Annotated in this window: 43 protein-coding genes and 2 pseudogenes (1 of these 45 only partly in view); 33 read left to right on the forward strand and 12 right to left on the reverse strand. The window is 43.0% G+C overall.

Annotated elements, in window-relative coordinates; translation table 11 throughout:
* Positions 1-468: the beginning of a citrate/2-methylcitrate synthase gene (locus ACYVR3_RS05240; RefSeq protein ID WP_461243369.1), read on the reverse strand. It extends 669 nt beyond the left edge of the window; 468 of the gene's 1137 nt are visible here — the first part of the coding sequence; its start codon is at positions 466-468; its stop codon lies beyond the left edge, outside the window.
* A gap of 30 nt (positions 469-498) precedes the next feature.
* Positions 499-3105 carry an aconitate hydratase AcnA gene (acnA, locus tag ACYVR3_RS05245; protein ID WP_461243370.1) on the reverse strand — a complete coding sequence of 869 codons (2607 nt, stop codon included), beginning with the start codon at positions 3103-3105 and terminating at the stop codon, positions 499-501.
* Positions 3106-3906: 801 nt separating this feature from the next.
* Here acnA and ACYVR3_RS05250 point away from each other — a divergent pair.
* The 4 genes from ACYVR3_RS05250 to ACYVR3_RS05265 all read left to right on the forward strand — a co-directional run bounded on the left by ACYVR3_RS05250 (position 3907) and on the right by ACYVR3_RS05265 (position 11260).
* Entirely contained in the window at positions 3907-6804 is a 2898-nt protein-coding gene (locus ACYVR3_RS05250) for a MucBP domain-containing protein (RefSeq protein WP_461243371.1), read from the forward strand.
* A gap of 86 nt (positions 6805-6890) precedes the next feature.
* Positions 6891-7271: a hypothetical protein gene (locus ACYVR3_RS05255; protein ID WP_461243372.1), complete on the forward strand. Its 381-nt coding sequence runs from the start codon at positions 6891-6893 to the stop codon at positions 7269-7271.
* Positions 7272-7368: 97 nt separating this feature from the next.
* Positions 7369-7713: a HigA family addiction module antitoxin gene (locus tag ACYVR3_RS05260; RefSeq protein WP_461243373.1), complete on the forward strand. Its 345-nt coding sequence runs from the start codon at positions 7369-7371 to the stop codon at positions 7711-7713.
* 445 nt (positions 7714-8158) lie between these two features.
* On the forward strand, positions 8159-11260 hold the full coding sequence (locus ACYVR3_RS05265; protein ID WP_461243374.1) for a Cna B-type domain-containing protein: 3102 nt from the start codon (positions 8159-8161) through the stop codon (positions 11258-11260).
* A 92-nt stretch (positions 11261-11352) separates the two neighbouring features.
* Here ACYVR3_RS05265 and gap read toward each other — a convergent pair whose 3' ends face one another.
* On the reverse strand, positions 11353-12360 hold the full coding sequence (gene gap, locus ACYVR3_RS05270) for a type I glyceraldehyde-3-phosphate dehydrogenase (protein WP_461243375.1): 1008 nt from the start codon (positions 12358-12360) through the stop codon (positions 11353-11355).
* Between the two features lie 302 nt (positions 12361-12662).
* Here gap and ACYVR3_RS05275 point away from each other — a divergent pair, with 302 nt between their 5' ends.
* The 3 genes from ACYVR3_RS05275 (at position 12663) to ACYVR3_RS05285 (ending at position 14516) form a co-directional block, all read left to right on the forward strand.
* A complete protein-coding gene (locus tag ACYVR3_RS05275; protein WP_461243376.1) occupies positions 12663-13115 on the forward strand; it encodes a CopY/TcrY family copper transport repressor in 453 nt (150 codons plus the stop codon).
* 149 nt (positions 13116-13264) lie between these two features.
* A complete protein-coding gene (locus ACYVR3_RS05280; protein ID WP_461243377.1) occupies positions 13265-13735 on the forward strand; it encodes a Panacea domain-containing protein in 471 nt (156 codons plus the stop codon).
* Positions 13736-14048: 313 nt separating this feature from the next.
* Positions 14049-14516, forward strand: a complete 468-nt coding sequence (locus tag ACYVR3_RS05285) for a Panacea domain-containing protein (RefSeq protein WP_461243378.1) — start codon at positions 14049-14051, stop codon at positions 14514-14516.
* A gap of 344 nt (positions 14517-14860) precedes the next feature.
* Here the strand turns inward: ACYVR3_RS05285 and ACYVR3_RS05290 are convergent, their stop codons facing one another.
* The 4 genes from ACYVR3_RS05290 to ACYVR3_RS05305 form a co-directional block, all read right to left on the reverse strand.
* Positions 14861-15667 (reverse strand): DUF3800 domain-containing protein, encoded by an 807-nt coding sequence (locus ACYVR3_RS05290; protein WP_461243379.1) that lies wholly within the window; start codon positions 15665-15667, stop codon positions 14861-14863.
* A 102-nt stretch (positions 15668-15769) separates the two neighbouring features.
* Complete coding sequence (locus tag ACYVR3_RS05295; RefSeq protein ID WP_461243380.1) at positions 15770-16570, reverse strand: ImmA/IrrE family metallo-endopeptidase; 801 nt, start codon at positions 16568-16570, stop codon at positions 15770-15772.
* A complete protein-coding gene (locus ACYVR3_RS05300) occupies positions 16563-16898 on the reverse strand; it encodes a helix-turn-helix domain-containing protein (protein ID WP_461243381.1) in 336 nt (111 codons plus the stop codon). Before ACYVR3_RS05300 ends, ACYVR3_RS05295 begins: the two co-directional genes overlap by 8 nt.
* 154 nt (positions 16899-17052) lie before the next feature.
* The gene (locus ACYVR3_RS05305) at positions 17053-17334 is read right to left on the reverse strand and encodes a toxin-antitoxin system (protein WP_461243382.1); all 282 of its coding nucleotides are present in this window, start codon (positions 17332-17334) and stop codon (positions 17053-17055) included.
* Positions 17335-17571: 237 nt separating this feature from the next.
* Between ACYVR3_RS05305 and ACYVR3_RS05310 the strand changes: the two genes are divergently transcribed.
* Positions 17572-18531 carry an ROK family protein gene (locus ACYVR3_RS05310; RefSeq protein ID WP_461243383.1) on the forward strand — a complete coding sequence of 320 codons (960 nt, stop codon included), beginning with the start codon at positions 17572-17574 and terminating at the stop codon, positions 18529-18531.
* A gap of 82 nt (positions 18532-18613) precedes the next feature.
* Here the strand turns inward: ACYVR3_RS05310 and ACYVR3_RS05315 are convergent, their stop codons facing one another.
* The gene (locus ACYVR3_RS05315) at positions 18614-19363 is read right to left on the reverse strand and encodes a helix-turn-helix domain-containing protein (RefSeq protein ID WP_461243384.1); all 750 of its coding nucleotides are present in this window, start codon (positions 19361-19363) and stop codon (positions 18614-18616) included.
* A 28-nt stretch (positions 19364-19391) separates the two neighbouring features.
* Positions 19392-19736: a hypothetical protein gene (locus tag ACYVR3_RS05320; RefSeq protein WP_461243385.1), complete on the reverse strand. Its 345-nt coding sequence runs from the start codon at positions 19734-19736 to the stop codon at positions 19392-19394.
* 1125 nt (positions 19737-20861) lie between these two features.
* Between ACYVR3_RS05320 and ACYVR3_RS05325 the strand changes: the two genes are divergently transcribed.
* The 14 genes and pseudogenes from ACYVR3_RS05325 to ACYVR3_RS05390 form a co-directional block, all read left to right on the forward strand.
* Positions 20862-21857: an LCP family glycopolymer transferase gene (locus tag ACYVR3_RS05325; RefSeq protein ID WP_461243386.1), complete on the forward strand. Its 996-nt coding sequence runs from the start codon at positions 20862-20864 to the stop codon at positions 21855-21857.
* Positions 21858-22136: 279 nt separating this feature from the next.
* The gene (locus ACYVR3_RS05330) at positions 22137-22991 is read left to right on the forward strand and encodes a YveK family protein (protein ID WP_461243387.1); all 855 of its coding nucleotides are present in this window, start codon (positions 22137-22139) and stop codon (positions 22989-22991) included.
* An 11-nt stretch (positions 22992-23002) separates the two neighbouring features.
* Entirely contained in the window at positions 23003-23728 is a 726-nt protein-coding gene (locus ACYVR3_RS05335; protein ID WP_461243388.1) for a CpsD/CapB family tyrosine-protein kinase, read from the forward strand.
* Positions 23729-23745: 17 nt separating this feature from the next.
* Complete coding sequence (locus ACYVR3_RS05340) at positions 23746-24519, forward strand: tyrosine-protein phosphatase (protein WP_461243389.1); 774 nt, start codon at positions 23746-23748, stop codon at positions 24517-24519.
* Positions 24520-24553: 34 nt separating this feature from the next.
* Positions 24554-25237, forward strand: coding sequence for a sugar transferase (locus ACYVR3_RS05345; RefSeq protein ID WP_461243408.1), 684 nt, complete (start codon positions 24554-24556; stop codon positions 25235-25237).
* Positions 25237-26013, forward strand: coding sequence for a DUF4422 domain-containing protein (locus tag ACYVR3_RS05350; RefSeq protein WP_461243409.1), 777 nt, complete (start codon positions 25237-25239; stop codon positions 26011-26013). Before ACYVR3_RS05345 ends, ACYVR3_RS05350 begins: the two co-directional genes overlap by 1 nt.
* Before the next feature lie 52 nt (positions 26014-26065).
* Positions 26066-26896: a LicD family protein gene (locus ACYVR3_RS05355; RefSeq protein ID WP_461243390.1), complete on the forward strand. Its 831-nt coding sequence runs from the start codon at positions 26066-26068 to the stop codon at positions 26894-26896.
* Between the two features lie 34 nt (positions 26897-26930).
* Positions 26931-28040: a glycosyltransferase gene (locus tag ACYVR3_RS05360; protein WP_461243391.1), complete on the forward strand. Its 1110-nt coding sequence runs from the start codon at positions 26931-26933 to the stop codon at positions 28038-28040.
* Between the two features lie 9 nt (positions 28041-28049).
* Positions 28050-28946 carry a glycosyltransferase family 2 protein gene (locus tag ACYVR3_RS05365; protein WP_461243392.1) on the forward strand — a complete coding sequence of 299 codons (897 nt, stop codon included), beginning with the start codon at positions 28050-28052 and terminating at the stop codon, positions 28944-28946.
* 51 nt (positions 28947-28997) lie between these two features.
* A complete protein-coding gene (locus tag ACYVR3_RS05370) occupies positions 28998-30329 on the forward strand; it encodes an O-antigen polymerase (protein ID WP_461243393.1) in 1332 nt (443 codons plus the stop codon).
* Between the two features lie 20 nt (positions 30330-30349).
* Complete coding sequence (glf, locus tag ACYVR3_RS05375; RefSeq protein WP_461243410.1) at positions 30350-31462, forward strand: UDP-galactopyranose mutase; 1113 nt, start codon at positions 30350-30352, stop codon at positions 31460-31462.
* 5 nt (positions 31463-31467) lie between these two features.
* Positions 31468-32882: pseudogene (locus ACYVR3_RS05380) on the forward strand (oligosaccharide flippase family protein).
* 30 nt (positions 32883-32912) lie between these two features.
* A complete protein-coding gene (gene galU / locus ACYVR3_RS05385) occupies positions 32913-33800 on the forward strand; it encodes a UTP--glucose-1-phosphate uridylyltransferase GalU (RefSeq protein WP_461243394.1) in 888 nt (295 codons plus the stop codon).
* A gap of 52 nt (positions 33801-33852) precedes the next feature.
* Positions 33853-34749 (forward strand): annotated as a pseudogene (locus ACYVR3_RS05390) (phosphohexomutase domain-containing protein); the annotation flags it as partial.
* Between the two features lie 109 nt (positions 34750-34858).
* On the opposite strand, the gene ACYVR3_RS05395 reads toward ACYVR3_RS05390, so the two are convergent.
* The 3 genes from ACYVR3_RS05395 to ACYVR3_RS05405 form a co-directional block, all read right to left on the reverse strand.
* Positions 34859-35650, reverse strand: coding sequence for a hypothetical protein (locus ACYVR3_RS05395; RefSeq protein ID WP_461243395.1), 792 nt, complete (start codon positions 35648-35650; stop codon positions 34859-34861).
* Between the two features lie 232 nt (positions 35651-35882).
* Positions 35883-36251, reverse strand: a complete 369-nt coding sequence (locus ACYVR3_RS05400) for a hypothetical protein (RefSeq protein WP_461243396.1) — start codon at positions 36249-36251, stop codon at positions 35883-35885.
* Positions 36252-36544: 293 nt separating this feature from the next.
* Positions 36545-37033 (reverse strand): hypothetical protein, encoded by a 489-nt coding sequence (locus ACYVR3_RS05405; RefSeq protein WP_461243397.1) that lies wholly within the window; start codon positions 37031-37033, stop codon positions 36545-36547.
* Between the two features lie 388 nt (positions 37034-37421).
* On the opposite strand from ACYVR3_RS05405, the gene ACYVR3_RS05410 reads away from it, so the two are divergent.
* The 11 genes from ACYVR3_RS05410 (at position 37422) to ACYVR3_RS05460 (ending at position 49523) form a co-directional block, all read left to right on the forward strand.
* Positions 37422-37859, forward strand: a complete 438-nt coding sequence (locus tag ACYVR3_RS05410; RefSeq protein ID WP_461243398.1) for a hypothetical protein — start codon at positions 37422-37424, stop codon at positions 37857-37859.
* A gap of 324 nt (positions 37860-38183) precedes the next feature.
* Entirely contained in the window at positions 38184-39092 is a 909-nt protein-coding gene (locus tag ACYVR3_RS05415) for a macro domain-containing protein (RefSeq protein ID WP_461243399.1), read from the forward strand.
* Between the two features lie 68 nt (positions 39093-39160).
* The gene (locus tag ACYVR3_RS05420) at positions 39161-39526 is read left to right on the forward strand and encodes a DarT ssDNA thymidine ADP-ribosyltransferase family protein (RefSeq protein WP_461243411.1); all 366 of its coding nucleotides are present in this window, start codon (positions 39161-39163) and stop codon (positions 39524-39526) included.
* Between the two features lie 23 nt (positions 39527-39549).
* Positions 39550-40191: a hypothetical protein gene (locus ACYVR3_RS05425; protein ID WP_461243400.1), complete on the forward strand. Its 642-nt coding sequence runs from the start codon at positions 39550-39552 to the stop codon at positions 40189-40191.
* A 180-nt stretch (positions 40192-40371) separates the two neighbouring features.
* Entirely contained in the window at positions 40372-41175 is an 804-nt protein-coding gene (locus ACYVR3_RS05430; protein WP_461243401.1) for a hypothetical protein, read from the forward strand.
* 661 nt (positions 41176-41836) lie between these two features.
* On the forward strand, positions 41837-43063 hold the full coding sequence (locus ACYVR3_RS05435) for an McrB family protein (protein WP_461243402.1): 1227 nt from the start codon (positions 41837-41839) through the stop codon (positions 43061-43063).
* Between the two features lie 37 nt (positions 43064-43100).
* A complete protein-coding gene (locus ACYVR3_RS05440) occupies positions 43101-44327 on the forward strand; it encodes an McrC family protein (RefSeq protein ID WP_461243403.1) in 1227 nt (408 codons plus the stop codon).
* A 254-nt stretch (positions 44328-44581) separates the two neighbouring features.
* Positions 44582-45928 (forward strand): IS4 family transposase, encoded by a 1347-nt coding sequence (locus tag ACYVR3_RS05445; protein WP_461243404.1) that lies wholly within the window; start codon positions 44582-44584, stop codon positions 45926-45928.
* A gap of 665 nt (positions 45929-46593) precedes the next feature.
* Positions 46594-47244, forward strand: a complete 651-nt coding sequence (locus ACYVR3_RS05450; protein ID WP_461243405.1) for a P63C domain-containing protein — start codon at positions 46594-46596, stop codon at positions 47242-47244.
* Positions 47245-47437: 193 nt separating this feature from the next.
* Entirely contained in the window at positions 47438-48694 is a 1257-nt protein-coding gene (locus ACYVR3_RS05455; protein WP_461243406.1) for an RNA-guided endonuclease InsQ/TnpB family protein, read from the forward strand.
* A 454-nt stretch (positions 48695-49148) separates the two neighbouring features.
* Positions 49149-49523: a DUF6119 family protein gene (locus tag ACYVR3_RS05460; protein WP_461243407.1), complete on the forward strand. Its 375-nt coding sequence runs from the start codon at positions 49149-49151 to the stop codon at positions 49521-49523.
* Positions 49524-49589: the final 66 nt, after the last annotated feature.

A 49589-nucleotide genomic window follows, 5' to 3' on the forward strand; every position in this document is an offset into this window, starting at 1 on the left:
TTTGCCAGAGAACAGGTAGACGAAATTTTCCACCACGCCCCAGTTTGGATCGGCGTGCAGTAGTGGCAAGCCGTCGCGGATGCGGATGATCGCCGCGATAGCCGTCAGCATTTTCGCCAAGATCTTGGTCGGTGTATCGCGGTCCACGTTGTTGGTGGTACCTAACAGCGAGGTCGTGGTGCGCAGGATGCTCATGGGGTGCTGGGGTTCTTTCGCAATTTCAGTGATCAAGCGCACCGTTTCGTTTGGCAACTGCATGTTGGTCACGAGTTGCTGGCGAAAAGTCGCTAGTTCATCTGGTTCTGGTAACCGGGTATGCCACAACAGGAAGACCACTTCTTCAAATGGTGCGTGTTGCAGTTCTTCAATTGGGTAGCCCGCGTAAGTGAGGTGGGCGTTTTTAGTGGAGCTGATCTTGGTGGTATCGATAACGACGCCAGCCAGTCCCTTTGGTAAAGTTTGAGTCATATGAATCACCTCTTGATTCTGTGACGGATGCTATTCAGCAAGTTTGTTTTTGACGATCAGTGGCATGATGCCATCGTTTTGGTAGTAAATGCGGTCAGTTGGTGTATCGAACCGAAGCCGGGTATCGAACTTAACCACCCGGTCGCCAGCCGTGGCGGTCACGTGGGCCGTTTGACCATCGAGTTCGATCGCAAACGTTTCGGTCCCGTCCAAGCCCAACGATTCAGCGGTGTCCCCTGGCAAATATTCCAGTGGGGCGATCCCCATCATGACCAGGTTGGCCCGGTGGATCCGCTCGAAGCTTTCAGCGATGATGGCTTTGACACCCAGCAATTTGACCCCTTTAGCGGCCCAGTCACGCGACGAGCCCATGCCGTAGTCTTTTCCGGCGAGAACGACTAAGCCGGTGCCAGCTTTTTGGTAAGCCATGGCGGCGTCGTAGATGGTCGTTGTCTCATCCGTTGGGAAGTATTTGGTAAACCCGCCGACCTTATCCGGGGTCAGTTGGTTTTGCAGGCGGATGTTGGCGAGGGTGCCACGCATCATGACTTCGTGGTTGCCCCGACGTGAGCCGTAGGAGTTGAAGGCTTTCGGTTCAATGCCATGGGCCTTCAAGTAGATGCCAGCGGACGACTTTGAGGCAATGAAGCCGGCGGGGCTGATGTGGTCGGTGGTAATGGAGTCGCCGAGTTTGGCGAGCACGCGCAGACCGCTCAGTTGCCGGTCGGTTTGACCAAAGAATGGTGGTGAGGCGATGTAGGTCGACTTGGCGTCCCAGTCATAGGTTTCAGATGTTGGGGCGGACAGGGCGTTCCAAGTGGCGTTTTGGTCGAGGATCTTACCATAGTTATCGCTGAACTGTTCCGGTTTTAGGTAACGTTGAGTTAAGTCAGCCACTTCGGCGTCGTCTGGCCACAGGTCGGTTAAGTAAACCGGCTTGCCATCGGCACTGGTGCCCACCGGTTGGGTGGTGAGGTCGATGTCCAAGGTGCCGGCTAACGCGTAGATGACGACCAGTGGTGGTGAGGCCAAGTAGGTGTCTTTGACCAGTGGGTTGACCCGGCCTTCAAAGTTCCGGTTACCACTTTCAACGGCGGCGATGGGGAACGGGTTCTCGCTCACGGCAGTTTGCACCTCGTCCACGAGTTGCCCGGAGTTGCCGATACAAGTGGTACAGCCGTAGCCAACGAGGTTAAAGCCGATTTGGTCTAAGTAGCCTTGTAAGCCCGCAGCTTTCAAATACTCGGTAACGACTCGCGACCCCGGCGCCAGCGACGTCTTCACGTAGGCGGGCACCTTCAAGCCCAGTTCAACGGCCTTCTTGGCAATCAAGCCTGCCGCAATCAGCACTTGCGGGTTCGAGGTATTCGTACAACTGGTAATGGCGGCAATGCCCAGAGACCCCACGTGGAGGTCGAACTGGTTGCCACCAACCGTCACGGGGTAGGCGGGTAAGTCGCGGCGACTGGCAAACTGTGCGGGCAGGTCCGCTAATTTAACGGAATCCTGTGGCCGGTTTGGCCCGGCAACGGTGCTGACCACCGTGCTGAGGTCCAGCTCCTCGGTTTCGGTGTACTGCCGCGGTTCGCTGTCATCGTAGAAGAAGCCGTTGGCCTTAGCGTAGGCCACGACCCGGTCGATGGTGGCCTGTGGCCGGTTGGTCAACTTCAGGTAGGCAATCGTTTGGTCGTCGATTGGGAAATACCCGCAGGTGGCACCGTATTCGGGTGCCATGTTGGCAACCGTGGCCCGGTAAGCCAGTGGGAGCGTGGCGAGACCGCTGCCGTAGAATTCCACGAATTTGCCAACCACGTTGTGCTCACGTAACAGGTGAGTCAGCGTTAAGGCTAAGTCGGTGGCGGTGACGCCCTTGTTGAGGTGGCCGGTGAGTTTCACGCCGACGACCTTTGGCAATGGCATGTAGGTCGCTTCACCTAACATGCTGGCCTCGGCTTCGATACCGCCAACGCCCCAGCCGAGGACGCCCAAGCCGTTGATCATGGTGGTGTGGGAGTCGGTGCCGACTAAGGTGTCGGGGAAGGCCACGTCGCTGCCATCGGGAAGTTGCTTGGTGCGGATGACATCCGCGAGATATTCCAAGTTGACCTGGTGAATGATCCCAGTGTCAGGTGGAATCACGGTGAGGTTATCAAAGCTGTTTTGCGCCCATTTTAGGAAGGTGTAACGTTCCTGGTTGCGTTCAAACTCGCGCTTCACGTTGTAGGCGAAGGCGGTGTCGTTGCCAAACCGGTCAACTTGCACGGAGTGGTCAATGACTAAGTGAACGGGAACTTCGGGATTGATCTTACGAACGTCGCCGCCCGCTTTGGCCACGGCGTCACGCATGGCGGCCAGATCAACTAGGGCTGGGACGCCGGTGAAGTCTTGCAGGATTACTCGCTCTGGCTGGTGGGCCACGTCTTGGTCGTGGTGGGTATCCCAGTCAAGGAAGGCGCCAAGGTTCGGTTGGGTTTCGGGTGCCAAGTCGGCATGTCGCAGGGTTTCTTCTAAAAGAATGCGAATCGTGTATGGAAGCTCGCCAAGGGTCTTGCCCTGGTCGGCGAGGTAGGCGGCAATGTCATAGTAGTGATATGTATGCCCGGTTACTGTCAAGTCACGTTGATACGTTTGAGTCATGAATGAAATCACCTAACTTTCTCAATTGTGCATCGTACGAAAAAATGAGTAAACCAATCATGCTCTAATTAAATACTCATTTTAATCTAATGTAACGGTTTATATTCAGTTCGTCAAGAGAAAATGAATGTTTATTTAAATTTATCAAACTACTCACATTACCATGTGAGGTTTGCGAGAAGCCGTGTAACAAGTGCTATATCGCCTAAATAACTGATAAATCAAGAAATGAATGCTCACATGAATAATTCAAAAATAATCGAAAAATAGATAATCAATTCATTCGCGAATGAATGTAGATTCAACCATTGAATAAAAGTTGCGTTGTAAACGTTGCGAATGAAACGTTAATGTCGGGTCGTGGGTGCTTAAAAATGAGAAAACTTGAGTTAAAGTTGGTTTACACATCAAGTGGGCTGCTGCAGTTATTCGAGTTGCTAATGATCGACTGATAACTTAACCTGAAAATCGAAATCGAGGTGGCCATCACTTAAACCACTATGGTTATCAGTGCTTCAGCGTCATTTAGTCTAAGGGCTGGGTGATGGCTCAACGTGTCCGTCATAAGCACTGGTTATCGGTAACGGCCAAAAGCGGCGGTGAGGCGGGTAAGCAAAGCTGGTTGTCGTGACACCCTCATAATTGGCACAATGACGGTGTGACTGTCGCGACTTTACAAAAATCAAACATTGGCAATATTTGACGGCATAAATGTGTTAAAATCGGGCGTAAGATAGCCGTCAAGAGTGGGGGAACGCTGTTGGCGGTGGTCATGCACAGTTAGTAATGGAGGAGATCACGATGAAAAAGCGACTTACTGGTGAGGCGAAGACCCGGTTCAAACTGTACAAGAAAGGCCGTCACTGGTTGGTGATGGGCACCACGGTGGGCTTGGCCTGGGGCGGTTTGGTGTTGAGTGGGCAAACGGCGCGGGCGGCGACTGAGTCAACACAGCAGTCAGACGGGGCATCACAGGTCAGCGGGACGACAACGGCACCCCAGCAAGTGACGTTGACGACTGAAACGACCAACACAGGTGGTAAAGACACATCAGCAACAGCGGGTAATCGGGCGACAGCGGCTGATACCCAAAGCACGTCGGTAGCACTAGGTACGGCGACCACTGAGCAGGCCACGGCACCGACCACTGAGACTGCCAGTTTAGCCACCTCGAGACAACCGGGCGCTGAAACGGTATCTTCAGCGGACAACCTTTCCACGAATAGTTTAGGGGGTACATCGACCAGTGAGGCTGATTTATCATCAGTTCCAGTTCAGCAACAATCTGACGTTACTATCACCCCACAAGTCACCAACCTAGGCGCAGCAGACAGCACCGCCTTTGAAACCGCCAAGAAGGTGGCCACGGCAACCTACCAAGCGCTGGGCCAACCCCAAAAAGTGACGGCGGTGGCCGCGGCCCAACCCGGTGCCATACTGACGCTCCCCAAGTCCTTTTCAATCGATACCGAGGGCTTAGCGGCGGATGAAGTGGCCAAGGGGATGTACGGTGATACCAACTGGGTGATCAAGGACGACCACACCCTGCACATTTACGGGGAGGCTTTATTAGGTAAGGACAATACTACGGTGACGCCACAGACGTTGCCTGCCGGTGACGGTAAAACGGTAACGTTGACCAACGCTTCACCGTGGTTTGATTACCGGGAAACATTTGACAAAATCGTGATCGATGAACCGATTTATTTGCCGGAGAATGCGTCGTACTTGTTTGCGGGGTTAGATGATGTGACAACGATTGATGGCGCTGATAAGCTGATTGCCAGTGACACAACGGATATGACGGGGATGTTTGAGGGCGATACTTCTCTGTCAACGCTGGACCTGTCGACTTGGGATACCAGCAGGGTCACGGCGTACGCGGATATGTTTCGGCTAACGGGCTTATCTCAGCTCGACCTCGGGCCACAATTTTCACTACCGGTTGAGATGCCAACGACCATCCTGAAAAAAGATGGTACGCCAACGGAGGCTAGTTTCTGGATTGGCCTTGGTGAGGGGGCATTTGTCGAACCAACTGGGAAGCAGTTTTTAAATACGACTTACTCTGGTGAACCAGCGGATGCCGATACGTATGTTGCGGTACCCAATCCATTCAGTGAGCCGATCAACATCATGTTTCACGATGCTGAGACCGGCCTCAGTTATTTAGCAGCGGAAACGTTGCGCGGCACGATTGGTGAAAGTGGCGTGTACACCGTGGTGACGCCACCGGATGTCATTTTAGCTGATGGGCAGGCCGCCGAAGTGCCATACACGTTTGGGTACGGGCTTCAAAACATTGAGGTGCTGTTGATGCCGCGGCTCGAAGACGCGCACTTGACCGATCACGTTAGCAGCATCGTGCAAACCGAAACGGGGAATGTCTTGGCGCAAACGGACACGTTATACCAATTAGATGCAGTCTTTGCGCCAGCAAGACTGACCGAAATTACCGAAATCAAAGCGGAATCATTTGAACCCAATACGGTCACGGTTCCCGATGGGTACGAGGTTACCAAGGTCGTGTTGATCGAAGCGTTTGAAAGCACGGGTCGGTACGGCGTGTTCACGGTGGACAAAGCGACCAATGATGTGACGGCAACGCAGTATATGGTCAATCAATCAACCGGGGTCGTTGAGGTGACCGATCCAATATTTTCGAAGCAGTATTACGAAGAACTAATGAAGCGAAGTGCCGTTCAAGACGGCAACCAATACACGGTGAACCAAGCTAATATTCACACCCTGTCACAGGTTCAAGTCGGCTCACCCATGCCGCTCAACACCCAAAACATGATGATCTACAACGTCCGCCCACTACCAGAAACGCTAACGGTCAATTACGTCGACCAAGTGGCAAATACCGTAGTGAAAACCGCTGACCTAACCGGAATGATGGCCGAAACGGGCGACTATCAAGTCAGCGTGCCGGCTGGGTATTTACTGGCGCCGGGTCAAGTGGAACAGGTGGCTTACCAGTTTGCGGCGGATGACACGGATGATGTGACGATCAAGGTGCTGCCGGCGGTGTCCACTTTGGTTGCGGATGATCAAGGTGATAGCCAGTTAACGGTCCGTTATGTGGATGGCTCTGGAAAGACGCTTGCGCCCGAGACGACGCAAACTGGTCGCGTTGATCAGCCGTTAACAGTGACCGCACCAACGATTGCGGGCTATCAGTTAGCGCCAGGGCAGAGCGCCGAAACAACGGGCACGTATCAGGGTGACGCCATGACGTTGACGTTAACTTACGAGGCAGTGCCGGAAACGCCCGCTGTCGTACCGACAGACGGGAACGTAGCGGGAACGGCTTCGGCGCCGGCAACTTTAACGACGCCAACTGCAACGGCAACCAACCAGACGGAAGTCGCCAACCAGTCAATGACGAACGCTGAACCAAGCGCCCTACAACCGATTGAGAAAGCGACCGCTAATAGTGAAACGGACGCGCAACCGGCCTCAGAACCAGCCACGACCACCACTGAGGATGCACAGGCCCAAGGCACAGCAACTACTACCAGAACGCAACCGGCAACCCAGAACAAGCTCGTACCGACCGCCGATGGTCAAGTACAGGTCACCACGCCAATGACCTTACCGCAAACGAATGAACGGTCGAGCTTCGCTGCAGTACTGGGCATGTTGCTGTTAAGTGCAAGCTGGTTGACAGCGGCCGTGCTGAGAAAACGCGATTAACCCGCGAGTAACTGATTGCCACGCATCACGATTAGCGAATGGTGGTATGATGAAGTCATCTTAAGATGATTGTGGGGGCAATTCAGATGAGAACAGGAATCAAGTTAGGGATCATGGGGTTAACGTTGGTATCAGCTATGGCAGTAACGGCGGTTGTGCCAGCACACGAACCAGTGGCGCAGGCTAAAATGGTCACGTTGCCGAAAGCGTATCGGCATGTTTGGCGGTATAGTTATAAACCGTTCCACCAGCGGATGGTGTTGAAAACCTACGCGCACTATGCCTACTTTACGGACACACCAGGTCATGGTAAATACATCAAGTACCGCTACGTCCATAATAAGGGCCACAAGTACGGCACGATTCCAGTCAACGGGACCTATGAGTCAGTCGGGCTGAATTTCAAAAACAGTCGCAATTTGTACGTGGGTTACGATATTTCAACCCTGCATTTCACACACCGGTAGACCAATTTAAAAGTGCCCGGCTTCAACTGACGGTTGAGGCTGGGCACTTTTGTGTTGTAGAATAGGGGTAAGCGAAGATTAGTGTAGGGGGACAACCATGACCGAGCATAGTTATAATTATGGCAACCAATCGAATCAGTACCTCTCGGCAGCGGCCATGCTGGAGGAGACGATGGCCTACTATCAGATCACGCAACAGGATCTGGCCGAGCGTATCGGGGTGACGCAAAAGCACGTTTCTGAAGTGTTGAACCACAAAGCGTACCTGACCCCGCAACTGGCGTTTCGCGTCGAACGGGTCACGGGCCTTTCCGCGCGGACGTTGTTGAACCTGGACTATCAGTACCGCTTGCAGTTGGCAGCCGAGTCGGTGAAGCAGGAAGTGCCGGGGGAAAATAACTTGTTTTTGCACCCGTATGAGTGGTCAACGTTTCAGGGGTAGGGTCATGGTGCCTGGTTGAAAATGATGATTAATAATAGAGGTAACGTTCGAGTGAGGTAATTAGCGCTCGAACGTTTTTTATATTGAAAGCGTAACCACCGTTATGCATATTCATACGGTAAATGAGTGATTTTTAATGATTATCTGTTAATTCTCATGATAATTGGTAGTTAGTTGAACAAATATGCACCATGTTTCAAAAAATTGTGCTCATTCAGCATTATTTTGACTTGTAAAGCAATTTAGGTTAAAAGTCCCCAATTGGTATGCTATAATACGCGAACGAAGAAAACTTATCTTTCAATAAGCAAATTTCTTCGCAATGCTTAACTTGAATCAACGCAATGATGTTAGGAGGTGAAATCAAACGAAAAAGTTTATTCAAATTAACCAACGAGTGCTCCTTTTGGTCGGGCTGCTGGTGGGGTTCTTTGTGTGGGGGCTGATGACAGTTAATGCCTCGGCCGCCGCAACAACCCCTGACAGTCTTGCACCAGTAGCGGCAACGAAATCAGCGCCGATGGACACTCAAGCTTCAAGTACAACCTCGGAAAGTGTGGTTGACCAACCAACGACTGCATCACTGGAAACTGATGATCAATCAGCACCGACGAGCACAAGTCAACCGGTTCAAGCCGAAGCACCAGCACCAACGACGGCACAACCGTCAAACGCACCGGCCCCTGAATCGGAGCGCCAACCCGCAGTAACACCCACATATAACCCGGGCAATGATTTAACCACCAAAGTCAAAGTGAGCCAACAACTCTACGATGGCTACGGGAACCCCATTGATGAGACGTACCAGTCCAACATCTACGATCAGGAAAGTATCAAGGTGATGTCGCATTTTGAGGTCCCGGTCGACTTGGTGGATGACATTCAAGCGGGTGATTACTTTAAGGTGGCATTACCTGATAACCTGATCACCAGTGATACGACCGTCCATGATCTAATCAATGAAGACCAGTTGGTGGGGGTGTATCAATTATCATCAGTAGCGACCGAGAAAGCATTTAAAGTGACCTTCAACGACTTTCTTGCTCGAAATTGGAAGTTCAGTGGGCTAAAAGGGGACATCGAAGTGCACGGTCTTGCGCAAATCGGTAATTTGGACGTGGCAACGAAAACCGGTGGCGTAACGAACATCGAAGTGCAGCCTCGGCCTAGTCGAGAGACGACCGGTGATGCTTACGTTGCCACACGGGAACCGATTGCTAAGCAGGGGTTCCAAGTGCCCGATTACGATGGCGGGCCAACGTGTGACGTCAACTGGATTCTCGATATCAACACCGATGCAATCGCGGAGGCGCTGGGTGGCGGAACCGCGACGCACGCAATGACCAACACCATGATCTACGATAACCTGACACTCGGCCAAACGGTGTCGACGCGCTCAACACCGCGGGTCATGGTGCCGATCTACTACCGGGATGCGGACGGGAAGGTGTTAAATACCTACGGCCCCCGCCTCGAAGTTAGCATCGGCGACGAGGTGACGGTGGCCCAAGTGGTTGCTGCTAACCACATCGCTGAGGCGGACGTGACGTTCAGTCAGTTCGGGAGTTACATCAAGCAACGGCTTGGGTCGTACGGGTATTTCAAACACACCAGTGATGGGAGTTTGTTTGACCAAGCCTACCAAGCGGGGCAGATCACTTTCGTTATGAATCTCGGTGACTTAGGCACCCCAACAGCAACCGGCAACCAACTTCACTTGGCTACCACAGCTGAGGCAACGCCTGAAGCCCAGATTCAAACCGATTTTCCAACCGGTGCGGCTGATCTGCAACAAACGTTAGCCGGCTATCAGAACCTGTTAGCTGCAACGGCGGGCTCTGGCATCGCTGGACTCCACGTAGAGTTCCTGATGCACGAACTCGCTGACGTGGACCAACAGTTGTCGAACACGGCAATTTTGGTTCATGATGGTCAAAGCAGCCCATCTAACAACTACAAGATCCTATATGACAGCACCAGCAGCCGCGTGGAACTCACGTTGGCCAAGGGCGTTATTCGGATCCAAAAGGCGGCTACGGCCGTTGATGACTCGGGTAACTATCCAGCATTAGCCGGGGTGGTATTTAACATCACCGACGCTAACAATCACGTGGTGGCGCAACTCGTCACGGACGCCAACGGTATCGCTGAGACCTCAGTCTTACGGAGTGGACACTATCTGATTCGAGAAATGCAGTCGGTGGCCGGTTACGACCCAGTGATGCTGGCGGATGTCGCCGGAACGCTGCTGGGTGACGGTCAGAGTTATTCAGTCACCATCGACCGTAAAGCCGATGATCACGGGATTCTCGTGAACGTCTTCAATAAAAAGACGCCCACCACGACGATTACCGTGACCAAGCAGTGGCAAAACGTGCCAACTGGTGTGCAGACGCCTGACATTGAGGCAACATTGTATGCGGGTGGTGAGTCTACCAACCAGACGATTACGCTAACGCCGCTGAACGGCTATACTGGACGCTTTACGAATTTAGCCATCACGGATGCGACTGGCAATGCCATTATTTATTCGGTTCACGAAACCACGCCAGTCGAGGGCTACACCGCTGAAAATAACGGGGTAGCGCAAGTCGTCAACGGTCACGCACTGCTGATCAACGACTACAACGTGCCAGTTGAACCACCAGTGAAGCCAACGACTGAGATCACGGTCGTTAAACAGTGGCGCAACGTTCCCGCTGACGTGGTGACGCCAAGCGTGACGGTGACCCTGTTGGCGAACCAGATGGCAACGAAGCAGTTAACGCTGACTAAGGCCAATGGGTACTTGGGTCAGTTTACGGATTTGGCGGTGACAACGGCTGACGATGAGCCAATCGTCTATACGGTCCAAGAAGCCCATGTTGATGGCTACACCGCTGAAAACGGCGGGTTTACACAGGTTGTTAACGGTCAGGCTACCATCGTGAACGATTACAACGTTCCCGAGGAACCTAAAGAACCGAAAACACCAAACGAACCTAAGGATCCTAAAACGCCGAACGAACCAAAGGAACCGAAAACCCCGAAGACGCCAAACGTGCCGGAGGAGCCCAACGTTCCCGAAGAACCAAAGACGCCAATCGTGCCTGACACCCCGGTGACGCCGGAAACTCCAACGACACCGGAGACGCCAGTTACGCCCAACGTTCCCGAGACGCCAACCACGCCGGAGGAACCAAGAACGCCTAACGTTCCAGAAACACCAATCACACCGGAAACACCGGTCATACCTACCGAACCAGAAACACCACACCTGCCTGACGTGCCATCACCATCAACAGTGCCCGAATCACCACTCAACACAACCAGTGAGCGTGAATGGTTCCCGGTACCAGCGACTAGTGAGGCCAAGCGAACGGTGCAACCCGCAGTGGCGACTGAGCTAGTCACTCAGTCAACGCTAACGCAGGCAGCCCCAGCACAATCTGCGGCAACCTTACCACAGACGAGCGACACCCAATCAGTTGTAGCGCTATTAGGCGGCCTATTACTGATGCTGGTCAGCTTAGCAGGTGCAGCCTGGTTGCGTCGGTCAACGTTATAGACGCACACAAAAAATCGCATGGCGGCCAAGTGGCAGTCACGCGGTTTTTTGGTAGTTGAGATAAAATAGTTTTAGTTTAAATCCAGTACCGACTAGGCCTCAGCCAACGCCTTAGCCGTCCGCACCATGTTGCAAACAAACCCGTACTCGTTATCAAACCAAGTAGCGGTCTTCACCACTTGGAAGTCGCCGTTGGTGGTTACTTCCGTCAGGGTTGGATCAAAGACGCCCCCGTGCGTGTCGCCGATGATGTCGGAGGACACGATGCTGTCTTCGTTCCAGCCAAACGATGGCGTGTTGGCGTGACCGTGGATGGCGGCGTTGACTTGGTCAGCGGTGACGCCCTTGGTGCCCAATACGGAAACCAGTTCGCACACCGAGCCGTCGATGACCGCTACCCGTTGCGCATGACCCTGTAAGTGCCCGTCCAGTTCGGGGATCACTAAGCCGATTGCCTTGGCTGCCCCGGTGGAATGAGGAATCGTGTTCGCCGAAGCGGTCCGGTTAGGGCGGAGCTTGCTGCCTTTAGGCCCATCTAAAATCATTTGCGAGCTGGTGAAGGCGTGGATCACCGTCATGGTGCCGACTTCCAAGCCGAAGGCCTGATTCAACGCGGCGGCCATTGGCGCTAACGCGTTGGTGGTGCAGGATCCCGCCGAGATGATTTGGTCGTCTGCCGTGATCGTATCGTGGTTCACGTTGTAGACGATGGTCTTCATTGGGCCAGCCGGGGCGGAGATCAGCACCTTCTTGGCACCAGCGTCCAAGTGGGCCTGTGATTTATCCGCCGAGGTGTAGAACCCGGTACATTCCAGCACGATTTCCACGCCGTTGGTGCCGACCCACGGGATGTCGCGAGCGTCGCGTTCGGCGTAGACCCGGTACGCGGTGCCGTCGATCACCAGCGAGTCCTCAGTCGCCGAAACGGCGTAGGGCACGGTGCCGTGCGTCGTATCGTATTTGAACAAATACGCCAACATGGATGGCGTTGTTAGGTCGTTGATGGCCACCACTTCGATTTCCGGATCGTTGAGTTCCAGGATCCGGCGCAACACTAGGCGGCCGATGCGGCCAAAACCGTTGATACCAACTTTTACCATTTTGATTTCCTCCTCCAAGTCAAAACCAAAGGGACATCAATCAATCCCCATTATACGGGCTGGCGCGGCGGTGACAATCAAGGCGACTTGGTTTGGCGGGAGTTGGGAAAATACCGTGCAACTGTTCGAAAATGGGGCAGTTTTGGAGTTTGATTTGATAGTCAAAATGCGCGATTGTGATTGCGAAAAATTAAACTGGGCGTAAAATTAAGGGTAGACACCACCGAAACACTCTAATTGACAGCGACCCAAAACCTGATAAACTAAACGTAGAAACTACATTTGTAAACGGAGGCCACATCGTGAGCGAAACGATTACTAAAAACATCCCCGAAATCACCCCAGCTGAGTGGGAATTAATGCGCATCGTCTGGACGAAGGGCGCCATCGTCAGCCGCGACCTGATCGACATGCTGCAGGCCAAGCGCGACTGGTCCGATTCCACGGTTAAGACGCTGTTACGCCGGCTGGTAAACAAGGGCCTACTCACCACCGAAAAAGAAGATCGGCGGTTTATCTACCGCGCCACCATCAGCGAGATCGATGCCATGGACGATAGCTCACAGCAGTTGTTCGACCACCTGTGTGCCATGAAGAAGGGCCAGACACTGTTGCACTTGGTGGATCACACCACGCTGACCCAAAGTGATATTGCGGCGTTGCAGGAACTGTTGGCGAAGAAGGCCGCCAGTGCGCCGGAGAGCGTTGAGTGTGACTGCTTGCCGAAGGGCTTTGGTGATGGGTGCGAGTGTTAATGGAACGATTATATAAATGAATGAGGTCACTGCTTTCGTAATTGGAAGCAGTGACTTTTTGATAGAAGTGGTTTTAGTTGTTCAATCGCTGAGAGTCACTTAGAATAGCTGTAGCAGCGAATTGATAGAAATGAGCGGAGGAAAGTGACATGTTAAGTGTGATGACATTCGTGAACTGGTTTCGGGTTAAGAGTAACGCCCAGATGCGACAGTACGACTTTGCGGACGAATTGACCCAGATGAAGGTCATGAAGTTGCTGTATTACGTGCAAGGCACTAATTTAGCGGTGTACGATCAAAAGGCGTTTCCCAATGATATTTTGGCGTGGAAGTACGGTCCGGCAATCCAAGAAGTCCATGATCGGTTTGCTGGCAAGCGGGAGATCGTCGGGACGATTACACCTGAAGACTTGGCGGATTATAAGACAATTGAGGCTAACTCAGACTTGGCTTCGGTGATGGACGCGGTTCAGACGGCTTTCGGTGATAAGTCAGCAATTGAGTTGATGAAGCAGACCCACGAAGAACGACCTTGGCGAGAAACGCCGCAGAGTGGTGTGATTGCGCCGGATTTGATGAAGGCATACTTTAAAGCGGAAGTGGTGAAGACGGATGAGTAGGCGTTTTTCGGTGGGGAAACCAACTGAACGGGTTGAAGAAATAGGTTTAAAAGTTAAAAATCCGAAAAATGATATGGCACCTATTTTTCTATAGGTTCTATATCATTTTTCGGATTTTTGCATTTAGCCCATTTTAAATTGCAGGATATACTGACAAAAATGATCTAACACCGCTAACCCCAACCAACTAATCGCACCGTCACGATTTCCTAATTTGGTCGAATAAACGTCACAAAAAGACCATTTCCTGTTCGCTTGAACCGCGCAGACTGCCATGACACACTAGAGCCATCAAAAGCAGGAAGTGATGAGTGTGACGGAGATACGGCAACTGGTTAATTGGTTTCGGGTCCACAATGAGGCACAAGTGCGACAGGATGGGGCAACGGAAAAGTTAACGTTGGAGCAGGTGATGGCGTTACTGTACTACGTGCAAGGGATGCATTTAGCGGTGTTTGATACCGTGGCGTTTGCGGATGACATTTTAGCTTGTGAGCGGGGTGTGGCGATTCAAACCGTGGCGACACAGTTTTACGGAGCGGCGGGGTTGATCGATGACCTTGATGAAGCCGTTGTCGCCGACCATGACGCGATCGAAGCTGATCCGCAACTGGCCGCTATCGTGCACACGGTTCAAGCTTTTGCGGATGGCCGGTCGATTATTAGACTGATTACGCGGATGAGTACCGAACGGCCTTGGATGGAGACGCCGCAGAATCAGGTGATCTTGCCGGGGTTGATGGCGGATTATTTTCGGAAGTTGATGCAGGTGATTGAGTAGGTGGTCGTAATGAAATAGAGTACTTTAGAATGCGATGACCGTTTAATAGTCATCGCTTTTTTTATTCCTATGAGCGTTAATAATTTTGATATCCTTCAGTTTTTTGAACATTAACCAACAAAAAAGGGTCGCCAATGGCAACCCCTTAACAGCCAACAGATGACTGCATGAATTTAATCATGTGAGTTCAACCATGTCGAACTCAACACCTGTTAATATTCAAAGAAATTACAGTGTACGCTAGGCAATAATACCAGTAGAAATTAATCTAACTCCGTACCCGATAACTTAAGTATAAAGCAAAAAAGTAGAAAGTCAATTTAAGACGACTTGAAAAATTAAAGTCACTCAAAAATACATACACCAAATTTAGAAGCGTATTGGCCCTTTGATGCAATACCTGTATACCGAGCCTTCCGAATCGTTTGGTAGATGGATGGTTTGCTTTGTGGCGTGTTTGTATAATTAAGTAGCAATGGTCTTGGAATAAAGTCAGCTATTTGTAGTCCTGCATCATTCTCTTGTTTTTGAATAAATTTGATGGTGTATAGGGATTTCTGTAATTCTAGTGCAGAGTAAATCATAGTACCGTTTGCTAAGATCTTATTGAACATTTTTCTTGTGCGTTGATCTTGCAAATCAGAACTCTGGTTTTTGCGTGATTCAAAGATAATGTTGCCATGACCGTTATGTTGCTTTAAAAAGATACAAAAATTTTCAATGATGCATTTTAAACATAGATAATATGCAGAGTATGAGTCACGTTCTACACTGTAATTCATAGATATGGACGTTTCGTTTTCGATTGCTCCGAGTACAGTCAATCTTTCATCATGAATTATATTACCAATTTCTTGAATAGCTAACCGCTTGTTTCTTCTATTCTGATGAAATGCTTGATACTCTGGGCGCTTTCTGACAATTTTTGTGTTATCGGATCGAATCTCCGCTTCATGCAAGATAATCGACTTAGCTTTTGGTATCGTATAGCCATCATTCGTGGCCCAAATGGTCGTTTTCAATATTCCCATTCGTTTTCTAACAGTATGAATTTGAGTATTGCTAATCACAACGCCGGCGATACAGTAACTCATTTGTTGCTTTGTTTTATCAAAAAACTTGCTTTCATCTAAGTACAAACTGTAGAACAAACAAATCACTCCTGATTTTTAAATAAGTATCTGTAAGATTTTATCATAATAGATTTGGTGTGTATACTACTGGAAAAATTCGGTTTGTCATTTGTTAGGTTGTTAATTTTTGAGTTCAGTAACAAGCGACTGCCGTTTATCCAAATACCGCACAGCCCCATCCGGATCAGAATAGGTCAATAACTGGGCAGCTTCCATCAACGAAAGCTGCTTTTTATCAACCAGTTGTTGCGTCACATCTGTGTAGTGGGAGAACTTCTTAAAGGGTTCAACTTGGTCTAATGGGCTAGGCGGAAAACTTGAACAACGAATATAAGCTAACCAGTCCGCTTCGGTGAGGTTAATTAAGTGATGACTGAGTAATAAATTGAGCTCTCTCAAACGACGCGCAACGGCTTGATATGGCATGGATGATAAGTTAGCAATGCGGACAACGGCTTCTTGTGCAGCCGATTCGTCGCGTTTTGACGGCTTTTTAACGTAGTTGTACCAAGCTAAGGTAACAGCTTCTTTCGGTAGCATAAGCGCTGCCGCAAAATGATCTGCTGCTCGTTCGCTATCAAAATGAGGCGATTGGGCAAGTTGTTTAGACTTAGAATTTTCAAAAAGATCGGAATCAATCCCTAAATGCCACAGTTCGTGAGCGGCGCTATAGTAGCGAGCCCGTAAACTCTGATGTGTATTGAGGGCGATGAACGATTGACCTTTATACCGAATTGACGCCCCAGCGTAGGTCGCATCATCGGCATCCTGATAAATCAGGCTTGCGTGTTCGGCTAGAATTTGTTCGATATCGGAGCCGATAAAAATATTGGAACTTAAATCAGAGACTAAAAAATCGCTCGCTAAATTTTCGGCAATCGTTTCACTAATGTAAGTGGCTTCTTTAGAATGTTCACTCATGGAGAGTCGCCTCCAAGTCTACACAATGCTGAATATCCCAAAGTAGTTGATCAAGTTGTTTTTGGGATGTGTCATTTGAAAGTTTCCCTCTTAAAACGACCTGGGGCTTGGTATCAGTAAATTGGTCGTCACCAAGTAGTTGTTCTAATGGCATTTGAGTGATTTTTGAAATGGCAATCAAGTACTTCGTTTGCAGTTTACGATTCTGGTTAAGAACTTGGCTTAAAAGGGCGGCAGACATATTGATCTGGTCAGCCAACCAGGTTTGAGTTTTATGATTATCTTTGAGCCAGGTCTGAATGAGCGTGAGGGTGATTTGCTTGTTCATGAGGATTCTCCTTTGTATAACAGTTGGTGATGTCTCAAGTTAATCATAGCATGCAGTGTAAATTTTTACATCTAATAAAGCTATTTTGTAAATATAGAAACTAAATAAAAAGAATGTCCGGGCCAACTCACCCAAACATTCAAACAATTGCTAATTACTGTTCCCGCGCCTTCCGCGACAACGCCAGAATCGTCGCGTTCACCTCGCGTTTCCGCCGATTATACTCGCTAACCATCCGTTCGCGGGGAATGCCCTCAACCAGGAGGTCCTGCAAGATCTGACTGCCAGCGTCTAACACATCATCGTCACGTACAAATTCATAAAAGATCCCGTTCGTGAGTAACTTCGGTTCGACGCGAACCCCCGCGCCAACGTGGAAGTGTTCCGGAACGGCCAACGTTACTGCATCGCCCTGCTGCTTGGTGGTGATTGCCATGACTGCTGCCTCCTAGTTTTCCTCAAATGTCACCACTATTATAGCGGGTTAGACCCCGGATAGCGATTAATTTGATTGAAAAAATCAACGAAAGTAGTAATTAGCTACATAACGAGGTATTTGGCTGAATTTGTCAAAATACCGCCCAGTTAACTCGCCCAATAAGTCGAATCGCGACAAGTGTGGTATCATCAAACTAAATCAATGCAACCGATTCCATTCACGAGGTGATCAACAATGTACATTGGTATCGACTTAGGCGGCACCAACATTAAACTGGGCTTGTTGGCGGATGATTTGAGCGTCATCGACCGCTTGAAAGTGCCAACTGAATCCGAAACGAACAGTGACACGGTGATGGCCAATTTGAGCTATGGCATCCAGCAACTGTTTATCACAAACCACATCAGCGCCAACGACGTCCAAACCATCGGCATCGGCGTTCCGGGCCAGATGGATATTCAAAAGGGACTGTCCATCTTCTCGCCCAACTTCAGCAACTGGGCCAACGTGCCAGTCGCCCAACTGATCGCCGATGAGTTCCAAACCCAAACCGTCATCGACAACGACGTGCGCGTCAACCTCTACGGCGAGTGGCAGTTCGGCGCCGGCCGCCGCAAGCAAGACGTCTTAATGGTCACCCTAGGCACCGGCTTCGGCGCAGCAGTCATCGCCGGGGGCAAAATGCAGTACGGCCGCTCCGACAGTGCCGGTGAAATGGGCCACATGAGCATGCACCACCACGGTCGCCCGTGCGCCTGTGGCAACAAGGGCTGCCTCGGCCGCTACGTGTCAGCAAGGGGCATGCTGTGGACGGTCAGAGACCACTTAGAAGCCGGTGAGACCACTATCATGACCGATTGGGTCAACGGTGATGTTAGCCAACTCACCGCCCACATGATCTCAAAAGCCTATGACGAAGGTGACCCACTAGCCAAACAAGTCATGCAAGAAACCGGTGAAGAGTTTGGCTACGGCCTCGCCAACGCCATCAACCTGTATAACCCAGAACGGATCATCGTTGGCGGCGGCGTTGCCCAAGCAGGGGAGCGGTTAATGGCCCCCGCCAGAGAAATCGTCGCCACCCATGCGTTGAAGACGGCGCGGGAAGCCTGCGATATCGTGATGGCTGATTTGGGGCCCTGGGCTGGGATGATTGGGGCTGGGGTGTATGCGAAGGTGAAGAGCGCGGAATAATAATTATAGTAAAAAATAATGCCTTGTAGCATTCGTTACATTTAAATGAATGCTACAGGGTATTATTTGTGTTTTAGATAATTCACACATGTGTGGAGGAATCTGACTTTGGTATTAGTCGTGCATTCTTTATTGAATCACTGTGAAATTTTGAATGAAAGTTATAACCATTTTTTATTGAATTGCTTATGCTGTTCAAACGTTTCATGCTGCTGTTAGCGTTAACCCAATTACGGTTTAGTTGCTTAGCTGAGAGTACTGAATTTAAATGTGGTGTTGAAAAGAGGCTAGCGTGTAAGGTTAAGTGTGTTTTTTGTAAACGAGTTGGTTGAAAAGCATAATCTGCATTTAAGTGTAATATCGAACCTTGTTGTTTATTAATGCTAGACCAAGTACTGTTTTTTTCGGAATTAGCAGTTTGTGATGCAGTCTTTTTATCATTAAAAGGTTCGTTATTTGCCCATTTAAACAGATTGTTTTGATATCCTGTTTGTAAACGTTGATTATTCTCGATTTGTGACAGTGTAGACGCCCCAATATCTAAACGATTCGCGAATTCTCGGACAGTTAAGCCTAATTTCTTTCTTAATTTAAGGATATCCGTAGGTTGCATGAATCCCTTTTGATTACGGTATGCTTCAAAATCTTTTTCGACATTTTCCATGGGGTGTTCAAAGTCTCCCCAAAGTTCACCGTCTGAATCCTCCCAATAATGGTGTTGTACTTGTAAATCTGAAAGATCTTTAACCGTAACGGTTTCAGTAATATATTTTTCGGTATATAAATCATTCGTTTCAGTCTCTGGATTATAAAATGTTTTTTTAGTAGTCATATTAAAGGTCTCCATTCAAAAAGTGATTCTATCGGAAGGGAAAGGTCATTGGGAATGCTGCTTGATGTAATGAAATCCAAAATACAGTATGATCTGGCTTATCTTTAAATTTTAAGTAACATTGAATTCCAGATATTGTTAAACCAAATATCCAAACTTCTCCTGGTCTAGGGGGCTGATGGTTATCCAATTCAGGACCAGATACGTAGTTTTGATAAGTGAGCTTTGTATAAATTTCATCAAGCACACTAGTTTCAGTGAACCCAATTAGTGAAAGTGTGATTAGATTGATTCGACGAGAACTCAGTCGCCACAGCTTACGTCGATTTTTGATACTAACGAGAATTGCTTCAACATCCGATTGATTAGTCACGAGGTTCACGTCCAGATTAGATTTGTGTTGCGCCAATCACATTAAATTTGTGTTGTTTGAATCACATAGTATAGTAGCATATTTGTTTTTCAGGGAAAACAAATATGCTTAGATATTTCAAAAAATAATAGAGAATTCCAATATGATCGTCTTTTTGTTAGTTACGTTGTGGCACCTGACGTTGATTCAATTAAAATCAGTTTGGTTGCTATTTGTCGGTTATTTGAAGTAGTCATTTTTTCATCAATTGGGTGCATGTGTTCAAGCTGTTGATAAATATTCGAGAACAATGTTTAAACTAAGTGAATGCGAGATTCCAAAAAAGCCAATCAAATAAGGTCTGTAACCACTGATAATTCAGATACTAGCGGCTACAGACCTTGTTATAGTGTGATGACTATTGTCAATATCTAGTTGTAGTCAGAAAGTACGTTGCGAAACAGCTTATAAAATTGAGAAGATAACCGCAAGTGCTAAATCACAGACACGTGTCCCAAACAACATAATAAATACTCAACTATCAGGACGTAATCCCGGAAAGTAATGGACTAAGATGTAATAGTGCTCATCACGTCATTAAATGGCGTATTAATACTCGGTAAGTATGGGATTAAAAAACTACCCACATTCGTTAAAGCAGTTTGAACCAAAAACTTATCAATAGACAAATCGTCAGTTACCTTAAGTAATCAATAGGCCCAACAATTACCAGTAGCCATACTAACTATTACCACGCGAGAAACATTACGACAACTATTGTCGCAAAGATTTTACATAGCGCAATAACAGTCACCAAACTAACCCTCCAAAATAGTGCAACGCAATCAACAACACAAACTACCAAAACGCACCAACCAAAAACTTCCCCAAAACATTAGATACACAACCTCTACACTACCTCAATTATAAAGAATTAATTAAGTTTCTTCCTATTAAATTAACCCTATATCCGACCACATACTTCCGCCACCATCACGCCCCATTGACGTTCCAATTCTCGAAAAGATTGCCTTGCGGACTTGACGACAACCCAATTAAATGGAAAGATAAGTGGTGAAATTATTATATTTTGTAAAGGAGGCTGGTGCTTCGTGTGAGAAGTGCCAGTTTAGGGAAGTGAGCAGTATGAGTGATCAAAACAAAGATGTAAACACGCATCAACATCATCATAAGCACCATCATCGCCACCGCGGACTTAAGCGGTTCCGCAATGTTATTATCGGTATCTTAGTTATCCTAGCTGTAGGGGCTGCAGGATACTCAGCATACGCTTGGCACAAACTGTCAGAAACCTCTAAGGTCATCTACAAGAGCGCCGGCGCACCCAAGCTGCGGAAGGCTAGCACCGTGATCGATAAGACCAAGCCGGTGTCAATTTTGCTGTTGGGGACTGATACGGGTTCGTTGGGCCGGACTTACAAAGGTCGGACCGATACGATTATTGTAATGACAATTAATCCTAAGACCAAAAAAACGGTGATGATGAGCCTTCCACGTGATATGAAGGTCGATTTACCTGATTACGCGAAATACTCACCAGCCAAAATTAATGCGGCATATACGTATGGTGGGACTAAGGAAACGATTAGTACCATTCAAAAATACCTCAACATTCCAATTGACTACTACTTGATGATCAACATGGGTGGTTTGAAGAAGGCTATCAACAAAGTTGGCGGCGTGGATGTTGTTTCACCATTGTCATTTACTTACGAGGGTAAGACGTTCAAGAAGAATCAGAAGTATCACTTGAATGGGACAGATGCCTTGAAGTTCTCACGGATGCGTTACGATGATCCAAGAGGGGACTATGGACGGCAAGAACGGCAACGGTTGATTATCTCAGCATTGCTGAAGAAGTCGATTTCATACAAGACGGTTTTGAATAATGACTTCTTGATGGCGATTTCGGATGAGATGCAAACCGACTTAACTCGGAGCCAAATGGTTAGTTTAGCGCTTCATTATCGAGATGCCGGTAAGAATGTGAAATCTGACCACGCACAAGGAACAGGCGAGATGCTTGGTGGTCAAGCGTTTGAAGTTGTTTCGGCAACAGAACGGGCACGGGTATCGAATGTATTACGTGCTAACTTAGGCTTAAAGCAAGTTAACTACTAGGTGATAGAATACTGACAGGCTACAGTAATGTAGCTGTCAGTATTTTTTTATGGCAAAAAATTGAAAAAATAGAGACCGATAACACCTTTTCGGGGTAGTGCTGGATGGTATAATTAGAGTAAAATATCTGTCATGTTATCTCACTGAACGTAAAAAAATATCACAAGCCTATGTATCATTTAGGTTAAAATTTTAAGATTGCCTTGCGTTTTTGTTAAATCTGATAAATAATGGCTAATGATATTGTCATATTTTAAAATCAATGTTCGGAGGATCAACATGGATACCACCTTAGATTTACGCCAAATGTTTGGCATCTTACGCAAACATATTTGGTTCATTATTATTAGCACAATCGGATTTGCAATTATCGCCTTTGGTGTTGCGGAATTTGCGATGACTCCGAAGTACACGGCAACGACTCAAATCTTGGTTAACAAGAAGACTTCAAACGAGGGTCTTGAATATCAAAATCAGCAAGCCGACGTTCAGATGATTAGTACATACAAAGACATCATTACTAATCAGGTTGTTTTGAAGCAAGTTAAACATAATCTTGCGCATCCTGAGAAGGTTGTTCGGAAAGCCACTAAGGCGGTTTATCGGACTAATGCTTTAACGGGTAAGAAACAGTTAGTGAGAGCTGCGCGACCGGCTGTTATTAAAACCACTGGAAAAGCATACAAAATTACCGTTGAAGATCTTCAGAATGCTATTTCTGTTTCTAATCAGCAAAATTCACAGGTTTTTGCATTAGCAGTTGAGAGTACAAATCCTGAAGAAGCGGCAGCAATTGCTAATCAAGTTGCTTATGTATTTAAGTCTAAGATTAAATCGATGATGAGTGTTAACAATGTTACTATCGTTTCCAAAGCGGTAGCCGATAATCAAAAGACGTCACCAAACACAAAGCTAATTACTTTGGCAGGACTAGTACTGGGTATCTTAATTGGAATGGGTTATGCTTTCATAAAAGAATTAACAGATACCACCGTTAAGGATGATGAATTCTTAACAACGCTTGGGTTAACGAATTTAGGCCATATTGCAACTATCAAGATGCGTAGCACTAAATTAGCAGTTAAACCAAGTTCACAGCAGTCATCGAATAGGAATAAACGAGTTCGGGTATAGGGAGGATCATCATGGCGTTATTTCGCAAAAAGAAAAAATTATCAACAGATACAATTGATAACGGGGTGAAACTGATCACGGCAGTGGAACCTAAAAACGTGGTGGCTGAACAATTCCGGACAGTTCGGACAAACATTGATTTTTCATCCATTGATCGTGAATTGAAGACAGTACTGTTTACATCATCAGATGTTAGTGAAGGAAAGTCGACTGTGTCTGCCAATACGGCAGTTACGTGGGCTCAGCAGGGTAAGAAGGTACTTTTTGTAGATGCTGATATGCGTCGCTCAACGTTGCACACAACCTTTGGTGTTACGAATACTCAAGGTTTATCAACGATTCTTGCAAATAATGAAGATTATCATGGAATTGCTGTGAATAGTGTTGTGGATAACTTAACGGTTATTACCAGCGGTCCGGTTCCTCCTAATCCGGCTGAATTATTAAATTCTAATCGGATGAAGAATTTTCTTCAAACCGTTCAGAGTGAATATGATATGGTCATTCTTGATGTACCACCTCTGCTTTCGGTTACGGATACCCAGATTTTATCAGCTGAAGTTGATGGCGTTATTTTAATCGTAAGACAGGGTGTTGCACAACGAGCCTCAGTTCAAAGAGCTGTAGAATTGTTGGAAATGGTTCATGCTAATCTACTTGGTTATGTTCTAAATGATGTTGCACCGAAGAATGGCTATGGTTATGGCTATGGTTATGGTTATGGTTACGAAAAATAATCAGAGAGGATGATTAGATGATTGATTTACACTGCCATCTATTGCCCGGTGTGGACGATGGTTCCGCCAATCTAGATATATCGTTAAGATTAGCTCAAGAAGCCGTCGAAAACGGGATAACACATGCGTTATTAACGCCGCACCATATGAATGGTGTGTTTATAAATCATCGATCGGATGTAGTCGCTCGAACCGAAGATTTTCAAGAGCAATTGAAACAACATGGAATTGAGTTAACAGTATTTCCGGGGCAAGAAGTACGAATCAACGGTGATTTGCTAACGGCGCTAGATAGTAATGACGTTTTGTTTGCAGATGAATCTGGTCAATACCTAATGTTGGAATTTCCAGATGATGATGTGCCAGCGTATACAACGGATATGATTTACCAATTGCAACAGCGTGGAATTGTACCCGTGATAGTCCACCCAGAGCGTAACACGAAGATAATGAAACATCCAGAATTATTGTTTGAGCTATTAGAAAAAGGATGCTTATCTCAGATAACAGCAAGTAGTTACGTTGGAACTTTTGGTGATAAAGTTCAGGTATTTAGCCGACAGTTAATAGCTGCTGGACAGGGATATTTGTTTGCTTCAGATGCGCATAATCTACCAGGTAGAAAGTATGAAATGCGAGAAGCGTTTGAAAAATTAAGAATGGAATTTGGCAATGAAGTAGCCAATCAATTTGAAGAAAATGCGAAAGCGATTATTAATGGGGACGCTGTTTTAACGCATCAAATTGAACCGTTAAAATTTAAAAAGAAAAAGCGATTTGGGTTATTTTAAGATGAGGGGGAAGATAAAGGAGGGCGTTCTGTTGATGGAAGCTGAAAAACATGTTAAGTATGATGTAGAAAACACTGATGAAATTCAAATGATAAATTCAAGACAACGTAGGTATTTATTCACAAAAAGATGTATTGATATTGTTGTAGCGGTAATAGCTTTGGTTTGCCTTAGTCCAATTTTCTTGTTTGTCTGGATTATGAATGTGTGTGATAAATCAAGTCATGGTCCTCTGCTATATGCGCAGATGAGAATGGGATATCACGGTGAACAATTTAAAATGTACAAGTTTCGATCTATGGTTGTAAATGCCGATGAAAAATTGCATGCGGATCCAGTTTTATACGCCGAATATTTAGCTAATAATTATAAACTAAAACCAGAAAATGACCCTCGAATTACAAGAATTGGACAGATTCTTCGGAAAACCTCTATTGATGAAATTCCTCAATTCATTAATATCTTAAAAGGTGATATGAGTCTTGTCGGACCACGTCCAGTGGTTAAAGAGGAACTCGTTGAATACGATGAAAAAAAGTTGTTGTCAGTGAAGCCTGGTGCTATGGGACTTTGGCAAGCAAGTGGGCGAAGTCAAATTGGTTATCCTGAACGTGCTCAGATAGAAATGAACTACATTGACCATTTAAGTCTTAAGTTTGATATTCAAATAATGTGGAAAAACGTTGTTAAAGTTTTCAGTGGAAAGGGTGCTTATTAATTAATATTAAAGTATTAGTTGCAACCCATAAAAAAGCACAAATGCCAAATGCGTCAATGTATTTTCCCATATTAGTGGGTGCTAAAAAAAATTGGAATAAAGATATTGAGTATCAGCGAGATGATGTCGGACCTAATATTTCGGAAAAAAACCCCAATTTTAATGAATTAACGGCAATTTATTGGGCGTGGAAGAATGTAACAAATGTTGATGCTTTGGGACTAGTACATTACAGACGCTTTTTTTTCGGATCTAGTGGGAAGACCTTAAGAGATGTTTTAACTCAAAAAGATGCTGAGCGATATTTAAAGGATTTCGATGTGTTATTACCGCGTAAACGAAAGTATTACATTGAATCAAATTATTCGCATTATATCCATGCACATCACAAGGAACCCTTAGATGAAACTAGGCGAATTATTGAGCAAGTATTTCCGGAATATGTTGCTAGTTTTGATAAAGTGATGTCAAAAAGAAGTGCCCATATGTTTAATATGTTCATAATGAAAAAAGAATTGTTTGATAACTACGCTGAGTGGCTGTTTAGTATATTAAACCGACTTGAAAGTAAAGTAGATATATCAAAGTATGATACTCAAGAGGCTAGGGTTTTTGGATATATCTCAGAGCTTTTAATGGATGTTTGGATAGATACCAATCAGATTAAATATAAGGAATTACGTTGGAATTTAATGGGAAAGAGCCATCTTTTAAAAAAAGCCAGTTATTTTCTACTTAGAAAATTTGGTATTGGGAAAAAGCAAACGCACTTTTAATCTATTAAAAGTGCGTTTCTGTGTACAATATAGAATGTTGATAGGTGATTTGATGAAAGATTTAGAACAACGACAGAAGTTACACATGGTAGAAAAAGAAATTATTGTGTATTTTTTAAGTGTATGTAAAAAATTAGAATTGTCGTATACAATGCTCGGAGGTACTTTTTTGGGAGCGGTCCGACACAAAGGTTTTATTCCTTGGGATGATGATGTAGATTTTGGCTTACAGCGAAATGATTATGAAAAATTGGTGACGTATTTAATTGATCATCCGAATGAAATTTTTCCATTTAAAAATTTTCTTAATTCAGACATAAAAACGTATTTTTCTAGAATTGAGAGTAAAAAAGCAATAATTATTGATACATCAGCAAACAAAACTGATAAACGAAATGCGTGGATTGATATTTTTCCGTTAGATGGTATGCCAAATGAAAAACTAAGTAGACAAATGCACGAAATTAATTTATTGCGACTACGCATGCTTTTACAGTATTCACAATTTTCCAAAATTGTGAATACGAGTTTGACGGAGCGTCCTTTAATTGAAAAAATATTAATTAATTTTGGTAAATTAATTAAACCAGAACGTTTTCTTAATAAAGACCACTTAACAAGAAAATTGGATTATTCGTTGAAAAAGTATGATGTAGAGAAATCTAAAAATTTGGTTAATTTTATGGGAGCATATAAATTTAAAGAAATGTTTCCAAAAAGTGTGTATGAAGATTTACAAGAATATCAGTTTGAGGATATAAAGTTACTTGGGCCAGTAGCTGCTGATAAATATTTATCAAGTCTATATGGTAATAACTATATGCAACCACCGTCGGATATGGTAAAAAATAAACATTTCACTAAAATCGTTATTAATAAATAATGAATACAAGCTGAGTTACTAAGGAGAGTTTTATTTGAAAAAAATACTAGTTTTTACGAGAAGTTTAGAACGTGATGTTGGAATTTCTAAATGGATTGTTGAATATTACTCAGCACTCTCCAAGTATGGGGATGTGGAAATTACTTTGATGCTAGAAAGCGGAAAAACTGATTATTCAAAAAGTGAACTTAATAAATTACCTTTCTCGGTGGTGAAAATGATTCATATTAAAAGTCATCCAATAAAATCTATTTTACAGTGGTTTGCTCTTCTGAAACAAAGCAATGACATTGATTGGTTTCATTTTCACACAGATAATTTCATAAATTTTATACCTTATGTTGTGTTGAGTAAAATTCATACTAAGGTAATAATTCAATCTCATAATGCAGATAAGAAAGCCATTCATCAACACTTCATAAAAAAAGTTTTGCATCTAATTGGTAAACATGTTGTGAGACGTTCTAATTTCATTCGATTTGCGGTTTCGGATCTTGCGGCTAAATGGCTGTTCAAAGATCAAGATTATATTCAGATTAATAACGGGGTAGATTTAGATAAATTTAAATTTTCAGAAAGCACACGGAATAATTTATTAAATAGGTACCATTTAACAGAACGCACGGTTTATGGTCATGTAGGCCGGTTTGATTTACAAAAAAATCATAACAAATTAATTGAAATATTTAATGATATATATCTAAAGGACAATAATGCCGTATTACTATTAATTGGAAAAGGTCCATTAGAACAGCAGATAAAACAAAAAGTTATTGACTTAGGATTAGAGAAAGCTGTTATTTTTAAGGGAATGAGAACAGATGTTGCTGATTTACTGAATATCATTGATGTGATGATATTTCCCTCTTTGTATGAAGGGTTACCATTATCTCTTGTTGAAGCTCAAGCAAATGGAGTGCAAGTGTTTTATTCAGATACAATTACTAAAACGGTTGATTTATTAAATAATACGAGAGCATTTAATAATAATATTCGATCAGAGAAAATTGCGTCTCAAATAATGTCAACTAAGGTTCCGTCTATCACTGATAGAAGGTCATCGTTTCAAGTAGTTAAAAAGATGGGTTTTGATAAAAAAGACGTGGTGGCTTTTTTACATGATTATTATTTTTCGAGAATATGAGGTAGTCGTATGAATAAAGAAATTAGGGTTGACTGTGTAGTAGTCACCTATAATAAATTGGATTTATTGAAAGAATGTATTACTGCAATAAGAAACCAAAATTATAATATTACTAATATTTTTATCGTTGATAATAATTCTAGTGATGGGACAGTTGCATTTTTAAATAGTATAAACGATGATAGAATCAGAATTATTCAATTGTCGTCAAATATAGGCGGAGCCGGGGGATTTAATCAAGGATTACGAAACTTTATACTGAATAGTGACTCAGACTATGTATGGGTAATGGACGATGATACTATACCGGAAGTCGATAGTTTGGAGAAGCTAGTACAAGGTATAAAAAAAGTTCAAAAAGTAGGATTTGTTTCAAGCAATGTACGATGGATTGATGGACAATCTGCGGTTATGAATGTTCCTAAGCCAATGAAACATTGGGCTGAATTCGCTGAGCAAGGACTAATACAAGTTGAGACAACGTCCTTTGTGTCAGTTTTGTTTTCTCGTGAGGCTATATCAGAAATCGGATTACCAATTACTGCTTATTTTATTTGGGGTGATGATGTTGAATATACTTTACGGATCACACGTAACGGATTTAATAATTACTTTGTTTCAGATTCAAAAGTTATTCATAAAATGAAACAAAATGTGGGGACAGATATTTTCCAAGAGAGTGATTCAAATCGTATAAAAAGATATCGTTATGCCAATCGGAATGCAATATTTACGCAGAAGGAATTATGTGGAACTAAAAGCTTGCTAAAAGAAATTATGAGACAAATATACGTCTTATTTAAAATTATTATTAAAGGTAGAAAACACAAAGGCTTAAAGTTTTGGGTTAGTTTTAGAGGAACTATTGAAGGAATATTTTTTAACCCACGAGTTGAGAAATTATAAAGAAGCTTGTTTTGAAGAGGCGTTTCAAAAATATATTAAGGAGTTTGATAATTGACTTATTTAGTAGTTACGTTGATTCTGTTATTTCTATGTGCATATTATTTAAGTAATAGGGAACTTTTTTCTCCATCTGTGCTGTTTAGTGGGTCATTTTTAATACTGGCATTGTTTGCATGGATTAATGTCAAAAAGTGGTCGTTAAATTTAGCCGGTGCTACTTATTTAGTAGTTGCAGGATCCGTTTTGGAATTTATCGTTGTATCATACATAACGTCCTTTATTTGTAAAAATGTATTGGTATCATCTAATCAGATGAATACTGATATGAATTATATTAATGAAATTTCACCATATAGTGTGCAGAAATGGAATTTACGGATAATGATGGTTGTTATTATACAACTTATTTTTGTAGTAAGTATTAGTAAAGGAGTAATGAGTGCAACAGGAAGTGGAAGTTTATCTCAAGCAGTTGGAATATTAAATACAACCAATATGCCCGCATATACGGGGATGAAAATTCAACTTCCATGGACTATAAATTGGTTTTCGCGATTTAATTTTGCTTGTGGAATTTTTTTTGGCTATCATTTTGTTAGAAATATTACGTTCTATCGAAAATTTAATTGGTTATTATTCACATCGTTAGTTCTAGGCTTAATAACATCCTTGCTAGGTGGATCACGAGGCAAAGCGGTTTTTGTGATTATTGCTTTACTAGTGTATTATTATTTCTTTTCAAAGCAAAAAAGTGGATGGATTTCAACAAATAATATTCGATATTTTTTGTTTGCTTTAATTGGACTGCTCGTTGTACTTTCAATTTTCCAGTGGCTTGCAATTTTATTGGGTCGAAATAGTCAAACTGATCCGATGCAGTATATATATATATATATTGGGGCAGAAATCAAAAATTTGGATACATTTATCAGAAACACTGATTTTCCAGTAAAAACAGGTATTTTTGGCGCTCAAACTTTTTTTAATCAAATTCCGACATTGGAAAAAATAACAGGAACTTCTTTTGCACAATACCAATTATATTTACCTTTTCATAATGTTAATGGTTATGGATTGGGAAATGTGTATACAACGCTTTACCCATGGCTCTATGATTTTGGTTATTTAGGTGTAGTAGTGATGACATTTATAATGAGTATTAGTACACAATTAGTATATTCAGTTGCAAGGGTTGTAACAACTCGTAAAAGTAGCTCGTTTAGTATATTGATTTATGGATATCTTGCAAGTTTTGTAGCACTTGCGTTTTTTTCAAATAAATTTTTTGAGAATATAAACACGAATTTAATATATTACTGTATATTCTGGTTAATTTTAAGTAAATTATTTTTTCAAAGTGGTAAAGTTAATACCTTAAAGTAGAATTCTTAAAGGAGAATATAATTATGAAATTTTTGGTTGTTGGTGCCGGAATTTTTGGTGCGGTTTTTGCAAATGAAGCAGCTAAGAGAGGCTATTCTGTAACAGTAATTGAGAAGCGAGAGCATATTGCTGGTAATATCTACACTAAAAGTATTAATAACATTCAGGTACACCAATATGGCGCACATATTTTCCACACTAGTAATAAAAAAGTATGGGATTACATTAATCAATTTGCTGAATTTAATCGATATACCAACAGTCCGGTTGCAAATTATAATGGTGAAATTTACAATATGCCATTTAATATGAATACTTTTAATAAAATGTGGGGTGTTGTAACCCCTGCAGAAGCTGAAGCAAAGATTAATGAGCAACGGCAAGAAATGGCCGGTAAAGAACCAGAAAATTTGGAAGAACAGGCTATTTCCCTGATTGGTAGAGATATTTATGAAAAATTAGTTAAGGGATATACCGAAAAGCAATGGGGACAAAAAGCTACAGACCTGCCGGCATTTATTATTCGTAGACTGCCTGTACGATTGACGTATGACAATAACTACTTTAATGATACCTATCAAGGTATCCCAATCGGCGGATATACTCAAATTATTGAAAAAATGCTTGATCATAAGCTAATCACGGTTCAGACGGAAACGGATTTCTTTGAAAACAAAGAAAAGTATTTGAACGATTATGATAAGGTCATTTTTACAGGTATGATTGATCAGTTCTTTGACTATCAATTAGGCGAGTTAGAGTATCGAAGTCTAAGATTTGAAACGGAAGAGTTAGACATTGATAACTATCAGGGAAATGCGGTTGTCAATTATACGGATGCAAAAACGCCGTATACACGAATTATTGAACATAAACATTTTGAATTTGGGAAAGGTGACAAAAACAAGACAGTCATCACCCGGGAGTACCCTAAGGACTGGAAGCGCGGAGATGAGCCTTATTATCCAATTAATAATGCTAAAAACGATGCACTTTACAAAGAATACCGAAACTTAGCGGCATCGGAACCAAAAGTTATTTTTGGTGGTCGGTTGGGACAATACCGTTATTACAATATGGATCAAACAGTAATGGCGGCCTTAAAAGTTGTTAACAAGGAATTTGGAGATTAGTTTTAATGAAAGTTATTAAGAATTACCTGTATAACGCCTCCTATCAAGTGTTTATTTTATTGGTACCCTTGATTACAACGCCGTATTTAGCACGTGTACTCGGTCCAACAGGTGTTGGGATTAATTCTTATACGAACTCGGTTATTCAGTACTTTATTTTGTTTGGTAGTGTTGGCGTTAATTTATATGGTAATCGCCAGATTGCGTTTGTTCGGGATGATCAACGTAAGTTAACACAGACTTTTTACGAAATATTCTCAATGCGTGTTATCACAATTGTGGGAGCATACATTGCCTTCATGTTTTTTTTGATGTTTACAACTAAATATCATGCGTTCTATTTTGCACAATCACTATCTATAGTTGCGGCGGCATTTGATATTTCGTGGTTTTTTATGGGAGTCGAAAACTTTGCTGTCACAGTTTTGCGGAACTTTATCGTAAAGATAGTTACATTGGCTAGCATTTTTATATTCGTTAAATCGTATTCAGATTTATTTAACTATATATTAATTCTATCCTTATCATTATTGATTGGTAATATAACACTTTTTCCAAGTTTAAAACGGTATGTACTGAGACCGGATATTAAAGCGTTACACATTATGAGGCACTTAGCACCTTCGATTGTGCTATTCGTACCACAAATAGCTACTCAGATTTACTTAGTGCTCAATAAAACAATGCTGGGATCGATGATTTCAGTACAGGCTTCGGGTTATTTTGATCAGTCGGATAAAATGATTAAAATGGTTTTGGCTATCGTGACGGCAACTGGTACAGTCATGCTACCTCATGTTGCAAATGCATTTGCTCACGGAGAGCATGAGCAAACGAAACAATTCTTGTATCGTAGTTTTTCGTTTGTTACAGCATTATCAGTTCCAATGACATTTGGGTTGATGGCAATTGCACCTAAATTTGTCCCTCTGTTCTTTACAAATCGGTTTTTGAGTGTGATACCAATCATGATGATTGAATCGTTTGTAATATTGTTAATTGCTTGGAGCAACGCTATTGGAACACAATATTTGTTACCAACAAAACAAACGAAGGCCTATACGATTTCGGTCGTTGTTGGCGCAATTGTTAACTTAGTAATGAATATTCCATTAATATTGTTATTTGGAGCTGTGGGGGCGGCTATTGCTACGGTGTTGTCTGAGGCTTCAGTCACGATTTATCAATTGATTGCGGTAAAAAAGCAAATTATCAGTTACTGTTTACCGATACTGTGAAATATATTCTTGCGGGAATAGTGATGTTTTGGATAGTTGTGTATATTGATGGTAAATTACCAAGCACGTGGTTGATGTTAGTCATTGAGGTATCAATTGGTATTCTGGCATATTTAATGATTTTAATTATATTTAGAGTTCAATTAATTAAAGATGCAAAATCTTTACTGAGAAGACACTAAGTATTGAATGGTATTAGAGGTGAATTTTAAATGAAAGTACGTAAAGCTGTAATTCCAGCTGCAGGTCTTGGAACACGATTCCTGCCAGCGACTAAAGCAATGGCTAAGGAAATGTTGCCAATTGTAGACAAACCTACCATTCAGTTTATTGTCGAGGAAGCACACGAGAGTGGTATTGAAGACATTCTAATCATCGAAGGTAAATCAAAACGATCCATTGAAGATCATTTTGACTCGGTGCCTGGTTTGGAGCAAAATCTGGCTGCAAAGGGTAAGGATAAATTACTCGATGTAGTTAAGCAAACTACTGATGCAGGTGTTAATATCTTCTATATTCGGCAGCCATATCCAAATGGACTGGGTGACGCGATTAGTTATGCTAAGTCATTCACTGCAGATGAACCATTTGTAGTTATGCTTGGGGATGACTTGATGCATGATGAGGTACCTTTATCTAAGCAGCTAATTGATGAGTATGAAAAGACACATTCATCAATCTTAGCAGTTAAGAAGGTACCGCACGAAGAAGTTTCCGCATATGGTGTCATTGATCCTGATGGTGAAGTTTCAGATGGTTTATTTAATGTGCGGAAGTTCGTTGAAAAGCCGGCAGTTGAAGATGCACCTAGTGATTTAGCAATCATCGGTCGTTATCTGTTAACTCCCGAAATCTTTGATGTGTTAGCCAAACAGAAACCTGGTAAGGGTGGCGAGATTCAGTTAACGGATGCCATTGATACTTTGAATCAAACTCAACGTGTATTTGCTCATGAATTTAAGGGTGAACGGTACGATGTTGGTAATAAGCTTGGGTACGTGATGACTAATATTGAATATGGGCTTACTCATCCGGAAATCAAAGATGAGTTGAAACAGTATATTTTAGATACAGCTGAACGAATCAAACAGAATAAGTAAATTATGGAAGTAATCGATGAAGTTAAGTTGATTACTTTTTTACATAAAACCTAACTTTGCTGAGGGCAGCCAGAAGTATTTGGCATTTCTTGCACAAACCATCTCCGGTGATCTGAGTGGCTTGCACATTGCGGTGGACGCTGCGAATGGGGCAACTAGTCAGTTGGTTACCAAGTTGTATGCGGATCTGAACGCTGACTTTGCCACGATGGCGACGACGCCTAATGGGTTGAACATTAACGACCAAGTGGGCTCGACGCATCCAGAGCAGTTACAGAAGTTTACGGTGGCTGAGGGTGCCCAAATCGGCATTGCATTTGACGGTGATGGTGACCGCTGTATCACGGTGGATGAGACTGGCAACGTGGTGAACGGTGACAAGATCATGTACATTTGTGGCAAATATATGGCGGAACACGGGCGGTTGAAGCACGATACGATCGTGACGACTGTCATGAGTAATCTGGGGATGTATAAGGCCATGGAAGCGCATGGGATGACTAGTGTGAAGACCAAGGTCGGTGACCGGTACGTGGTGGAACGGATGCTGGCTGACGGGGATAACCTGGGTGGCGAACAGTCTGGTCACATCATCTTCTTGGATCACAACACTACTGGTGACGGTTTGCTGACGAGCTTACAGTTGTTGGCGATCATGAAGGCGACTGGCAAGTCATTGTCCGAACTCGCTGCTGACGTGCAGGACTACCCACAACAGTTGGTCAACGTGAAGGTGGCTGACAAGCAGGCTGCTTTAGCTAACGAAGCCATTCAGGCCAAGATTGCCGAAGTCGAAGCTGAAATGGCCGGCGACGGGCGCGTTTTGGTGCGGCCTAGCGGGACAGAACCCTTGCTGCGGGTGATGGCGGAGGCGCCTACTCGGGAACTTTGTGAGGGGTATGTTGGACGGATTGTTGATGTGGTGAAGCGTGAGGTTGGGGTGGCGTAAGTCTATCTCGATGTAGTCGGTTTTAATCGATTTGATTGTTGCTTATTACTAAGGCAATGAGAAAATGATACCCCGAAACTTCAAAACGATACTGGAAATTAGCGTTTTCTCAACTATGCTTGCGGCTTGGCCGGTTCTTTTGATTAGGCTTAAGCAGATCTGTTCCACGCCAACCATTCTTAATGCGGTATTCAATCGCATTGACCGAAACATTAGCAATTTTGGCAATTTCAGCAATTGTTAAGGCTGGATGGTTGGGCCCCACATCGTGCTTCAGCCGAGGTCGCTTGGCTGGCTGGAGCAGGTCGACGCCAGTTTCGCCTTGTTTGAGTCGTTGTAAAACGGCGGCGACTGAAATACCAGCTTTTCGAGCAATTTCGGTCGGGGAAAGCAACTGGCCATGGCCGACATCGTAGCGTCTCAGTTGTTTTAAATTCGGTTGGAGTAATTTCGCTCCTGACATCTGATATTTGCGAATTCGGGTATCAATCGTGTTTCGTGATAAACCGGTCAAATTACTGATTTCATCGATGGTCATGGGCGGATGATTTGGCCCCACGTCAAAGCGATGGTTGCGTGAAATTTTGGTGTTTGTTCGTGTGTAGGTCTTTTCCAGCAACCGTTCGCCCGTCAGATGGTGATCGAGGATGCGGCCGCTAATTGTTTTGCGGTTGATTCCGGTGAAGTTGCTGATCTGGGTAATCGTCATCGGTGGGTGATTTGGACCCACGTCATAAACTTTTTCCTGGTTGTTATTTTTGGCTGGTGCCAACAAGGCTTGACCAGTGAGTCCGTGCTTAAGCCGTTTATAAACACTGGAATGACTTAGGCCTGTTAAATTCGCAATTTCAGCAACGGTCATTGGTGGATGGCTGGGTCCAACCTCGAATTTTTTAGTCATAAATGCACCTCGAAAAATTATTTGCTCTAAGTTTACTTGATGACGCTAATTTTCTCAATTCAGGGCACTTTGAGGTTGGGGTGACGGAAGTCTATTTTGATTTACTCGATGCCCCTAATACTTAGTACTAATGCCATGAACGAATAATAACCTGAAACTTCAAAACGCCTTATTGATTGGAACTCAATCAATAAGGCGTTTTTGGAATTTCAGGCTTTTCAGTTTATGAATGCTAATTATGATGATAACGGAACCAGTGCCCCATTTGGTCATTTGTATAGAGGTAGCCGTGTCGGTAAATCAACGCAGACCAATCAGCTGGTACGTTTGGCATATAGTTCGTACCGAGTTTATACTGGCCAGATGTTTTCACGACTGTATTGAAGTGAGTGATGAAGGCTGGTTTATGACCAACTTTTGCGAAATAGATATTGTGTTTGGTGATTTTAATTTTGTCTTTTCCGCGATACCAACTATGACGCATGTAAGTTGGCATACCGTTGATCTTGGTGCTTTTAATTTTAGCTTCTGCCTGAGTAGGTGCAGCGATTCCGGCAAGTGCTAAAGTCAGTGCGGTTAATAAAAGTGTGCGCTTTTTCATGATGAACTTCCCCCTAATTGAAGTAGGTTAAGTTTATCATGATTTTGACTTTGATGTTCCGCGGACGCCGGGGTTGTAGCTAAAATAAATTGAATCATTGGGAACGTCATTTTTCCTTCGTATTTCGCGTGAGACGCTAAGCACGCAGCACACCATACGCCACGAACTGGTACTGGCGGATTGGCTGAGTGTGCTGAAACCAACTAACAGACCACTATTAGTCATGTGACGATTAATAGGTGTAAGCATGGTGATTGCCATTTAAGTTGATGATCGCACTGAACGGGATGCTGTTAATCTTTCCCCAAGTCAGATTGGATTGAGCGTAGCTTCTTGGGGACCTTGTACTGGTGCTTGGTTTTGAAATGCGTCATGACGGTCATGCCCTCGGCGACTAAAATTGGGTGATACTTGCCGTTGATTTTGAGTTTGCCTCGGCGATAGGGCGTAAACGCGCCGTGGTCACCCTTGGCGTAAAATACCCATTGCTGATTTTTTCTGTTATCCAGCGCTGCAACGAATTTTGAACTCGGAATATACTCGTGGGCGTGGGTGTCCTTACCGGTGTTGCGGTAATCTGCCGTATGGGCGGTCAGTTTGAAGATCGTCCAGCCGGTCCCGGATGAGTAATTGTACCAGGTACCTCGGAACGCTTTAGGCGAGGTGTGGTGGATGCGGTTTGAGGCTTGGGCGGTTGGTGTTGAGGTGATTGCGAAGCCAAGGCCGAGGGTGCAGGTGATGAGGAACAGGGCGCTTTTGGTTTGGCGTTTTAGATTAGGCATTGAAATTCCCCTACGGAATTTATTTTTGGTGCGGTGTACACCTTATTATAGGTGTGTGAGTTGGGGAAAATAAATAGTTGGGGTGAAATAAGGTGGAAAAGCTTAGTTGATTTGGAGTCGTCGTTGTGATCTGTGTGGTGGATTATGCGGTAGGTTAGTTGACGGGACGGATGTGGTTATAGGTGTGAGTTAATTCATGGTGTGTGGTGTTAGCCGGATGGTCGTTGCTGAGTTATGAAAATGTTATTTGACCATTAATTTGAGATTAGTTTGTGCTACTATACAGTTATAGGTAGATTAGATTGATAATTTCTAATTCAGCGAAACTGTTGATGACGACATTAGGTAATTGATGCAGTAACAATTTTATTGTAAAGGGGATATTCAAATGAACAAAACGGGCAAGTGGCTAATAACCGGAATTATCGCAACGCTAGCTGGTCTGGGTGGCACCAGCCTAACTGCCTCCGCCAGCACTTGGCATAAGGGGACGCCGAGTGTTTTGAAGGGGAAGTATTATCGAACTAAGATTAAGTATGGTCCTCAAAATATACCTTACTTTAACTATCTTCATGGTACGAGTCATTCGGCCACGTTGACAAGAAGTCAGTCGGACGGTACTGGTGGCTCAGATGTTCATTATCAACGATCAGGACATACTTACAAGCTTAGAATGAAGGGCATGGCTTGGCAAACTTACGGGTACACGTATATGAAAGTGAAGCAACTGAGTTCTAAGAAGGTCGTCCTTACCATGAATGGTCATAGTTGGACCATGACGCGGTTCTATCATTTTCCAAAGTATCATGGAAAGGCTGTTAGGTAGATGTTGAGGAAGTTATTGCGAGATTAGGTTCAGAGGAATCCGTTCTAGTTAAGTAGACAGGAAAACGATTCCTTAGGGCCTTAAAAGAGTATCAGTGTTAAAATAATTTGAGGTTCAGTTTGCGAAAGACTGGCCTTTTTTTATTTTGGGGACATTTTGGTAAATTAAAAAAATAATTTCAATGTAACGCGTTTGCGTTTGATAAATGATACTATAGTGTAGTGATATTAGTTTGTTAAACTACAAAAGTGTAGTTATCAAAACTAAAAAACATGTTAACTGAACCGAGCATGTTGAATTTACCAAAGTAAAGGGGTTAGTTGGATGTTAATTTATGTAAAGACTAATTTATTCGATAGTTCAGCTCAAGTTATCGTAAATACCGTAAATACAGTTGGCGTGATGGGTAAAGGAATTGCATTACAATTTAAAAAACTTTATCCGGAGATGTTTAAGGAGTATCAACATTACTGTGAAACTGGCGAGTTAACCGTTGGTAAGCTTTGGTTGTATAAGTCATCTAACAAATGGATCCTTAATTTTCCAACAAAGAAGAATTGGCGAAATAAATCTAAAGTAGAGTATATCGAAGCAGGATTGAAGAAATTTGTCGATTCCTATCAAGAACGCAACATTGAATCAATTTCATTTCCACAACTTGGAACTGGTAATGGTGGTTTAGATTGGGAGCAAGTGGTAAAGCCATTAATGGAAAAATACTTGCGACACTTACCGATTCCAGTCTATGTCCATCTTTATTCGGGAGAAAAAGAGATTCCTGAATACCGTAATATTAAAGAAATGAAGGAATGGCTCGAACGAGAACCAGATGCAATTAGCTTAGTAGAATTTAAGAGCAACGTTAGTACGGTGGTTGAAAATAATCACTCTGATCATCAAATCATCATTGACGATGAACATGGAAGTGACCCCACAAGTGATTCTTATATGACAATCACGACGGCAACGGGGATTAACTATTCAATTTCGCAGGCTGATTTAGCCGATTTATGGACTCGGTTACGAGATCAAGGATTAGTTGTTGACATTGACTTGCCATCTGCCGTGTTGCAGAGCCGTGATTTGGGATTTTTTAAACAGTTGATGATGCAATTACCGTACATTAAATTATCGAATGTAGGAATTGGTGAGCATACGATGCAGGCATTGACCCTGAAGAGAAGCGGGTTACCCGAAAAGGCAGATGTCGTTGATAACGTTAGTAACTTTTAGGTGAGGTGTAGCTGATGACGTATACGGAAACAATTCGACAATTAACTAGTTCCAAAATTGCCACTGGTATGAACCCGCGAAAGCGTACGTATTGGCCACGATTCGCCTTTCATTTTACGGATATTAATAACGCTGTTAGCATCTTGAAACATAGATGTTTAGTTTCTCGTAATCGTGCTATTGCACAAGGTTGGATGAGTAATGATAATGCTAGTCAGAGTGTTATTTCAACGACCAGCAGCGTAGTCGAAAATCAGGTACGTCTCTACTTTCGGCCACGAACGCCGACTCAGTTTCATAATGAGGGGTTTAAAACTAAGTTGGCTCGCAATGATGGTCGGGTAAGTGCTAATTGTCCAATACCAGTATTTTTCTTATTCGATTTAAGTCAGGTGTTGGCATTGAGCAATTCTAAATTTAGTATGATGACTTAGCGACAGCGGAACATGGGAAACTAATGAATACGCCTGAAGAATTTGCGAAGTTACCCTTTGCGGATATTTATCACGACAGTGCGATTGTTGATGTGACGCCAGCACGCAAACATGAAATTACACAACGTAAGCATGCTGAAATAGTTGTGCCCGATATGCTTAGCTTAGACGCATTGCGTTATATTTATGTGCGCTCAGTTGCTGAAAAAGAAACGCTTTTATCGTTGCTGCATGAGAAGAACTTAGTCGAGTATGATGAGATGATTCAAATCGGTGATGAGGCAACTTTTTTCAAAGATCGAAATTACGTTGACTCTGTTACGTTAATGGCTGACCATGTAAATCTTAGCAACCAAGTTGGACAATCAGATGGTTATCACAATAATGCACCCTTTCCAGAATCGTGGGGAAAGACAAAATATGCCGTTAATCCCGATAATACGGATGCCTATTTAGACTTTAAAATTGAACTTTTTCAGATTAATGGGAGTGAGTATCGAATCTGGCCTAAAAATGGGGACAAAGCAGTTTTTCGACCGCGGATGAATTTTAAGATACCAGATGACTACGGAGATTATATGGTGAGAGCCACGCTTGATGGGCATGTGGCCTATCAAGGTAGTTATTACCGAGATGAAGTGTGGGATGCTGATTTGCCGTTTTAGGTTGGTACCTCTTGGCGTAATCGTGAAAATCCGGCTGGCCTTATCGAGGTTAAGTAATGTAGAAAAAATAGTAATCCTACTGGAGCGTTAACGCGCTCTTTTTTAGAATAATACTATGTCTTTGCGTGATAATTTAGAATGGTTGTACTTTTTAATTTAAATGTTTAGGAGAAAATAAGTGTGGACACAAAAAAAGAAAACGAGCTACATCCAGGTTTTTTATTGAAATTCGTCGAAAAACAATTCTTGGATTCTTTTGTAAATAGAGGACAATTACATTTTTCGCAAATTGGGTATTTTAAGGATATTGAAGAAAAAGAAGGCGATAACGTCATTGGCGATAAATCTGAAGGGAGTCGGGTACTGAATCTTAATCCAGAGCAAAGTACTGTGATTTTGACCATAGGTGATAATAAATATAAACTCCATGGTATGAAGGATGGTATTCGGGGTATTAATTATGAATATACAGAGGACGCCGTTCGACAATGGGGTGTCGTATCGCTGTGCAATATTGACTTATTTAGAGATGCCCAGTTAATTTCATATGATTCAGAAAAAGAAATAGGAATATTTAGACTCAAGCAAGCAGTATTAGATGACCTGTATAGGCTAAGTGATGATGGAAAAAGAGTTCCAGTTATCCTTGATTCAAAAGGATTGTTGAATGCGATGGATCGAAAATTTAGTGACGGAAAAAGAAATATAGAGATGAAAAATATTAAATATTATTCTGAGGATACATCAGAAAACATTTCATTTGAAGATTATCAGAAGGATCCTAAACAAATCGTATTTTTCAAGCGAAATGCCTATAGATATCAACGGGAAGTACGAATTGCGTTGTTTGAAAAAGTGCCATATAAGACTGGAACTAATATTGAAATTGGATCTATTAAACAATCTACGGCTCCGCTAGAATCGTTTGATGTACTATCGAATCTGGAATTTACAATAACTGGATTGGAACAACAAAAGGAATAGGATTTATAAGCGTGCTTGGGTTTTGGTGGATCTGAGCGCTTTTTTGTTGCCCCAGTTTTATATCTAAAGTTGAACGATACTTTATTGCTGGATTGTTCAAGTGTTGTGTCTTAGTTATAAAAAGGGTTGAAAGTTGTTGGTCAATTTGGTGAACTATAAAGGATAGTTATTTTAAAATAGGATTTGGAGTAGGTAAGTCATGAATTCAGATTACGTTAACTTTAAAAAGATGCTGGGTTATTTTGTACATATCCTAAGAGCGCGTTTAGAAAATAATTCAGAATCATTCGTAGGCGATGAACCTAAAGCTGGTCAAGGGTACAAGGGCCAGAGAATCAGGAAAAGTTATGAAAAATTCAATTATTTTTCACTGGGCGTGGCCATGGATGTTAGTGTATCGGCATCCGATGTGTTTTCAAAGGCGTGTTATATTCAGTGGCGAGATACAAAATGCGATATTAATATCATTCATAATGCGAATAAGACGGCGTTTGACGCGTTTCAACTTTGGGATGGTTATGCGCAAAAAAATATTGGTCAGTTATATCCGATAGCGGATTTAGCCTTAAACAGCGATGATGACCCCAATCAATTACTGAAAGATTTTTATCATCAATTTGTTGCGCTTTTGCGTCAAAGTGAATATTGGAGGGAAATCAAAATGACACCAGAGCAGTTGGCTAATAAACTAAAAAAGGCCCCAAACATCATCTTACGGGGCGCTCCCGGCACCGGGAAGACGTATTTAGCGCATCAAATCGCAGCTAATTTAGTGACGAATGGTGCGACTAGTGATTATCAATCGTTTTTGAAGACTGCAACGCCGGAACAATTGAAACAGGTGGGGTTTGTGCAGTTCCATCCGAGCTATGATTATACGGATTTTGTTGCTGGGCTGCGGCCAACAACGCGTGATGGGCAGATTGGGTTTGAGGCTAAACTGGGGACTTTTGGTGAGTTTTGCCGGGATGCTAGGGAATCGGAGCAAGCGCAATTGGATGAGCTTAGTGAGGACGTGCATGATAACCTTTATAAGATTGCTTATGCTGATTTGGCGGAGAAGATTCAAAACGAAGCAGATTTTACGATTACCGGCCAGACTAAACGGACGAATAAAGATGAGCCGAGTGAGTACACGTTTACTGATTTAAAGGTTAAAGATGGTGATATTACTGGTGGTAAGGGCTTAGCTTACAAAAACGCTTATAACACTAATTATTATTCGCTTGAAAACTTAAAAGAGTACAGGGATTCTGATACTGGATGGACGTATGGTAGAGAGATATTGAACGAGTATCTGGAAAATAAAATTATTGATGAACATTACGATGAAATCGTGACTAAGAAGTTTGTCTTTATCATCGATGAAATCAACCGCGGTGAGATCAGCAAAATCTTCGGAGAACTTTTCTTCTCGATTGATCCGGAGTATCGGGGCAAGCAAGGCGAGGTCACGACCCAGTACGCAAATTTGTTGGGTGATAACGGTAAATTTTACATTCCGAAAAACGTTTATATCATTGGCACGATGAATGACATTGACCGGTCAGTGGATACATTTGACTTTGCCATGCGACGCCGGTTTAGTTTTGTTGAGGTGTTGGCAGAAGATTCGGCGAAAATGCTGACGGATGAGGCTGTCATTGCACGGATGAAGCGTGTGAATGACGAATTGGTTAGTGGTGAAATTGGACTGACAACTGATTATCAAATTGGTGCTAGTTACTTTAAGCAGCTTAATGAGAAGCAGAGCACGCCTGAAGAACTTTGGGAGGAGAAGTTAAAGCCACTGTTCCAAGATTATTTCCGAGGCGAGCGGAGAAGTGCGGAAATGGTTGAGCTACTTGCGCAAGCTTATTGGGGTAACGATGATGGAACTGATAAATGATAATGCGAGGGTGCCAGCCGAATTGGGGGAGTTGCTGGTGCAGCAAGGTCTGGTTGATCGGCCATTAGCGGATCTCGTGGATGACGGGGTATTTGGTATACAGGCGGAAGTGGCGGACTCTAGTGATCTGGAGCAGGATAGTTATCTGTTTCGGTCAGTTGGTCATGAGGTTTGGACGACGAATCTGGTTGGTATTTTGAAAGTCGGGGAACGCCAAATTCGAATTGGGTCTCGATTTTACGATGCTCAAGGTAATGAGGACTACTTTTTGAGATACCTGATGCAGCGCGTTGGGCATTTTAACTTAACTACCGATTTTGTGGATTCGCAAGCGGATGCTGATGGTTATCAGGAGTTGATGTGGTTGCTGTTTCCGTTGTATTTAAACCGGGCGTTGGATCGAGGCGTCTATAAGGAATACGTGCAACGGCGCTATAACGACCTCAACGTGAGAGGGCCAATCGATGTTAACCAGCAATTGAAGCAAAACGTCCCGTTTCGCGGGCGGATCGCTTATCAGACCAGGGAGTTTAGTTACGATAATCCGGTGACGGAACTGATTCGCCATGCTGTGGAGAAGATTAGCGAGTTGAACCGGTTTTCGAGTATGAAGCTTGGTGATGACTTGCTGACAATTGTGAATGACACGCCGACGTATTCTGGGCGTGATCGGGCGACTGTGTTGGATTGGAATTTACGCCACCCCATCAAACATGGGTACTATGAAGCGTATTATCCGCTGCAACAGTTATGTATTAAAATCTTGCAGGATGAGGCGTTGTCGTTTGAGACCAATGACACTCAGGTTAACGGCATTATCGTTGATGTGGCGTGGTTGTGGGAAGAATACGTTAATACGTTGGTTGAGAGGCAATTCGTTCATGCGGAGAATAAGCTTAAGCGGGGCGGTATTTCGCTGTATCGTGACTGGAACCACGTTGTTTATCCGGACTTTTATTCTCGTGAGCGGGGCGTGGTTTTGGATGCGAAGTATAAGGATTTGGATTCAAGTGACCGGGAGATGCGGCGAGAGGATTTGTATCAGTTGATCGCTTATTTGCATGTTTTGGATGCTCGGCGAACTGGGGTGATTTATCCTAGTCGGGTTACTTCTCAGTATTATTCGGTTGGGGAGTTGGCTGGGCTTGGGGGTGCGGTTTTTAAGGTTGGGTTGAGGGTTCCTGATGGAGTGGATGGTTATGGGGAGTTTTGTGAGAGGATGAGAGTGGAGGAGGGGTGGTTGTGGGAGTTTGAGAGTGATTAGGGATAATTTAAGAAGCGTAGATTCGGTTAGCTTGTGTTGAAGAACATCACTTTAAATGAGGTGGTGCTTTTTTTGTTTAGGGAAAATAGTTCAACTAATTGATTAAAGTTCTGTAACAAACTAAAGGTTGAAAGTTAAATAATACAGAAAAGCCCCGGCGTGCCGGGGCTTTTCTGTATAAAAATAGACATGAATCACTTCACATCTGTATACTTAAAGTGCCTAAACCCAAATATACAGAGGAGATTCATGCCATGTCTACTATACAATATAACGCCACCAATATTCACCATTCTTTTCATCATTTTTCTAAATTGGTCCATCTTTCTGCCGTTTTACGGCGTTCTAACATTTTTAAAGCACGTGGTATCCAAACCGAGCTACTTTTTGAATGGTTACTGACGACCATTTTTAATCGTTATTCTATTTTCAGAGCTGAACCGGCAACCACTTTCTCAAAACAGACTGTTAGAAATTGTTTGAATAATGCGCATACTAATTGGCAACGATTGGTTCAACTCGTTGGCGTTCGACTGGCTGAATATGTTCAAAAATTTACGGATTCACGTCGACGACAAGCGTTAATTATTGATGATTCGCTATTCAAACGTGAATTCTCTAAGAAAACGGAATTATTAGCACGGGTTTTTGATCACGATAAACAGTGTTATTTTAAAGGATTTCGCGCTCTAACCTTAGGTTGGAGCGATGGTAATACCTTCTTACCTTTAAACTTTGCGCTGATGTCATCTCGAAATGCCGAAAACCAAGTCGGTTTATTTAAAGCAACTGATCACCGTTCTTTAGCTGCTCAACGCCGTTCGCAGGCTGTACGCAAAATGAATAATGTCGCACTTGAGTTAGTGGACGCTGCTATTAAGTCGGGCGTTAAAGCTAAATATGTCCTCTTCGACAGTTGGTATGCGTCGCCACAGATGTTTTCTGAACTGCTAAAGCGCCATCGTGATGGAATCGGTATGTTGAAAAAAACTAAGAAAGTCTATTTTCGATATCGTGGTCGGGAAATGGACGTTAAAACTTTGTACAACCTACTTCGCCGTAGTAAGTGGTCAACGAAAACACAGTATTTGTACAGTCCTGTAGTTACGTTTGAAGTCGCTGGTAAGGCGATGCCCATGAAGCTCGTTTGTGTCACTAAACGTGGTCAGACTGACCAATATCTGGTTTTGGCAACGACTAAACTAGCGTTAAGACCGTCTGAAATTATCCAAATGTATGGTCGCCGCTGGCAGATTGAATGTTACTTCAAAGTGGCTAAACAATATCTTCAATTTGATCAAACCCAAATTCAAAGCTATGACGGTTTATGTGGTCACATGGCAATGGTGATATTGAGTTATGATATTTTGGCCTTGACCCAACGTGAAAACACCGATCAACGGACGCTTGGTGATTTATTTTACGATTATAGTCGACCGTTGCCAGATATAGAGGTTGTGCAGGCCTTAAATTGGTTACTAAAAATGATAACTGGTCTAGGTGAACGATTTGCCATGATGACGGAAGTACTTGATTCAATTTTTGATGAATTTAAAAAGGCATTACCAAGTAGCCTGGTCAGGCTACTTGGTAATGCCTAAAACTGAAAAATACTAATTTCTAATGCCGCAACTCAATGATACCAAGAGCTGTGGCTCATTTTCGTGCTTTCAACCTTTAGTAACAAATATAAAATTATAGGATGTGTTGTAAATAATTATATTCGGAATGATTTTTATTAAAGTTGCTAAATAATACACATTATGAAAATTACAAGATACTATATATAGTAATTATACAAAATAGAGTGATGATGAATTATTATATTAAAAATAAGTGTAAAATTTAACGGGCAATGGCTATATAAATAATTATTAGGCCGTTTATAAATAATTGTTGACGATTGGCGTATGTGGCTATAATAATCTAAAATGGCTAAAACGGCCATTTTCGCCATTTTAATAAAAAAGTTGTTGTTTTACAAAACTATATATAGTATTCTTGATGAGGATCAAAAGCGTTTTGTTCGTAGTGTCAACTACGAGTGGAATTTGTGAGCATGTTATTCAAATGATAGGTTATCACGGATGTTGGTTGTAAATATTCCATATTAAGGAGATTTCGATGAGTGAAGAAATTCTTATTAGTTCAGGTCGCATAGAGATTGGGACTGTGAAATTGTATTGTTACTAAGTCAGGTAAAAGATTGATAACAGCTAGTGATGTATTTAAGGCGGTTGGGCGGACCAGACGAGGAGAAGCGAGAGTGTCAGGTTATCCGGCGTTTATAGGCGCGAAGAATCTAATACCGTATATTGACGATGAATTTAGAGCGAGGATGGAACCGGTACAATACAGGGCAAAAAATGGAAAGCTTACTGAGGCTTATGACGCAACGATTGTTCCAAGGGTTGCTGATCTTTATATTGAAGCTCATGATCAAGGGACTTTGTCTGCCGCCCAAGAAGTTGTGTATGAGCGTTCTCTAATTATTATTCGAGCACTGGCAAAAGTTGGTATCACTGCATTAATCGATGAGGCGACAGGATATCAATATAATAGAGAAGCACAAGCTTTACAAAAGTTATTAAGCGCATATATATCAGAGGATTTGCTTAAATGGCAGGCTCATTTTCCGCGAGAATTTTACGAAGAGATATACCGATTGTACGGTATTTCGGATAAATTTGATTCTCAAAATACTAAACACCCTCAATGGATTGGTTCATTTACTAATAAATACGTATATGGAGTTTTTCCGGACGAGGTTATGAGTGAAATAAAGAGAAAAAATCCAATGAAATTATCTGCTAAGAATACAGGTTATAGAGATCATAAACACTTTCAGTATTTAATAAACGTATGCCGGAAATCCCGTGACTTTAGTCATGGGATGGATAGGCCGCCGCGTCGCTGAAAGCGTCGCGGCTTTTTTTGAAAAATGAAGCCATTATTATCAATCGAATCAATTGGTTGAAAAAGTTCTAGAAATGAGTGGTTTCGCATTTCATTCACCTTGAAAATAAATTATATCTTAAAAGTAATAAAGAATATTATTTATAGCTAATTATTGATATACTCAATTTATACCAGATTGGCGGTGAATAATCATGAAATCGATGAGTAAGTTAGCGTACCATTACGGCTTAAAAGTACGCATCTATCCCAGTGATGAACAAAAACAGATCATCAAAGTTAACTCAGATGCCAGTCGGTTTATTTACAATCAAATGGTGGGCATCAACCAAGAAATTCATCAACTAAAGCGCGTTAATTTACCCATTGATACCGTTCAAACGCGGTTGGCACAACTTGAAAAACGGCGTAACGCTCGTGAGCTTACCAATCACTTTGGCTTTTTAGCGGATTCGCGGATCGATAGTTTAGCCAAGGCCAATGCTATTCAGAACTACCAAAAGGCTTGGCAGCAGTTTTTGAAAGTTCATCATGCCGGTGTACCGAAGTTTCATCGCAAGAGCGCGGTTTGGCAATATCAAACGAACTGTCAGTATCCTGGTCAAACAGTAGCTAAGTTGACTAATGGGACCGTTCGTTTTATCAGCACGAATCAAGTCATTGTTCCTAAGTTGGGTAAACTGCGCATCCGCGGTTCTCACAAACGTCTTTTGAAGCGCGTATTAGACACTCGAATCGGTACGGTCACGATTATGAAAGATGCTTCGGACCGATTCTATTTAGCCATGCAGTTAGCTTCTGATTGGCCATTCGTGACCTATCAGGAATCGCAACCAGGGTCAGTAGGAATCGATTTGAACCTCGAAAATTTCTTAACGGATAGTAACGGTCAGGTGATTGATAATCCACGGCACTATCGAAACAGTAAAAAACGATTAGCCAAGGAACAACGAATCCTCTCCCGTCGAGCACGTCGGGCTAAACGCGAACATCGTTCATTGAAGACCAGTCAGAATTATCAAAAACAACGGCGCCTGGTTGCTCAGTTGCATGATAAAGTGCGAACGCAACGACAATTCTTCCTGCACCAACTCTCCACCACACTGATCAAAAGTCACGATTTAGTGGTTGCCGAAGAGTTGCAAAGTCAGAACTTGTTGAAGAACCATGCTTTAGCAATGAGTATCAGTGATGTTGGCTGGCGCACCTTTTTAGAGATGCTGACCTATAAAGCAGATTTATATGGCACGACTTTTGTAACCGTTAATCCACGCAATACAACGCAGACTTGTTCTAAATGTGCGTTCGTGATGGGTACTGAGGGCACTAAGAAGTTGACCCTAGATCAACGAAAGTGGCAATGTCCAAGTTGCCAAACAACCCATATTCGTGATCGAAACGCCGCGCAAAATGTGCTGGATAAAGGACTTAAGAAACTCAAATTAGCCTGAATCAAGGCGGTTCCTATGGCAACCTGGGAACCTAAACGGCGTTGGTAATTAGATGACCGCCACTTAGAGACCGATGGTAACTAAGCGCGTTATCCGTATCTACGCAAATTGTGGTTCGAAACCAGAGAAACAACCGTCAAAGTGGTTTTGGCTCACAAGCCCCTGACTTTAGTCGGGGGTGGTTGACCAGAAGGCGTTGGCCTGCCACAATTAGATAAACATTTGGCTAAGCTAATAGGCGTGATGCAATTATCGGACGATATGGATATGTTTCGGGCTAATTTTAGAAAAGTATTTGCTAAAGAATTGGAACGAAAGAGTGTTCAAGATGATTTGAAGAATGGGTTAGTACCATTGATTTTTAATGAGTAAGGAACGAATATATCGAAATATGTGAACTAAAAACATTATGCAATAATAAACTATGGACACGTTGCAAGATTGGCGGAAAGATTTGTCAGACGATAAAAGAAATCAGCATACAGTTTCAATTCGATTACACACAACAAAAGTTTTAAAATATGAAGATGTGTTAAAGGAAACATACAAAAAGGATGGTAGACAACCGGCTAAGCGGACTAAGATTGTGCATAAGTATGGTTGTGGTGTTGCTTTTTCATTAACAAGGCAATCTAGCCAACCGGTATGGGCCGATGATTTTAAATCTTTAACGAATATTAGTATTCCAAATAATGAGTATTCAAAAGCAGTTATTGTTTTTAAAATTAAAATTAAAGGCATGAGCGCGAGATTTATGAGCATTTCCTTGGGATATGGAGATTCGTTGTTAGATAAAACTAAGACTGAGAGCGATTTTGGGAGAGCGTAAAATATCGTGTGTAAATGCATAAAAGATTTCTGAATTGTATAGAAATAGGGAATGCCTTCCCTTATG

This window comes from Secundilactobacillus muriivasis, from assembly GCF_054785195.1.

Coding starts and splice junctions, on each gene's coding strand:
- ACYVR3_RS05255 (WP_461243372.1), top strand. CDS start 6,891: ATGAGAACAGGAATCAAGTTAGGGATCATGGGGTTAACGTTGGTATCA.
- ACYVR3_RS05310 (WP_461243383.1), top strand. CDS start 17,572: ATGTACATTGGTATCGACTTAGGCGGCACCAACATTAAACTGGGCTTG.
- ACYVR3_RS05300 (WP_461243381.1), bottom strand. CDS start 16,898: ATGAACAAGCAAATCACCCTCACGCTCATTCAGACCTGGCTCAAAGAT.
- galU (WP_461243394.1), top strand. CDS start 32,913: ATGAAAGTACGTAAAGCTGTAATTCCAGCTGCAGGTCTTGGAACACGA.
- ACYVR3_RS05265 (WP_461243374.1), top strand. CDS start 8,159: ATGACAGTTAATGCCTCGGCCGCCGCAACAACCCCTGACAGTCTTGCA.
- ACYVR3_RS05335 (WP_461243388.1), top strand. CDS start 23,003: ATGGCGTTATTTCGCAAAAAGAAAAAATTATCAACAGATACAATTGAT.
- ACYVR3_RS05325 (WP_461243386.1), top strand. CDS start 20,862: ATGAGTGATCAAAACAAAGATGTAAACACGCATCAACATCATCATAAG.
- ACYVR3_RS05410 (WP_461243398.1), top strand. CDS start 37,422: ATGAACAAAACGGGCAAGTGGCTAATAACCGGAATTATCGCAACGCTA.
- ACYVR3_RS05280 (WP_461243377.1), top strand. CDS start 13,265: ATGTTAAGTGTGATGACATTCGTGAACTGGTTTCGGGTTAAGAGTAAC.
- ACYVR3_RS05315 (WP_461243384.1), bottom strand. CDS start 19,363: ATGACTACTAAAAAAACATTTTATAATCCAGAGACTGAAACGAATGAT.
- gap (WP_461243375.1), bottom strand. CDS start 12,360: ATGGTAAAAGTTGGTATCAACGGTTTTGGCCGCATCGGCCGCCTAGTG.
- ACYVR3_RS05340 (WP_461243389.1), top strand. CDS start 23,746: ATGATTGATTTACACTGCCATCTATTGCCCGGTGTGGACGATGGTTCC.
- ACYVR3_RS05330 (WP_461243387.1), top strand. CDS start 22,137: ATGGATACCACCTTAGATTTACGCCAAATGTTTGGCATCTTACGCAAA.
- ACYVR3_RS05345 (WP_461243408.1), top strand. CDS start 24,554: ATGGAAGCTGAAAAACATGTTAAGTATGATGTAGAAAACACTGATGAA.
- ACYVR3_RS05415 (WP_461243399.1), top strand. CDS start 38,184: ATGTTAATTTATGTAAAGACTAATTTATTCGATAGTTCAGCTCAAGTT.
- ACYVR3_RS05445 (WP_461243404.1), top strand. CDS start 44,582: ATGTCTACTATACAATATAACGCCACCAATATTCACCATTCTTTTCAT.
- ACYVR3_RS05400 (WP_461243396.1), bottom strand. CDS start 36,251: ATGAAAAAGCGCACACTTTTATTAACCGCACTGACTTTAGCACTTGCC.
- ACYVR3_RS05420 (WP_461243411.1), top strand. CDS start 39,161: ATGAACCCGCGAAAGCGTACGTATTGGCCACGATTCGCCTTTCATTTT.
- ACYVR3_RS05250 (WP_461243371.1), top strand. CDS start 3,907: ATGAAAAAGCGACTTACTGGTGAGGCGAAGACCCGGTTCAAACTGTAC.
- ACYVR3_RS05425 (WP_461243400.1), top strand. CDS start 39,550: ATGAATACGCCTGAAGAATTTGCGAAGTTACCCTTTGCGGATATTTAT.
- ACYVR3_RS05260 (WP_461243373.1), top strand. CDS start 7,369: ATGACCGAGCATAGTTATAATTATGGCAACCAATCGAATCAGTACCTC.
- ACYVR3_RS05455 (WP_461243406.1), top strand. CDS start 47,438: ATGAAATCGATGAGTAAGTTAGCGTACCATTACGGCTTAAAAGTACGC.
- ACYVR3_RS05295 (WP_461243380.1), bottom strand. CDS start 16,570: ATGAGTGAACATTCTAAAGAAGCCACTTACATTAGTGAAACGATTGCC.
- ACYVR3_RS05395 (WP_461243395.1), bottom strand. CDS start 35,650: ATGACTAAAAAATTCGAGGTTGGACCCAGCCATCCACCAATGACCGTT.
- ACYVR3_RS05435 (WP_461243402.1), top strand. CDS start 41,837: ATGACACCAGAGCAGTTGGCTAATAAACTAAAAAAGGCCCCAAACATC.
- ACYVR3_RS05355 (WP_461243390.1), top strand. CDS start 26,066: ATGAAAGATTTAGAACAACGACAGAAGTTACACATGGTAGAAAAAGAA.
- ACYVR3_RS05305 (WP_461243382.1), bottom strand. CDS start 17,334: ATGGCAATCACCACCAAGCAGCAGGGCGATGCAGTAACGTTGGCCGTT.
- ACYVR3_RS05365 (WP_461243392.1), top strand. CDS start 28,050: ATGAATAAAGAAATTAGGGTTGACTGTGTAGTAGTCACCTATAATAAA.
- acnA (WP_461243370.1), bottom strand. CDS start 3,105: ATGACTCAAACGTATCAACGTGACTTGACAGTAACCGGGCATACATAT.
- ACYVR3_RS05405 (WP_461243397.1), bottom strand. CDS start 37,033: ATGCCTAATCTAAAACGCCAAACCAAAAGCGCCCTGTTCCTCATCACC.